We start from the raw sequence: 57,671 nt of genomic DNA, 5'->3' as shown, positions 1-57,671 counted from the left end.
TCGCGGCCGCCGCGAGCCGGCGCGCGCGCGATCTCGCGGCCGTCGTGCTGGCCGCCGCGGGCGTGGTGATGATCGCCGACGTGCAGTGGGCCGCGAGCGCGTCCGGATTCGTGTGGGCCCTGGTCGCGGCGGGTATGTGGGCCGCGTACATCGTGCTCGGCAAGCGCGTCGCGATGGCCGGGGACGGCTTCTCCGGCATGGCCGTCGGGTTCACCGTGGCCGCGGTCCTGCTCTCCCCGTTGATCGTGATCGGCGGCCCGGAGGGGCTCGCCCCGCTGGCTTCCCCGACGGTGTTGGTGATCGCCGCCGGCGTCGGGGTGCTGTCCAGCCTGCTGCCGTACATGTTCGACCAGATCGTGCTGCGCCGGGTGGGCCGGGGCCGGTTCGCCGTCCTGCTGGCGCTCCTGCCGGCCACCGCCACCGTGATCGGGTTGGTCGCGCTCGGTCAGATGCCCGGCCCGCTGGAGGCCGTCGGTATCGCGGCCGTCGTGGTTGCGGTCGCCCTCCGCTCGCGGGAGGGGGACGAGAGCGACGGCTCCGGGCCGGGCGGGATCACCGGTGGCGAGCCCCTCGAGGGCCGATCGTGATTCGTCACGGAGAGTGAGTAACGCCGGCGTCGGCGGAGAGTGTTCTTCACTACATCAGCCGGGGGATCCGGGTGACGTTCGGCTGAACAATCCACGCACGGTGTTCGGATGTGGTGTTCGCCACGTCGTCGATCGGCCGGCGCGGCACCCTTGATCGACGGGGGCGACAACAAACCCCGGCCTATGTGATCGAACTGTTACCGTTATGCACAGACTTGCTCGATTCAGTATGCTTGGCGCCACGCGCTTCGGCGGCATACGTTGCCGCTCGCAACATTTACCCGGATCGCGGGTGTCCCCGACGCTGTGGAAGGAAGACACATGCGGCTCAAGAAGACTGCGCTCGCAGTGGCGGGGCTGGGCATGGCCCTCGCCCTCGCCGCCTGCGGCCAGAACGCGGCTCCGTCGGGCGGTGCAGCTCCCTCGGGAGCCGCGGCGCCGGCCGGCGGGACGAAGGTCGGCGTGATCCTCCCGGAGACCGACAGCTCCGCCCGCTGGGAAGGCTTCGACAAGCCCCTGCTCACCGCCGCGATGCAGGCCGAGGGCCTCGACGCCGACGTCCAGAACGCCCAGGGCGACGTCCAGAAGTTCTCCACCCTCGCCGACGGCATGATCGCCAGCGGGGTGAAGGTCCTGGTCATCGCCTCCATCGACAGCGAGTCGGGCGCTGCGGTGGCGGCGAAGGCCAAGGCGCAGGGCATCCCGGTCATCGACTACGACCGGCTCAACCTCGGCGGCTCCAGCGACTACTACGTGTCGTTCGACAACGTGAGGGTCGGCGAGCTGCAGGGCACCGGGCTCAAGGACGCGCTGGCCGGCAAGCCGGGCGCGCAGGTGATCGAGATCGAGGGCGCCCCGACCGACAACAACGCGACGCTGTTCTACAACGGGCAGCAGAACATCCTGAAGCCGCTCTACGACAACGGCGCGCTGAAGCTGGTGCGCAGCCAGCCGATCGAGAAGTGGGACAACCAGATCGGCGGGCAGACCTTCGAGCAGATCCTCACCGGCAACGGCGGCAAGGTCGACGGCGTCGTCGCCGCCAACGACGGGCTCGCCGGCGCCATCATCACGGTGCTGCAGAAGTACGGGCTCAACGGGCAGGTCCCGGTGACCGGCCAGGACGCCACCCCGGACGGTCTGCAGGCCATCCTGCGCGGCGACCAGTACATGACCGTGTTCAAGGAGATCCGCCTGGAGGCGGAGGCGACCGCCAAGCTCGCCGCCGCGCTCGCCGAGGGCGACACCGCCGCCGCGGACGCGATCGCCACCGCGACCACCGACGACCCCACGGGCAACCGCAAGGTCAAGTCGGTGCTGCTGACCCCGGTCCTGATCACCAAGGACAACGTCAAGACCGTCGTCGACGCCGGTCAGGTGAAGGCGTCGGAGATCTGCGTGGCCGAGACCCAGGCCGCGTGCGCGGAGCTGGGCATCAGCTGACCCGTCCGTCCGAGACCCGGTGCGGGCGCGTCGCGGCCCCGACGCGCCCGCACCGACCGCAGATCCCAGACCCAGATGTGAGATCCCGGGAGAATCAGGCCGTGACCCAACCGATCCTCGCCCTGCGCGGGGTGAACAAGAGCTTCGGCGCCGTCCAGGTGCTGCACGACGTGGACTTCACGGTGCGCGCCGGCGAGGTCACCGCGCTGGTGGGTGACAACGGTGCGGGCAAGTCCACCCTGGTCAAGTGCGTCGCCGGCATCCACCCGGTGGACCGCGGGGAGATCTTCTTCGACGGCGAGCCGGTGCACATCACCTCGCCGACCGATGCGGCGAAGCTCGGCATCGAGGTCGTCTACCAGGACCTCGCCCTGGCCGACAACCTCGACATCGTCCAGAACATGTTCCTCGGCCGCGAGCGCGGCAACCCCTGGATGCTCGACGAGGCCGAGATGGAGCAGGCCGCGCGGCGCACCCTCGCCTCGCTGTCGGTCCGCACCGTCACCTCGGTGCGCATGCCGGTGTCGGCCCTGTCCGGCGGGCAGCGCCAGACCGTCGCCATCGCCAAGGCGGTGCTGTGGGACTCGAAGGTGATCATGCTCGACGAGCCCACGGCCGCCCTCGGCGTCGCGCAGACCCGCCAGGTGCTCGACCTGGTGCGCCGGCTCGCCGAGCAGGGCCTCGGCGTCGTGCTGATCAGCCACAACATGGCCGACGTGTTCGAGGTGTCCGACCGGATCGCCACCCTCTACCTGGGCCGGATGGTCGCCGACGTCGCGACGAAGGACGTCACCCACTCCCAGGTCGTCGAACTGATCACGGCGGGTCGCTCCGGCGAGCTCGGCCTCGCCCGGCCCGAGGCGGTGACGATCTGATGGCCGAGCTCAAGCAACCGGTGACCGAGAAGCCGCTGCCGGAGGGGAGCGCGGAGAAGGCCTCGCCCGCGTCGCTGCGCGCGGAGGACTTCGGCATCGACACCACGGCCCGCACCACCCGCGAGGCCGTCCGCGACTACGTGCGCAATCTGCGCAACGGCGAGCTGGGCGCGCTGCCCGCGCTGGCCGGCCTGCTCGTGCTGTTCGTGCTGTTCTGGATCCTCGACACCTTCCTCCCGCAGGGCAGCGGCGGCACGTTCATCAGCCTCGGCAACCTCGCCAACCTGCTCCAGCAGGGCGCGGGGCCGACCATCATCGCGATGGGCCTGGTGTTCGTGCTGCTCACCGGCGAGATCGACCTGGCCGCCGGGACCGCGTCCGGGGTGACCGCCGCGGTGATGGCGCTGCACTTCGTGCGCGACGGCAACCTGCTCGGCTCCCTCGGCTGGCCGGTGTTCATCCTGTTCGCGCTGGTCGTGGTCGTCGCGATCGTGCTCGCACTGGTGGTGCGGATCTGGGTCGCGGCGGTGTTCTGCGCGATCGCGCTGGTCCTGCTGCTCATCGGGTTCCCGCCGAACGCCTGGCTGGAGATGCTGTTCGCGATCACCGTCGGCGTCGTGCTCGGCACGATCTCGGGGTTCCTCGTCGCCGAGCTCGGGATGCCGTCGTTCGTGGCCACGCTGGCGCTGTTCATCGCCTGGCAGGGAGTGCTGCTGCAGTTCATCGGCGAGGGCGGCACGCTCGGCCTGCGCGATCCGGTGATCTTCGCCGTCGCCAACGGCAACCTCTCCACCCTCGGCAGCTGGCTGCTGTTCGTCGTCGCCGCGGGCGGCTACGCGTTCGTGCTGCTCAACCGGCAGCGCTCACGGCGGCGGCTCGGCCTGGTCGCCCAGCCCACCGGGTTGGTGCTCGCCAAAGTGACCGCGGTCGTCGTGCTCGGTGCGATCGCCACCGCGCTGCTCACCGTGAACCGCTCGCCCGGCGCCATCGAGATCTCCGGTGTGCCCTACGTCGTGCCGATCGTGCTGGCCCTGCTGGTCGTCGGCACCTACGTGCTCGACCGCACCAAGTTCGGTCGGCACGTCTACGCCGTCGGCGGCAACCGCGAGGCAGCCCGCCGCGCCGGCATCGACGTGGTGCGCATCCGCGCGGCCGTGTTCATGATCTCCACGGCGATGGCCGCGATCGGCGCGATCGTCTACTCGTCCAAGGTCGGTTCGGTCTCCCCCACCGCGGGCGGCGGCAACACGCTGCTGTTCGCCGTCGGCGCGGCGGTCATCGGCGGCACGTCGCTCTTCGGCGGCCGCGGCCGGATCAGCAACGCCGTCATCGGCGGTGCGGTGCTCGCGACGGTGCAGAACGGACTGGGCCTGCTGAAGCAACCCTCGGCCGTCGTGTTCATCGTCACGGGGCTCGTTCTGCTGCTGGCGGCCGCGGTCGACGTAGCATCCCGGCGCCGATCGGCGACGGCGACCCGCTGAGCCCGTCGCGGAGGGAAAGCGAGGTGGCTCACCCATGAGCCGGGCCTGGGGGGCCAACGGGGTGCCTGCTCTGTCCTCAGGTGCCCGCCCGGACGAGGTGCGCCGCCACAACCGAGCCGCCCTCCTGCGGCGTTTGCACGTCGCGGGGCCGTGCACGCGGGCCACCCTGGCCGCCGAGCTCGGGCTGAACCGCAGCACCATCAAGGCGGTCGTGGACGGGCTCGCCGAGTCCGGCGTCGTCACCGAGGCCGTCCCGGTGCAGCGCAGCGGCGCCGGTCGGCCCTCGCTGATGGTGATCCCCGATCCCGAAGCCGCGGCCGTGCTCGCCGTCGACATCCGCGTCGAACAGGTCGCGATGGCGCTGGTCGGGATCGGCGGGCAGATCCTGGGCCGGCACAGCTGGAACCTGCACCGCGCCACCCGCACCCCCGGCGAGGTGATCACCCACATCGCCGAGTCCGCGCAGCTGCTCGTCGAGGAGGTGGCGGTCCCCGCCAGGGGGGTGGGGGTGTCGGTGCCCGGCGTCGTCCGCCGCGCCGACGGCTGGGTGCACGAGGCACCCAACCTCGGATGGCGCGACGTCGCGCTGGGAGAGCGGCTCGGCGCTGTCCTCAAGCTGCCGGTGCAGGTCGCCAACGACGCCGAGCTCGGCGCGCTCGCCGAGCACGTGCGCGGCAACGCCCGCGAGCTCACCGACATCGTCTACATCTCCGCCGAGCGCGGTGTCGGCGGCGGCGTGATCTCCGGCGGCGCGCCGCTGCGCGGCACCCGCGGCTACGTCGGCGAGCTGGGGCACATCCCGGTCCGCCCGGACGGCCGGCCGTGCTACTGCGGTTCGCGCGGGTGCTGGGAGACCGAGGTCGGGGAGGCGGCGCTGTGCCGGGCGCTGGGTCTGCCCGAGTCCTCCGCCCGCGGCGTGATCGTCGCCGAGCTGCGCTCGCTCGCCGCCAACCCGATGCCCGGCCCGCTCGACGAGTACGTCGAGTGGCTGATCGCGGGCCTCGTCGGCGTCGTGAACATGATGGCGCCGGAGATGGTCGTGCTCGGCGACCTGTTCACCGCACTGCCGGGGCCGGTGGTCGACCACGTCCGCCGGCAGGTGCACGAGCGCAGCCTGGTCAGCCGCGCCATCGGCGGCACCCGGATCGAGATCAGCCCGCTCGGCCGCGACGCGAAGCTGGTCGGGGCGGCAGAGCTGGCGTTCGAGCCGGTGCTCGGTGCCGTTTGAGCAGTGCCGTTTGAGCAGTGCCGTTTGAGCAGTGCCGTGCGACGGCGGGATCAGGCGCGGGTCACATCGAGCTCGACGGTGTTACCGTCGATCCGCACGACGCCGATGCGCAGCCCGCCCATCACGACGGCGGACCCCGCGGGCACGACCTGCTCGGCGCCGAGCACCGACAGCGCCACGCCGCGCTGGCCGATCGGGCCGACGTGCAGGGTGCGGTCCCGGTTGCCCAGCGAGATGTCGATGCTCTTCTCCCCGGTGACGGTGGCCGAGCAGCGCACGGCGTTGCACGAGGTCGTCGAGACCGAGCAGCCGGACAGCGCGAGGACGGCGGCGGCGAGCAGTGACGCGAGAACGGATGCGGGACGCACGGGGAACTCCTGACGCTGGGACATGACCCCGTCAGCGTCGCCTCCCGCGCCGGGCCGGCGCACCGGTGCGGACATGTGGATCTCGGGTGCGGTCAACACCACGCCGTCGGTGCGGGTTTCCGGGGTAGGGTCGGGGCGACCCGCGGGAACCTCACGCTCCGAGGCTGAGATGGCGGCAGGATCGGCCGCCGACCGTTCGCACCTGACCCGGTTAGCACCGGCGTAGGGAGGACCGTCGATGAGACGCACGTTCGCCGTCCTGCTCACCGCTGCCCTGGCGCTCGTCCTCGCCGCGTGCGGGGGATCACCGGCCTCGTCCGAGCCAGGGCCGGCGCAGATCCGGGTGGCGCTGGACTGGACGCCCAACACCAACCACACCGGGCTGTACGTCGCCCAGCAGCGCGGCTGGTTCCGCGAGGCGGGCCTCGACGTGCAGTTCCTGCCGTTCGGCCAGGTCTCTCCGGAGACGCTCGTGTCGTCCGGCTCGGCCGAGTTCGGCATCTCCTTCCAGGACACGTTCACCTTCGCCAAGGCAGCGGGCGCCGACGCCGTCTCCGTGCTGGCCGTGATGCAGCACTGGGGGAGCGCGATCGGGGTGCGGGGCGATCGCACCGACATCACCTCGCCGCGCGATCTCGACGGGAAGGTGTACGGCGGCTTCGGCAGCCCGAGCGAGGTGCCGAAGATGCGATCGGTGATCCAGGCGGCCGGTGGCCGCGGTGAGTTCGAGTCGGTCGTGCTCGGCACCAGTGCCTACGAGGCGGTGCAGTCCGGCGAGGCCGACTTCACCGAGCCGTTCATGGCGTGGGAGGGCATCGAAGCCGAGCTGGCCGGCCGCCCGTTCACGACGTTCGACTACCGCGACTTCGGCATCCCCGACGCGTACAACGTGATCATCATCGGTAACGCGCCGTGGCTGGCTGACCACCCCGATCTCGCGCGCGCGTTCGTGCAGGCCGCGCAGCGCGGCTACCAGCTCGCCGCCGATGACGCCGCGGCCGGGGCACAGGCGCTCATCGACGCCAACCCGGACCTCGCGTCCGCGGCCGAACTGGTGCGGCGCAGCCAGGAGGTGCTGTCCGCCGGCTACCTGAAGGACGACGACGGGGTCGTCGGCACGCAGACGCTGGAGCGCTGGGCGGGCTACTCGGGCTGGGTGTTCGACCAGGGCGTGCTCACCGGCCCGGACGGCGCACCGCTCGCCACCAGGCCGGACTTCGCGACCTGGTTCACCGACGGGTACCTCGCGCCGTGACCGCCACCCCGCCGCGCACCGCCGAGCCACGCCCTGCCCCGGTGGCTGCGCCGCCCGACGCAGCCACCCGGGCGCGGCGGTCGTCGTGGCGCCGCGCCTGGCCCGCGGTGGTCCTGGTCGCGGTGCTGCTGGTCGTCTGGCAGGTCTACGTCGACGTCTCCGGCATCAAGCCGCAGCTGCTGCCGTCGCCGCTGCGGGTGCTGGAGCAGGGCTGGGCGCACCGCGACCAGCTGTGGGCCAACACCGTGCCGACGCTGCAGGTCACACTCGTCGGGTTCGGCGCCTCGCTGGCGGTCGCCTGGGCGCTGGCGATCGCAGCGGACTTCGTGCCGTGGATCCGCCGCGCGCTCACCCCGCTGCTGGTCGCGTCGCAGACGGTGCCGATCATCGCGATCGCCCCGCTGATGATCATCTGGTTCGGCTTCGGCATGCTGCCGAAGGTGCTGGTCATCGCGCTGGTGACGTTCTTCCCGGTGGCGGTGGGGCTCATCGAGGGGTTCGCCGCCACCGACAAGGCCGCCACCGACCTGCTGCGCAGCATGGGCGCCTCGCGGTGGGACCAGTTCCGCTACGTCCGGCTGCCCGGCGCGCTGCCGAGGTTCTTCACCGCGCTGCGCATCGGGATCACCTACGCCGTCACCGGCGCGGTGTTCGCCGAGTACGTGGGGGCCACCGCCGGGCTGGGCATCTACATGAGCATCCAGAAGAACGCATTCCGCACCGACCTGGTGCTCGCCGCGGTCGGGGTGACCGCGGTGCTCTCGGTCGCCCTGTTCGGGCTCACCTACGTGGTGGAGCGCCTGGTGATCCCGTGGAGCCGCCGTGGCTGAACTGGTGCACGTGCGGCTCGACGACGTCCGCAAGGGCTTCCCCGGCACCGGCCCGGTGCTCGACGGGGTGTCGCTGGAGGTCGCACCGGGGGAGTTCGTCGCGGTCGTCGGGCCCAGCGGGTGCGGCAAGTCGACGCTGTTCACGGTGCTGGGCGGGCTGGAGCCGCCGGACTCCGGGCGGGTGCTCGTCGACGGGCGGGACGCGACCGGCGCCACCGCGCCGTTCGCCTACATGCCTCAGCAGGACCTGCTGTTCCCGTGGCGGACCGTGCTGGACAACACCGCACTCGGGCTGGAGGTCGCGGGCGTCTCGCGGGCCGAGGCGCGCAAGCGGGCGGGGGAGTTGTTCGAGCCGTTCGGGCTCGCCGGGTTCGAGCGCTCCCGGCCGGGGGAGCTGTCGGGCGGGATGCGCCAGCGCGCGGCGCTGCTGCGCACGGTGGTGCTGGACCGGCCGGTGCTGCTGCTCGACGAGCCGTTCGGTGCGCTGGACTCACTGACCCGAGCGGACATGCAGGCGTGGCTCGACGGCGTGCGCGCCACGTTCGACCGCAGCATCGTCATGATCACCCACGACCTGCGGGAGGCGGTCTACCTCGCCGACCGGGTGCTGGTCCTGGGGCCGCGGCCCACGCGGGTCATCGCCGAGGTCGTGGTGGACCTCCCGCGCCCGCGCGTGCCCGACGTCGTGACCACGCCGGCGTTCACCGCGCTGGAGGAGCGGGTCCACCACGCGCTGCGCTCGGCGATGCGCGGCCCGGTCACCCGCGCTCAGCGGGCGGGCGGATCCGGGCTGGGCCGGTGAGCGTCGGCCGGCCGCGGTCGCGATGCCCGCACGCGGACGGGTGACCGTTCGTCCGCCACCGCGCGGCGGACACCGGGATGCCGCGCGCCGACACGGTGCGGGATGGGGTGCGAGGTGCGGGAGTGGATCGCCGGCCCGGAGGGGTAGCCCGGCTCCGCGCTGCGCGCCGTGCGCACCCCGGACGTTCACCGCTGCGGCGGAGCAGGTCCGCCACGGGCTGCGCTCGACGGGTGCGCGGACGGGCTACAGGTACCACCCACGCGGAGATGGGTGGCAGAACCGATGGCCTTCCCGGCCCTTCGGGCCCATCATGGAGGTCCGCAGGCCGGCGGAGGTGACCGGACATGGCGACCATCGACCCGCGGCCCGACGACGAGCCGCGCCCCCTCGACGAGCGCGAACAGAAGCTGCTCCAGGAGATCGGTGAGGGGCTCGCCGCGCGCTATCCACGCCTCGAGACCCGGCTCATCCCGCCCCGCTCGATCGTCGTCGACCGGGTGGTGGCGGCGCTGGCGGTCCTCGTGATCCTCGCGGTGCTGCTGCCGTTCGCCTGGTTCGCGGTGGTGCTGCTCTTCGCGGCGACCGCGCTGCCGCTGCTGCTCACGGTGCCCGAACCGGGGCCGGAGCAGGAGCAGGAGCCGGGCGACGACGAGGGCATCCCGCCCGCCGGGTACCCGGGGTTCTGACGGGCTCCCGGTGTCACGCCGGGACGGGGCGGTGGATGCCGAGCCGCTCCGGGTGGTGCACGTCGGCGAGATCGGCGCGCAGCGCCTCGGTCTCGGGGTGGGTGGGTCCGAGCAGGGCGCTGGAGTCCTCGATCGCGCGCTCCAGCATCGAGATGGCGCGCGTGGTGCGCCCGGCCACCGCGAGGCAGGCGCCCGTGGCGGCGCGCAGCGCGATCGTCGAGCGGTGCCGGGCACCCAGCACCTGCTCGGCGTCGGCGAGCGCGTCCTCCAGCAGCGCCGTCGCGGAACGCATGTCCCCGGTGGCGGCGATGGCCAGGCCCGCGCCCATGCGCGTGGTCAGCGTGTCGGGGTGGGCGGCGCCGAGGATGCGCCGGCGCGCCGCCTCCACCTCGGCGTACAGCGCGATCGCGTCCTCCCACCGCTCGGCGAGCCGGTACGCGGTGGCGAGCGCGTCGCGGGCGGTGAGCGTCTCGGGGTGGTCGTTGCCGTAGGCGCGGATGCGGTCGGTCACGGAGGTCTCGAGCACCGCGATGCCCTCGGCGCCGCGACCGGCCGCGACCAGGGCCACGCCCAGGTTGCCGGTCACCGTGAGCGACGCCGGGTGGTGCGCTCCGAACAGCTGCTCGCACTCGGCACGCACTTGGAGCAGAACGGCCGCTGCGCGGTCCGGGCGGTCCTCGGCGAAGTACGCCGCCGCCTCGGCGTTCTGGTCGGCGAGCAGGGCGAGGTGCTGCAACTCGACCTCACGGTCCTTCCGGCCTGCCCACCACGCCATCGGATGATCCTCCCGTCCTTCGGTCGACATCAGGAAAACTACCCTGCGTGTTCGACGTGGCGACGTGCGGGCGGTCACGGCGCCACGAACGGGTGACCTTGCGCGCTGGGCTGCCGCGTCGGTCACCGAGGGTGTGACCGGCGCCGCATCGCGAGCCGCCGGGCGATGAACGGTGCGCCGAGCGGTCCGGCATAGGCTCTCCGGCCGTGGTGGTGACCCGCAACGCGCGCAAGCACGGCGTCACCGTCGACCAGATGCGGGCGGTCCTCGACGCCCCGCTGTGCTCGGTCGAGCAGGGCCAGACGGTGCTGCACATCGGGGTCACCGACGAACGGGACCTGCTGGAGATCGTGGTGGCCCCGGGCCCGCCGCTGACGGTGGTGCACGCGATGCGGCTGCGGCCGGGCAACTACCGGTACCTGCAGCAGCTCGGGGCAGCGGCCGGCGGGGCGGTCGCCGAGCCGGTCTGAGGCGCGAGCTCGAGACGCGGTGGTCGTGCGGCGGGCGTGACGAAGCTGGCCGGGGGGGGAGCTCCTGCAGGCGCGATCCGCGTCGCGGCAGCCGCGCGCCCTGCCGAGTCGGCCGCGCCGACTGCATCGATGTGCCGACGTCGAGCGCGTACCCGCCGCGCGGCAGCGCGGGGTCGAGCTGCACCACGCTGTCGGTCGGGCGACCGGTCGAGCCGCGCAGGTCCCACGCCGCCCCGGAGGCGTCCTCGGCGGGCCGGCGCCGGCGCAGCGCGGCCGGGATCAGGCCGGATCGGTGGCGGCCACCCCGTCCACCGGCGGGGCGGCGTGCCCCGGACGAGGCGCGCCGCGGGTGGCAGGGCACGGCGCCCGTGGCAGGATGATCATCCATCCCGGCGGCGACCACCGCCGAGGCCGAGGAGCCGGACCTTCCGGGCATTGTTTGCGGAATCGCGACGCGAGGCGCCTGCAGTCCGCATTACCCCCGAGGTAGGTTCGCCTCGTTCGGACGTTGCCAGTGCCGGCTCCAGGAGGTCCTCCGTGCGCGAGTACAGCGTTCCCGCCACCTTCGAGGTCGCGGCCGACGAGAATCTCGTGGCCGCCGTCTACACGAACGCGCGGGTGGCTCCCGGCAGCGTCGGGGTCCGCAGGCGTGACGCGGCGAAGCAGTGGCACGACATGACCTACGCCGAGTTCGCGAAGGAGGTCACGGACGTCGCGCGCGGGCTGATCGCCTCCGGGGTCAAGCCCGGTGACCGGGTCGCCCTGCTCTCGCACACCCGCTACGAGTGGACCCTGTTCGACTACGCGATACTCGCCGTCGGCGGGATCACCGTGCCGATCTACGAGACCTCGTCGGCCGACCAGATCAGCTGGATCCTCTCCGACTCCGGCGCGGTGGGCATCATCGTCGAGAACGCCGGACACATGGAGCGACTCGACCAGGTGAAAGCGGCGCTCGGCTCGCTGCCGCAGGTGTGGCAGATCGACGCCGGTGTGGTCGACGAGCTCAAGGCCAAGGGCGCCGAGGTGCCCGAGGACCAGGTCCACGAGCGGCGCTCGGCGGTCGGCGCCGACGACCTCGCCACGCTGATCTACACCTCCGGCACGACGGGCCGGCCGAAGGGCTGCGAGCTGACCCACCGCAACCTGCTCAGCGAGATCAAGAGCGTCGCGACGATCCTGCCGACGCTGCTGCAGGAAGGCGGCTCGGTGCTGCTGTTCCTGCCGCTCGCCCACGTGTTCGGCAAGGTCATCCAGTGCGGGGCCGTGTACAAGCGCACGGTCATCGGGCACACGCCCGACATCGCGGAGCTGGTCGACGACCTGCAGTCGTTCAAGCCGACCTTCCTGCTGGCCGTGCCGCGGGTGTTCGAGAAGGTCTACAACGCTGCCCGGCAGAAGGCCCACGACGAGGGCAAGGGCAAGATCTTCGACACCGCCACCGACGTCGCGATCGCGTGGAGCCGCGCGCAGGACTCCGGCGGGCCGAGCCTCGGGCTGCGGCTCAAGCACGCGCTGTTCGACAAGCTCGTCTACGCGAAGCTGCGGGCCGTCACCGGCGGTCGGGTCGTCGCGGCGGTCTCCGGCAGCGCACCGCTCGGCGAGCGGCTCGGCCACTACTTCCGCGGGATCGGGCTGCCGGTGCTGGAGGGCTACGGGCTCACCGAGACCTCCGCGGGCGTCACCGTCAACACCCTCGACGCGCAGCGCGTCGGCAGCGTGGGGCGGCCGGTGCCCGGCCACGCGGTCCGCATCGCCGACGACGGGGAGATCTTGCTCAAGGGCCCCATCGTGTTCCGCGGCTACTGGAACAACGAGGCTGCCACGAAGGAGGCCTTCACCGACGACTGGTTCCACTCCGGCGACATCGGCGAGCTCGACGACGCCGGTTTCCTCTACATCACCGGCCGCAAGAAGGAGCTCATCGTCACCGCGGGCGGCAAGAACGTCGCCCCGGCCGTGCTGGAGGACCGCCTCCGCTCGCACGTGATCATCAGCCAGGCGATGGTGGTGGGCGACAACAAGCCGTTCATCGGCGCGGTCATCACGATCGACCAGGAGGCGCTGCCCCGGTTCCTGCGCAACGCCGGCCGGCCCGAGGACACCCCGCTCGCCGAGCTCGTCGACGACCCGCTGCTGCGCGCCGAGGTGCAGAAGGCCGTCGACGACGCGAACTCGCAGGTGTCGCGCGCCGAGCAGATCCGCGAGTTCCGCATCCTCCCGGTCGACTTCACCGAAGAGGGGGGCGAGATGACCCCATCGATGAAGGTGAAGCGGGCCGTCGTCGCGAAGAAGTACGCCGAGGCGATCGAGTCGATCTACGCCAAGCCGAAGAAGTAGCGGGCAGCCGTCACGCCGGGGCCGGCGAGGTGTAGCGGGCCCGCAGCTTGTGCTTCTGCAGCTTGCCGGTCTCGGTGCGCGGCAGGTCGTCGGTGAAGTCGATGCTGCGTGGGATCTTGTAGCCGGCGATGCGGGCGCGCAGGAACTCCAGCAGCTCGGCCTCCAGCTCGGGCCCTGGCTCGACGTCCGGCGCGGGCTGCACCACGGCCTTGACCTGCTCGCCCATGTCCGGGTCGGGGATGCCGATCACAGCCAGGTCGAGCACGGCCGGGTGCAGGGCGAGCGCGTTCTCGATCTCCTGCGGGTAGAGGTTCACCCCGCCTGAGATGATCATGAACGACTGCCGGTCGGTGAGGAACAGGAAGCCGTCTTCGTCGACGTAGCCGACGTCGCCGGTGGTGGCCCAGGTCGGGTGGTCCGGGTGGGCCGCCGCGGCGGTCTTCTCGGGATCGTTGTGGTAGGCGAACGGGAACTGATCGCGCTCGAAGTACACCAGTCCGACCTCGCCGGGCGGCAGCTCCTGCCCGTCGTCGCCGCAGACGTGCAGCACGCCGAGCAGCGACCGGCCCACCGATCCCGGCTTCTGCTGCCAGGTGGGCGAGTCGATCACGGTGAGCCCGATGGACTCCGTCGCGGCGTAGTACTCGTGCAGGATCGGGCCCCACCAGTCGATCATCCGCTGCTTGACCTCGACCGGGCACGGCGCCGCGGCGTGCACGGCCACCCGGTGCGAGGACAGATCGTGGGCTGTGCGGACCTCGTCGGGCAGCTTCAGCATCCGCACGAACATCGTCGGCACCCACTGGCTGTGCGTGACGCGGTAGCGCTCGATCGCGGCCAGGGCGGCGGCCGCGTCGAACCGCGGCATCACCACGACGGTGCCGCCCACCTGGTGGATCATCCCGCCGAAGCGCAGCGGGGCGGCGTGGTAGAGCGGGGCGGGGGAGAGGTAGACGGTGTCGGCGGCGAAGCCGTAGAGCGGGCCGAACAGGCTGAGCAGCAGGTCGCCGCCCTCGGTCACCGACACCCCGGGCAGCGGCGCCTTCACACCCTTCGGCCGGCCGGTGGTGCCGGAGCTGTAGAGCATGTCCCGGCCGCGCGGCTGCTCGGGCAGCGGTTCGGGGGAGGCCGCGGCGAGCGCGGCCTCGTAGTCGTCGTGGCCCGGCGGCAGGTCGTCGGCCGGGTCGGTGCAGAACGCCAGCCGCAGCCCGACGCCGGGGGTCGCGTCGTGGACGACGGTGGCCGTCTCGGCGAGCCCCGTGGAGACGACCAGCGCCTTCGCCCCGCAGTCGTCGACGATGTAGGTCACCTCGTCGGGGTGCAGCCGGAAGTTGATCGCGGTCAGGTACAGCCCGCTGCGCATGGCCGCCCAGTACACCTCGTAGGTGCGCAGGGAGTTCTCCGCCAGGAGCGCGACGTTGTCCCCGGGGCGCAGGCCGGCGTCCCACAGCGCCCGCGACAGCCGCACCGAGCGCTCCTCGAGCTGGGCGTAGGTGAGCGCGGCGCCGGTGTCGGACATGACGACCGCGGGCTTGTCGGGGGTGAGGGCGGCGAACTTCCCTGGATACACGGCGGCTCCTCGCGCGTCGTCGGGCCGGGAGCACTCCATCCTGCTCGGGCCGCGCCGGACCGGTCAACGCCGGACGGTCAACACTGACTCCTTCAACGGGGTCAGGGGCTGCCGATCGCGGCGCGCACCCGGTCGGCGATGAGCGGCGCCATCGTGGTCGCGTAGGTCGCCGTGAGGTGGTTGTCGTCGAGGTAGACCAGCACGTTACCGATGACGGCCGGGCAGCGGTCCGGCGTGCAGACCGCGTCGGCGATGTCGAGGAACGAGACCGTCGGCGGCACACCCTCGGCGCGGACCCACGGCGGCTCCGGCGCGTACAGGTCAGCGCGGTCGGCGCCGCACACGGACGGATCCTCGGAGTTGCGGGCCACGCAGTCGGGCATCGACTCGTCGAAGCGCGGGTTGTCGCGCAGCGCGAGCACCGGGATGCCGAGGTCGGCCAGTCGCCGCCACTGCTCGACGAAGCCGGCCGGGGTGTGCTCGGTCAGGCCGACCCGGACCGTGCGGGTCGCGAGCGTGACCACGACGTCCGGGCGCAGCGCGGCGATCTCGTCGAACGCCGCGGCCAGCCAGGCCACGCAGTCGGCGTCGTCGGGATCGTTCTCCGAGACGGTGGAGAACGGGCAGGCTCCGCGGACGATGTCGGTGAGCTCCCAGTTCTCCGCGTCGGCGATCGGGCCCAGCGCCGCGGAGAGCTGCTGGGCGTGCGAGTCGCCGACCACCACCACGCGCCGCGCCGGCGGCTCCTGCGCGCCCGGGCGGGGCCGGGTGCACAGGTCCTGCGGGAAGCCCTGCAGCGGCCGGCAGTTCCAGCGCTCGATCCGCTCCCAGTCCTCGTGCACCGACACCAGCGGCGGCACCGGTGGCACGCCCTCCCACGCGGCGGGGTCGATGGAGGTGTCGGCGAGGGCGAGCGCGCCGGGGTGGGTGGGGGCCCCGGCCGCGCCGGACGGGCGGTCGGCGAGCATCGCCGCGGCCTGCCACGCCACCGTCGCGACCAGGACGGCGGCGGTGGCGACCGCGGGGATCCGCAGGCCGCCGCGGCGGGCGGCGGGCTCCTCGACGAACCGGTGGGTGAAGGCTGCGGCGACGACCGCGGCCGCGACGATCGCGAGGCCGGTCGGCAGGTCGGCGAACGTGCCGCCGGTGACCGCCATGACCATGATCAGGATCGGCCAGTGCCACAGGTAGATCGCGTAGCTGCGGTCGCCGATCCAGCGGGCCACCGGGTTGGTGAGCAGCCGATCCACCCCGAGCCGGCTGCCGGTGGCACCCGCGGCGAGCACGAGCGCGGTGCACGTGACCGGCCACAGCGCGATCCAACCGGGGAACGTCGAGGCGACCGGCAGCAGCGCACCGCAGGCCACCAGGCCGAGCACGCCCGCCCAGCCGGCCGCGATCCGCAGCTTCCACGCCAGCACCAGCCGGTCCAGGTGCAGTGCGAGCAGGCCGCCGACCGCGAACTCCCACAACCGGGTCGTCGTGTGGAAGTAGGCCAGCGGCTGGTTGTCGGCGGTCTGGCCGATCGAGAACAGCAGCGACGCCGCGCCGAGCCAGAGCAGCGCGAGCGTCACCCGACCGCGGATCAGCTCGGTCCGCCGCCCGCAGGCCAGCGCGATCACCGCCACCAACAGCGGGAACAGGAAGAAGACCTGGCCCTGGATGGCGAGCGACCAGAAGTGCTGCACGACGCTCGTGGCCTGCGAGCGGGCTTCGTAGTCGACGGCGTCGGCGGCGAGCTGCCAGTTCTCGGCGAACAGCGCCGCCGCAGCCACCTCGCGCACGGTCTGGCTCCACCGCCCGGCCGGCAGCAGCCACATCCCGGCCGCGACAACGGCCACGAGCACCACGGACGCGGCGGGCACGAGCCGGGCCAGCGTGCGCGTCCAGCGGGCCCGCAGGTTCAGCCGGCCCTGCTCGGCAGCGCGGACCAGCCCGCCGGTCAGCAGGAACCCGGTGAGGACGAAGAAGACGTCGACACCGCCGGAGACGCGCCCGATCCACACGTGGTAGACGACGATGAGGAACACCGCGACCGCGCGCAGGCCCTGTACCTCAGGACGGTGCCGCGCGGCCAGCGAAGGGGGAGCGGCCTGCCACTGCACCGGTCGACGCATCGCGCCGGATCCTATCCATGCCCGGGTCGGGGGCTTGCGCCGCGGCCCGTGATCGCCGTCGAGCCGTACTGGCCGTCGTCGTCCGCGCATTTCAGGCACCATCGAGGCAACGCCCGCCCACGAGAGACTGACGAGGTGCCCGTGCCCGACAACGACCGACCCGGCGGCTTCGGTCCGCTGGACGACATGGTCGAGCGCCTGCTCGGCAACCTCACCGAGAACCTCGGGGAGGCGTTCCGCCCGTTCACCGACCCCGACTTCACCGCACCCACGGGGGAGGAGCCGGAGCAGGCCGCGCCGCAGCGCGGTGCCCGCACCCCGCGGCTGGACCGGTTCGGCACCGACCTGACCGCCCGGGCCGCCCGCGGCGGGCTCGACCCGGTCATCGGTCGCGACGCGGAGATCGAGCAGGTCCTGGAGGTCCTGGCCCGCCGGACCAAGAACAACCCGGTGCTGATCGGGGATCCCGGCGTGGGCAAGACGGCGATCGTGGAGGGCATCGCGCAGCGCATCGCCGAGGGCAGCGTGCCGCAGCAGCTGCGCGGCGTGCGCGTCGTGTCGGTGGACGTCGGCGCGATGGTCGCGGGCACGAAGTACCGCGGCGAGTTCGAGCAGCGGCTCACCTCGATCATCGACGAGGTCGTCCGGGCGAAGCGGGGCGTCGTGCTGTTCATCGACGAGGTGCACGCCATCGTCGGGGCCGGCTCGGCGGAGGGCGCCCCGATGGACGCCGCGACCCTGCTCAAGCCGGCGCTGGCCCGCGGCGACCTGCAACTGATCGGTGCCACCACCCCCGGTGAGTACCGCAAGCACATCGAGAAGGACGCCGCACTGGAACGGCGGCTGGAGCCGGTGCGGATCGCGCCGCCGACCGTCGAGGGCACCATCGAGATCCTGCGCGGCCTGCGCGCCCGCTACGAGGAGCACCACGACGTCCTCATCGGCGACGACGCGCTCACCGCGGCCGCGACCCTGTCCGATCGCTACCTGACCGACCGGTTCCTGCCCGACAAGGCGATCGACCTGCTCGACCGCGCCGCCGCCCGCGCCCGCATCAGCGTGCCCACCGACCCGGCCGCCCGCGCCTCCCTGCTGGAGCAGCTGCGCCGCGCCCGCGACGTCGCCGTCGACGCCGAGGACTACGAGCGCGCGATGGAGCTGACCCGCGAGATCGAGGCGGCGGAGGCCCCGCCGCCGAGCGGGCCACCGCTGATCACGGCGAACGACGTCGCCGCTGTCGTGGCCCGCAGCACCGGCATCCCGGTCACCGAGCTGACCCGCGCCGAGCGGGACAAGCTGCTCGACCTGGAGCGGCTGCTGCACCGGCGGGTCGTCGGGCAGGACGAGGCGGTCACCGCGGTCGCCGACGCCGTCCGTGCCGGCCGGGCGGGGCTCTCCTCACCGAACCGGCCCGTCGGGTCGTTCCTGTTCATCGGGCCGACCGGGGTCGGCAAGACGGAGCTGGCCCGTGCGCTGGCCGAGGTGCTGTTCGGCTCGCCCGACGCGCTGCTGCGGTTCGACATGAGCGAGTACGCCGACCGCGGCTCCGCGATGCGGCTGGTCGGGGCACCACCCGGCCACATCGGGTTCGACGAGCCGGGGCAGCTCACCGAGGCCGTTCGCCGGTCCCCGTACGCGGTGCTGCTGCTCGACGAGATCGAGAAGGCGCACCTGGAGGTCACCAACACCCTCCTGCAGGTGCTCGACGCGGGCCGGCTCACCGACGCGCACGGCCGCACCGTCGACTTCACGAACACCGTCGTGATCATGACCAGCAACCTGGGGGTCGAGCTGCTGCCCGGGGTGTTCCGGGCGGAGTTCCGGGCCCGGATCGACGAGGTGGTGCAGTTCCACCCGCTGGGCCCCGACGAGCTGCGCGCCATCGCCCGACTGCTGCTCGCCGAGACCGTCGAGCGGGTGCGGAAGCAGGGCATCGAACTGGACGTGCGCGACGCCGCCGTGGCGTGGTTCGCCGAGCACGGCACGCAGCCGGAGCTGGGTGCGCGGCCCCTGCGGCGCACGATCGCCCGGGAGCTGGACCGGAGGCTGTCGCGGATGATCATCGCCGGCGAGCTGGGGCACGGGAGTCGGGCGCGCGTCGACGTGGAGGAGGGGAACCTGATGGTGATCCCCGGGGGGCCGGTGCTGCGGAAGGGGTGACGATCGGGTCGGGTCCGCGGATCCGAGGCGCTGCCCCTGGATCCCGCCCCACCCACCCGGGCGCAACGAACGGTCCTTTCGTCCACTCCGAGTGCACGAAAGGGCCGCTCGTTGCCTCCTCCGCTGTGTGTTGGGGGCGGCCTGTGCTGGCGGTGTGGCGGACACGGGCAGGAGGCCCTGACCCTCCCAGTTGTCGGCCTCCTGCCCGTGACCTCGAGCGGCTCACCCGCCGTGGGTGGCCGCCGTCCCGTAGTCGGTGTACTGGTACGGGTTGTCGAGGATCGAGGTCTCCGGGACGTCGGGGTGCATGCCCTTGATCCACGCCTCGTCGCCGAGGGTCGAGCGCAGGTACTCGACGGTCTCCGCGACCAGCGCCCGCGCGTCGGCGAGGTCGGCGCCGACCAGCCTGCCGCGCGCTTCACGATCCGCCCGTTGACCAGGACGGTGTGCACGTCGCCGCGCTGCGCTTGGAGAGCGACGTGCCCGTAGGGGTGCAGGATCGGGAAGGAGACGGGGGAGTCGTCGTTGCGCAGCAGCACGATGTCGGCCTTCTTGCCGCGTTCGAGGCTGCCCAGCTCGTGGTCGCGGCCGAGGGCTTTCGCGCCGCCGCGGGTGGCCCAGTCGACGACGTGCTCGGCGCGCAGCTTGTGCGCGGTGATGGTCTCGCCGCGGGCGTGCGCCTCCAGGTGCTCGCGGGAGCGGTCGGCGCCCAGCGTGCTGCGCATGGCGGAGAACAGGTCACCGCTCCACCACACGCTGGTGTCCATCGAGAGCGAGACCGGGATGCCGTAGTTGCGCAGTGCCCAGGTGGGCGGGTAGCCCTGACCCGCGCTCTGCTCGCTCTCCGTGGACACCGACACCGAGCCGCCGCTGGCGGCGATGCGGTGGTAGGAGTCGGGGGAGAGCGTCGCCGCGTGCACGAAGATGCTCGACTCGTTCAGGAACCCGGCCTCGTGGGCGAGCCGGATGCCGTCGTCGTTGGTCGCGCCCCAGACACCGGCGTGCGTGGTGACGGCGACGCCCAGCTCGCGCGCCACCTCGTAGGCGGCCCGCTCCGGGAACTCCGGGTCCCCGGTCACGTCGAACGCCATCTGGAAGCCGAGCATGTCGTCGCGGGCCTCGATGATGCGCTTGGCGAACGCCGTGAAGTCCGGCGAGGTCGCCCACTCCCACGGCGCCTGCTGGATGTTGCCGTAGGCGAGGACGAACCGGCCGGGCACCGAGCGCAGCGCGTCGACCGCCGCCTCGGCGTGCAGCGGGGTCTGCAGCCCGTGCGACCAGTCCACGCAGGTCGTGACGCCGGCGTCGATCGCCTCCAGCGCTGCGAGCAGGTTGCCGGCGCGGATGTCCTGCGGGCGGAAGTGCTTACCGGACTCGAGGTAGTACCAGACGAAGTACTGCGTCAGCGTCCAGTCGGCGCCGTAGCCGCGCATCGCCGTCTGCCACATGTGCCGGTGCGTGTCGATCATGCCGGGCATGACGATGCCGCCGCGCGCGTCGATCTCCTCGGTGCCTTCGGGCACCTCGAGTCGCGATCCCACCTCCGCGATGCGGTCACCCACGACGAGCACGTCCCCCTCGGGGAGCACCGTGTGCGCATCGTCCATCGTGAGCACCAGGCCGCCGCGCAGCACCACCGGACGTCCGGACTCGCGCATGGGTCACCCTCCGGGAGAAGATCGGACCACTGTCCGCCTGACGGTCAACGGGTCGGGTAGCAGACTCTCGACTGCGGTACGGTCCCTGTCAAGGGGCGGCGTCGGCCGCCGGTCGGCGGGAAGGGAAGTCGATGCCGCGAGAAGGGACCGGACCGGATTTCATCGAGGCGCTCGCCCGCGGGCTCGAGGTGATCACCGCCTTCCGCCCCGGCCGGCCCACGATGACGCTGGCCGAGGTGGCCGCGGCCACCGGGCTCGCCCGCCCCACGGCCCGGCGGATCCTGCTCACGCTCGCCGAACTCGGCTACGTCCGCACCGGTGAGGGCGGGTTCGCGCTCACCCCGCGGGTGCTCGATCTGGGTGTGGCCTACACCCGGTCGCTCGGTCTGTGGGAGGTCGCCCGCCCGCACATGGAACGACTGGTCGCGCGCACGAACGAGTCGTGCTCGATCGCCCAGCTCGACGGCTCCGACGTGGTCTACGTGGCCCGCGTGTCCGTGCCGAAGATCGTGGCGCTGGCCGTGCAGATCGGCACCCGGTTCCCCGCGATCGCCACCTCGCTGGGCAAGGTCCAGCTCGCCGCGCTGGAGCCGGAGGAGGTCGACCGGATCCTCGCCGAGCCGTCCCGGTCGGGCCTGGTGCCGGCACGGGTGCTGACCAAGCAGGAGCGCGATGCCGAGCTGCGCGACGTCCGTGCTCGCGGCTGGGCGCTCACCGACCAGGAGCTGGCCCCGGGGATCCGCTCGGTGGCCGCCCCGCTGCGCGACGGCAGCGGCCGGGTCATCGCCGGCATCAACGTCAACACGCACGCCGCCGAGACCCCCGTCGAGAAACTGCTCGACGAGTACCTGCCGCTGCTCCTGCAGACCGCGGGCGAGATCAGCGCGGACTTCGCGCGGCTGGAGACGGTTCCGCACGTGACCGTCGCGTCGTAGCATCACCCAACAACGGACAACTGTCCGTGCAGCGAACGCAAGGAGTGCAATGACTTCCGGGGGACCGCTGTCCGGTGTCCTCGTCGCCGACTTCTCCCGCGTACTGGCCGGCCCCTACGCGACGATGTTGCTCGCGGACATGGGCGCCGACGTGGTGAAGGTCGAGTCCCCGCAGGGCGACGAGACGCGCACCTGGATCCCGCCCGCCCGCGGCACGACCTCGACGTACTACCTGTCGATCAACCGCGGGAAGCGGTCGATCGCGCTGGACCTGCGCGACGAGGGCGATCGCGCGCTCGCCCGCGAGCTGGCCCGCCGCGCGGACGTCGTGATCCAGAACCTCAAGCCGGGCGGCATGGCCCGGTTCGGGCTCGACTACGAGTCGGTGCGCGCCGCGAACCCGGGGGTCGTCTACGCCTCGATCAGCGGGTTCGGCTCGACCGGTGGCGCCCACGTCCCCGGCTACGACCTGATGGTGCAGGCCATGTCCGGGCTGATGAGCCTCACCGGCGAGCCGGACGGCCCGCCGTACCGGGCCGGGATCTCGGTGTTCGACGTCATGGCCGGCAAGGACGCCGCGATCGGCATCCTGGCCGCCCTGCGCCACCGCGATGCCACCGGTGAGGGCCAGCACATCGAGATCGAGCTGTTGTCGTCGGCGCTGTCCGGGCTGGTCAACCACAGCTCGGCCTACGTCGCCGGCGGCGTGGTGCCCTACCGGATGGGCAACGCGCACCCCAGCGTCTACCCGTACGAGCCGCTGCCCACCGCCGACCGCGACCTCATCGTCGCCGCCGCCAACGACGGGCAGTTCCGCAGGCTGTGCGAGGTGCTGGGGGTGCCCGAGCTGGCCGACGATCCCCGGTTCCGGCACAACGCCGACCGCACCGCCCACCGCGACGAGCTGCGACCGCTGCTGGTGAAGGCGCTCTCCGCGCGCGGGGCGGAGGAGTGGTTCGAGCTGCTCGTGGCCGCCGGGGTGCCGGCCGGCCCGATCAACACCATCGACGGCGGCTTCGCGGCCGCGGAGAAGTTCGGGCTCGAACCCGTCGTGCAGGTCGGGGAGGGTGAGCGGGCCGTGCCCATGGTGCGCAACCCGATCACGTTCTCGGCTACCCCGCCCCGCTACCACCTCCCACCGCCTGAGCTGGACGAACACGGGGAAGAACTGCGGGCCTGGCTGGAGGCGTCCCATGACTGACCCCGCACTCGATCCGGCGGCGCCGTACCCGACCGCGCTGGGCGCGTCCGACCTGAAGACGATCACCCTGCTGGGCCAGGACCTCGCCACCGACGTCATGGGCAACGTCGGGTTCGGTGAGCTGGCGTTCTGGCTCGCCACCCAGCAGCGGCCCACCCCCGGCCAGGTCCGGGTGTTCGAGGCCGTGCTGGCCGCACTCGCCGACCACGGGTTCACCCCCACCGCACTCGCGGCCCGGCTGACGTACCTGTCCGCCCCGGACTCCATCCAGGGCGCGCTCGCCGCCGGGTTGCTCGGCGGCGGCTCCCGGTTCCTCGGCGTCACCGAGGACTGCGGCAGGTTCCTGCACGAGGTGCTGCGCGACCGGGACCCGCTGCCCAGCGACGACGACGGCTGGGACGCGCTCGCGCTGGAGGTCGTCGAGGAACGACGGGCCGCGGGAGCGTTCGTGCCGGGCCTCGGCCATCCCGTGCACAAGGAGGGTGATCCGCGCACCCGGCGGCTGTTCGCCATCGCGGAGGAGGAGGGTCTGGTCGGGCCGCACCTGACGCTGTTCGCCGCGATCGGCCGGGTCCATCCGCAGGTGCTGGGCCGCACACTGCCGCTCAACGGCGCCGGCGTGTGCGGCGCCGCCCTGGCCGATCTCGGCCTGCCGATCCCGCTGCTGCGCGGCTTCGCCCTGCTCGCCCGCACCGCCGGGCTGATCGGGCAGCTCGCCGAGGAGATGCGCCGCCCGGTGGCCCGCCGCATCTACGAGACGGTGGACCGCGCCGCCACCCCGGTACCCCCGCAACCCTGGACGTGAGGGGCCGCCCGTGATCCCCGCAGCGGTAGTGCACGTGCCCGGCGAGCCACCCGTCGCCGCCACCGCCCCGCCGCCGGAGCCCGGTCCCGGCGAGCTGCTCATCGCCGTCACCGCCGCCCCGATCACCCCGCTCGACCGGCTCTGCGCCTCCGGCACCTCCTACTTCGGCCCGCCCGAGGTGCCGTACGTGCCCGGCGTGCAGGGCGTGGGCGTGGTCGAACGGGGCACCGACCGGATCCCGCCCGGCACGCCCGTCTGGTTCGCCACCACCGCCGGCATGGCCCCCGGCCACGGCAGCATGCGGGCCCGCGCCTGCGCCACCGAGGACGACGTCGTCCCGCTGCCCGCCGGCGTCGATCCGGTGCTGTTCGCCGCGCTCGGCCTGTCCGCCGTCGCCGCGGAGGTGGCGATGACCTGGCGCGGCGGGCTCACCCCGGGCGAGCACGTGCTCGTGCTGGGCGCCGGTGGGGTCGTCGGGCAGTCCGCCGTTCAGCTGGCCCGGTTCGCCGGTGCCCGCCGGGTCGTCGCCGCCGCCCGCTCGCAGGCTGCTCGGGAGCGGGCGCTGCGACTGGGTGCCGACGCCGTCGCGCCGCTGCCGGACGGACCGGCCGACGTCGCCGACGTGGCCGACGCCCTGCGCGCCGCCTGCGGCGAGCCGGTCGATCTCGTGCTGGACCCGGTGTTCGGGGTTGCGGCCGCGGCCGCGCTGCGGGTGCTGCGGCCCGGCGGCCGGCTGGTCAACCTCGGCAGCGCCGCCGGCGAGACCGCGCCGCTGGACTCTGCGACGCTGCGCAGCAAGTCCCTGCACGTCCGCGGCTACACCAACAACGAGCTGACCGTCCCGCTGCGGGCCGGCGCGGTCCGCAAGATCGCCGAGCTGGTCGCGGCCGGCCGGCTCACCGCCGAACACGAACGAGCCCCGCTCGGCGCCGTCACCGATGCGTGGACGGCGCCCGTCCGGACAGTGCTGGTGCCGGGATGACCCCCACCGCGCCGGCGACGACGAGGTCGCTGCCCCTGCTGCCGACCATGCTGGTCGGCAGCTACCCCCAGCCGGACTGGCTCATCGACCGCCGCCGGCTGGCGAGCCGCCTGCCGCCCCGGGTGCGCGCGCGGGAGCTGTGGCGGCCCGCGCCCGAACACCTCGCGCAGGCCCAGGACGACGCGACCGAGCTGGCGATCCGCGCCCAGGAACGCGCCGGCCTCGACGTCGTCACCGACGGCGAGGTCCGCCGCGAGTCCTACTCCAACCACTTCGCCGCCGCCCTGGAGGGACTCGACCTCGACCACCCGGGCACGGTGATCGGCCGCGCCGGAACCCCCACGCAGGTGCCGCGCGTCGTCGGCCCGCTGGGCCGCCCGGCCCCCGTGCAGGTGCGCGACCTGCAGTTCCTGCGCAGCCGCACCGACCGTGCCGTCAAGATCACCGTCCCCGGCCCGTTCACGATGACCCAGCTCTCGGCCGACGAGCACTACGGCGATCCCGAGGCGCTCGCGATGGCCTACGCGGAACTGGTCAACGCCGAGGTCCACGACCTGTTCGCGGCGGGCGCCGGCATCGTGCAGATCGACGAACCGTACCTGCAGGCCCGCCCGGACGCCGCCCGCGCCTACGGGCTGTCCGCCGTGACCGCCGCGTTGAGCGGGATCACCGGCACCACCGCGGTGCACCTGTGCTTCGGCTACGCCGCACTCGTGAACGAGCGGCCGTCCGGCTACTCGTTCCTCGCCGAGCTCGCCGACTGCCCGGCCGACCAGATCTCGATCGAGACCGCCCAGTCCCGGCTCGATCTCGGCGTCCTGGCCGACCTGGCCGGCAAGACCGTCGTGCTCGGGGTGATCGACCTGTCCGATCCCGCGGTCGAACCCGTCGACGTCGTCGCGGACCGGGTGCGCCGCGCGTTCCGCCACACCGCGCCGGCGCACCTGGCGCTCGCCCCGGACTGCGGGATGAAGTACCTGCCGCGGGCGTCCGCGGAGGGGAAGATGCGCGCCATGGCAGGGGCCGCGGCCCTGCTGCGCACAGAACTCGACCTCGTACCAGGAGATCCGGCACTGGAGGACAGCTGATGCAGCTCGCCACCGAGGACAACATCACCGAACTGGCGGTCGAGCGGTGGGGTAGCGCCCATGATCCGCGACTGGCGCAGATCATGCGCTCGCTGGTGCGGCACTTGCACGAGTTCGTCCGCGAGGTCCGCCTCACCGAGGACGAGTGGATGGCCGCCATGCGCTGGCTGACCGCCGTCGGCCAGATCAGCGACGAGAAGCGCGAGGAGTTCATCCTCGCCTCCGACGTGCTCGGCATCTCGATGCTCGTCGTGCAGCTCAACCACGAGTTCGACCCGCGCGCCACCCCCGCCACCGTGCTCGGCCCGTTCCACATCGACGGCTCGCCCGAGCTGGAGAACGGCGCCGACATGGCCGCGGGCATCTCCGGCACGCCGCTGTTCGTGCACGGCACCGTCCGCGGGCTGGACGGCGAACCGGTCGCCGGGGCGCTGCTCGACGTCTGGCAGGCCGACGACGAGGGCATGTACGAGGCCCAGCTGGACGTGGCCGAGGCGCGGCTGCGCGCCAAGTACACCACCGGCCCGGACGGCCGCTACTGCGTGCGCACGATCGCCCCGTTCGGCTACAGCATCCCGGTCGACGGCCCGGTCGGGGAGCTGATCGCGCAGACCTCGATCAGCCACTTCCGCCCGGCCCACGTGCACTTCATCGTGTCCGCACCCGGCTACGAGGAGTTGGTGACGCACCTCTTCCGGCAGGGCGCGAAGTACCTGGACAACGACGTCGTGTTCGGGGTGCGGCCCGAGCTGATCGTGCCGTTCGAGGAGCGCCCCGCCGGACCGACGCCCGACGGGGGCTCCTGCGACGAGCCGTGGCTGGAGGCCCGCTACGACTTCGTGCTGCAGCCGGCCGAGAGCTGATCAGTCGATCTCGTAGACGATTTCGACGGTCACCGACAGCCGCTGGGTGCCGGGCGAGATCGGCACGGCCTGCTCCGCTGCGGACGGGAACGGGGTGGGCGGCTGCCCGCCCGCCGAGGTCTCGGTGATCGAGCGGATCGCGCCCAGGTCGACCCCGGCCGCCTCGGCGAGCTGACGGGCCTGCTCCTGCGCCTTGTGCACCGCGTCCGCCCGGGCCCGGGCGAGCAGCGCCGAGCTGTCGTCGATGGCGAACGACAGCGACTGCACTCGCACCGCGTCCCCGACGGTCCGCGCCGCGGCGTCGATGATCCCGCCCGCCGCGGCGATGTCGCGGATGGTCACCGTGACCTGGTTGGTGACCTCGTAGCCGGTGATCCGCCCGGCGTTGTCGAACGTCGGGTCGACGGAGAGCCGGCTGGTCCGCACGTCGGCCTCGGCGACCCCGCGGGCGGTGAGCTGTTCGCGCAGCGCGGTGGACCGGGTGTTGTTCTCGTCGAGCGCGCTCTGGGCGTTCGACGCCCGGGTGGTGACCGCGAGATCGACCGTGGCCTTGTCGGGGGTCCCGGTCACCTCGCCCACCCCGCGCGCGGTGATCCCGACCGGGGCCGCCTGCACGGTCGCGTTCTGCGGCTGCTGCGCGCAGCCGGCCAGCACCAGCGCGGCCCCGGCGAGCCCCGCCGCCACCACCGCACCCCGCCACGATCGGCGCATCGTCTCGTCTCCCTCGTCGTCGGTCCGCGCGTACCGGACGGATCGAGTCCTCGATCGCGTTGGTCCGCCGGGCAGAATGGTCTCGTGCCGGCGGGGGGAATCCGGGAGGTGGTCTGCGCGCGCGAGGGTGAGGTCCTCGCTGCGCTGGGGGAGCGCCTGTCGAACGCCGAGAGCGCGGCCCGGTCGTTCATCTCCGTCCGCACGGTCGAGAGCCACGTGTCGTCGCTGCTGCGCAAGCTCGGCGCGGCGGACCGGCGCGCGCCGGCGGCGCTGGCGGCCGAGCTGGTGGGCGAGCGCGCCGACGGTCCCGCAGAGGTGCCGTCCCGGCTCGTGGGGTGAGCTGCCCGCCCGGTGGTGGCTTCAGTACGGGGTTCAGCAGTGGATTCGGTGGTGGCTTCCGTGGTCGTTCCGCGGTCGCCACGGATGTCCCGCCAGCCCGCGCCGACGAGCACGGCAGCCATGACGACCACCTTCTGACCAGCGCGATCGCCGCCGAGCACCGCCGCGAGCTGCACGCCGCGGCCGCTCACGCCCGCCGCGTCCGAGAGGCCGCCCGGGCCACCTCGCCCACCCGCGTGCGGGTCGTCCGGTTCAGGTGGCGGTGAGACCGCGCAGCACGATGCCGAGACCGCGGCGGAACTCCTCGTCGGGCGGCACCGCCCGGGCGTCCGTCGCGGTCCGGGCGAGCAGCGGGTACTCGTCGGCGGGCAGCTCGGACAGCACGATCGTGCCGGGACCGGAGAGCGCGGCGAAGTGCTCGTTCTGCAGGAACCCCAGCAGGTACCCGACGAGCGTGCGCTGCGCGACGACGCGATCGGTCCCGGACAGGCCCGCGTCGGTGAGCACGGCGAGCATCGTCTCGATGAGCCGCAGCGAGCTCGGTGCGGCCTGGCGGTGCCGCAGCACGAGCGGCACGAGGCCCGGGTGCCGGGCGACCGCGACCCGGACCCTGTCGAGCAGCACTCGGATCTTGTCCTGCCACGGCCCGTCCGGCAGATCGAGGTCCACCGACCGGAACACGTGGTCCACGACCAGCACCTCCAGGGCCTGCCGGTCGGCGACGTAGCGGTACAGGCCCATCGTCGCGACGCCGAGCTCGCGGGCGACGGCGCGCATCGTCAGCGCGGAGAGCCCGTCGCGGTCGACGACGGCGAGCGCGGCACCGACGAGCTGGTCGGCCGAGAGGGAGCGGGGGCGCGGCACGAATTGACAGCGTACAAGGTACGCGCATACTTGCTGTAGGCGTACGTTGTACTCGAACAGGAGCTCGGCATGCCGATCACGACCGTTCCCGCCCGCACCCTCATCACCGTGACCGGGGCACGGATACCGGTTCCCGACCCGGACCGCCTCGTCCACCTGCAGTTCCGCCGCTTCGCCGGCTGTCCCGTCTGTCATCTGCACCTGCGGTCGGTCGTCCGGCGCCTCGACGAGATCGAGGCCGCCGGCATCCGCGAGGTGGTCCTGTTCCACTCCCGCGCCGACGCGCTGCTGCCCTACACCGCCGACCTGCCGCTCGACGTCGTGGCCGATCCCGAACGCCGGCTGTACCGCGAGTTCGGGGTCGAGCACGGGCTGCGCTCCCTGCTCGATCCCCGAGGCTGGCGAGCCATCGCGCGGGCGGTCCGGCACGAGGTGCGCGCCATCGGCGACGGCCGCCCCGCCCCACCGCTGCGCCCCGACGGCGGACGGCTGGGGCTGCCCGCCGACTACCTCGTCGCGCCGGACGGGCGCGTGCTGGCGAGCAAGCTCGGCGCGCACGTCGACGACCGGTGGTCGGTGGACGAGCTGCTCGCGCTCGTGCCGGAGGCCACCCGGGACCGCTCATGATGACCGTCGAGGTATCCGTCGCCGGCCGCCCGATGACCGTCGAGCAGGAGCACGACCTCGCCGACCGCCTGCTGCGGGCGCTCACCGAGGCCGAGCAGACCCCGGAGTCGACGATCGAATCGGCGCGCGAGCTCATCCACGTGCTGGTCGGGCGGCCCCGTGCCTGGGCCACCGGCGGTCCTGCGGGCCCGCGCTACCTCGTGCGGGTCACGGTGCCCGGGGCGTGGGCCACCGCGGAGTTCGCACGGACCGTCGTCCCGCTGATCACCGACGCGATCGCCGGCACTGAACCCGATCCCACCCGGCTGCGCCGCGAACCGCACTGCGTCGCGCAGCTCATCGGGCTCCGCGAGCACCACGTGGGCACGCTCGGCCGGGCCACCACCAGCGCGCTCACCCGGCTGATGACCGGCGGATACCGCGGCGTCGACGACGAGCGCACGGCGCCGACGGGCGGCGCGATCGATCCGGTCTGCGGCATGGTCGTCGACCGAGCGACCGCGACGATCACCCTCATCCACGACGGCGTGCAGCACGCGTTCTGCTCCGCGAGCTGCCGGAAGGTCGTCCTCGAAGACGTCTCGATGGATCCGGGGGCGGGTTCAGGCGGGGCGAGCGGCGCGGCGCAGCAGGGGTAGCGTGATCGCCTCGGCGGCCGCGATGACCGCGCCGCGGCAGTGCTCGGTCGGACCCGTGGTGAGCGTGCCCGTCTCGAACCACGACGGAGCCGGCGAGGGGCCCGGGCAGATCGCGCCGTAGGGGCAGGTGTCCAGGCACTCCTGCGCCGCAGCGAGGTGCGCGGCGAGCCACGGGCTGCGCTCGGCGGCGGTCGCGATGATGGCGTCGAGCGGGGTCTCCAGCACGTTGCCGCTGCTGAACGGCAGGTCATCCGGCCCGCGGAGGCCGAGCAGCTCGGGCGCGGTCAGCACGACCTCGCCGTCCCACCCGACGGCGGGCAGCGGATCGACGTCCGCCGCACCGTTCCGCTCCGGGTCGTTGAGCAGCCGGAACGCGTCGTCGATGCAGTGGTCGATCTCGCGGATGCGCACCACGGGGTTGTCGAGCCAGGCCTCGAGCAGGGCCAGCCAGAACTCCTCGTAGTCCGCGCCGTCGCGCGGGCACCGGGTGGGGGAGAGGGACTGCTGCAGGGAGACGCCGAGCCGGCGGGCGCCGAGATCGGCGAAGAAGTCGTAGAGGCGGCGCGCGGCGTCCGGCGTGGGATCGGTGACGACCGCCAGCGCCCCGAACGGCACGTCGTTGCGCCGCAGCGCGGCGATGCCGGCCATGATGCGCGAATGCGCGGGCCGGCCGCCGCGCTGCACGCGATGGACGTCGAGCTCCTCGGGGCCGTCGATGCTGATCGACACCTCGATCCCGCGGTCGAGGAAGAACTCGCACCAGCGGTCGTCGATGAGGGTCGCGTTCGTCTGCACGCCGTGCACCACCGACGCCGCGAAGGGAGCCATGAGGTCCGCCAGCCGGTCGCGGCCGGCGACGAGCGGTTCGCCGCAGTGCCAGAACACGCGGACCAGGTGCCCGTCGCCGACCCACCGGTTGACGGCGGCGGCGACGCGGTGCGCCACCGCCGGTGCCATGTGCTGGTTCGGCCTGGCCGGCAGGTAGCAGTAGTCGCAGGCCAGGTTGCACGTCGTGGTCGGTTGCATCACGACCGCGCTCGGCACCGGGCGCAGCCGCGCCGCCCCATCGCCCGCGTGCGCCATCAGGCCCTGGACGCCCCGCACCGACGCGCCCGCCGGCGACCGATCGACGTGATCGTCACCGCTGCAGCGGCTTGTAGAAGACGAGGCCGTTGCCCTTGTTGTCGTAGACGACCGCACGGCGCTCGTGGGCGTCGTCGTACGGGCCCTTCACGATGCCGCCGCCGTTCTCCTCGATGGCCTTGGCCGCGGCGTCGACGTCGTCGGTCTTGATCCCGACGACCACCTGGCCCGGGATCGGGTGGTCGACCGACGTCGCCAGCGCGAGCGTCACCGAGCCGCCGTCGAGGGCGGCGAAGTGCGCCCCGTCGCGGAACTTCAGCGCGAAGCCGAGGGTCTCGGTGTAGAACTTGATCGACTCGTCGAGGTTGTCCGTCGACAGGACCACCATCCGGACCTGCTGGTCAGCCATGCGGCTCCTTCCTCTCACTGCGGCGGCCGACGTTGGAAACTCCGCCGGCCCGACTCTATGCCGCGCAGCCGCCGATCGGGAGCATCGCGGCAGCGCTGCGCGCCGGTCGTGCAGTGGCGGAGGACACAGCGAACGGTGGCCGGGGACTCAGGACCCGTCGCCGCCCGTGACGGTGTCGAGGAGTCCGCCGACGGCGTCCGTGGTGCCCGTGACGGTGTCGGCCAGCGCGCCCGTCAGGCCCTGCACCAGGCCGCCCGACGGCTTCGCGGACCGCTCCTGCTTCGCGGAGGACGTCTCCTCCTGCGCGGTCTCCTTCTGCGCGGTGTCCTTCTGCGCGGTGTCCTTCTCCGCGGCCTTCGTGCCGGAGTCGCCCTTCGAACCGGACTCCGCCTTGGTGGTGTTCGTCCTCGTGTCGTCCGGCTCGTCGGCCGCCGCGCCGGCGCTCGCCTTCGTCGCCGATCCACCGCCGACCAGGTTCGTCACCGCGCGGCCGAGCCCCTCGACGGTGCCGCCGACGCCCTCGACGACCCCGCCGACCGTCTTCCCGGCGCCGCGCACGGTGTCGGAGACCGTCGTACCGACCGCCTTCACCGGGTTCTTCCCCAGGTCCTCGACCGCGATCTCGGGCAGCTCCACGTCCGGCAGCGGGATCGGGGAGCCGGCCACCGAGAGATCGGGGGTGCGTACGGCGGTGGGGGAGATGACCAGATCGGGCAGCACGATCTGCGCGCCCTCGCGGTCGACGCCCACGCCGAGCCCGCTCACGCCGATGTCCGGCAGCACGACCTCGGCAGGGCCGAGGCCGAGCGGCCCCACCTGCGCCCCGGTCGTGCCGATGTCCGGCGTGGTGACGGCGGCGGGGGAGGTCGCCACGCCCACCCCGTCGTTCGTCCCGACCGACAGCGCCGGCGTGCTCAGCCCGCCCGGGCTGACCGTGACCTCCGGGACGATCACCGGGAGCACCGGCAGCGGGACGTCCACCGGGCCGACGCCCACCGGGGGCGTCTCCACGCCGGGCAGCGGCACGGTCACCGTCGAGCCGCCGGTGCCGCCGGTGTCGGCGCTGCCGCCGGTGCCCCCGGTGCCGCCGCCGAGCCCGGGGACCACGGGGGTGCCCGCGGGCAGGCCGCCGGGCGCGCCCGCGCCGGGGGTGCCGGAGCCGGGGGCGGCCGGAGCCGATCCGCCCACCCCCGGCGTACCCGGCGTGAGGAGACCCGGGAGCCCGGACCCCGCGACCGGGCTGCCGGGGCGCGTCGTCGCACCGAACGCCGAAGCTCCGGTGGCGCCGGAGCCGTCGCCCGGCCCGTCGAGGTCGCCCACGACCCCGGCCAGGCGCACCGCCTCCACGCCGGCGGGCAGGAACTGCGTCGAGAGCGGGGACCGCGAACCACCGCCCTGCGCGAGCGCGCTGCGGGCCCGCTCGGCGTCGGCCGCAGGACGCTCGGCCTCGGCGCGGGGGAGCGCGGCGTCGTCGAGCACCGACGGGCCGACGACCGCGCCGATCGCGAAGAACGCGCTCGCCGCGACGGTCACCTTGCGGATGGACCGGCGGGGCGGGGGCGGCGGCAGGAGCTCGAGGTCCTCGACCGACAGGTGCGTGCGCGGGCGGAGCGGGCCGGGCGCGGCGTGCGGCCCGCGGCCCTCCCGGCGCAGCAGCTCCGCCACCGACACCAGCGGGCCGTCGGCGATCCCCGCCGTCACCGGCCGCCCTCCGCAGCGGACGATGATCTCCTCAGCCGGGCGAGCGGCGGGCCGCTTGCTCCGCGAGTGTCGGCGGGGCGTGGACACGGTGGTTCCTCTCAGGGTCGCCGGCAAGGGGGGCCTTCTGTGGTACCCGGGACGTGACCGCGGCGCTACTCCCCGTTCACAGCAGTGCCGACTACGCCTCGCCGTCACCCGATCGTGCCGTTCGGCGCGTTCCGTCGACCACTGGGCGCGACCACTCGTCCGCCTTGAGCTGAACGTCTGTGAACTACTGCTCCGAACGGCCTAGGTGCACGTGCATGTGCACCATCACGGTGAGCGATCGGACGACTACGCCGGCATGGTCGCGGACGGCGTTCGGCTCGACGGTCCCGTGTCTGCGCCGGGCGGCTCGCAGATGCCTGACCGGTAAAACAGGTGGCTACTGAGCGCGCACTCAGTTAGGGTGGCGCCTCGTGCCCACCCGCCGCCGCGCCGAGCGGCTGCCGCCCGAGGAGCGGCGCGCCGCGATCATCGACGCCACCGTGCCGCTGCTCTTCGAGCACGGCCACCGCGTCACTGTCCGGCTCATCGCCGAGGCGGCCGGGGTGGCCGAGGGCACGATCTTCACCGTCTTCCGCGACAAGGACGCCCTGCTGGAAGCTGCCGTCGCGAAGGCCTTCGACCCGACGGCGGCCCTGCGCGAGCTGGCCGCGATCGACCGCTCCACGCCCCTGCGCGAGCGGCTCGTCGCGATGGTCGACGTGGTGGCCCGGCACCTGCACCGCGCGTTCCTGCTCATCTCCGCGCTCGGGCTCACGGGGCCGCCGACCGAGGGCCCGGCCGCCGAGCGGCGCCGGCGCACCGACGAGGCGTTCCTGGCCGCGATGACCGCCGTCGTCGCCCCCGACGCCGACGCGCTCACGGTGCCGCCCGCGGAGCTCGCGCACCTGCTGCGGCTGCTCACCTTCTCCGGCACGCACCCGGTGATCAGCCAGGGACGCCCGCTGTCGGCCGAGCAGATCGTCGACGCGCTCCTCGACGGCGTCCGCCGCCGCGACGACGGGCCGGCCCAGGACCGCGCGGACCACCGCCGGACCGACCACCACCCGACCTACTACATCCCGACCGGGGGGACCTGACCGCATGCTCGTCCGACTCCTGCGCACCTACCTGCGCCCCTACACCGGTGCGCTGCTGACGGTCGTCGCGCTCCAGCTGGTCGGCACGATGGCCTCGCTGTACCTGCCGAGCCTGAACGCCGACATCATCGACAGGGGCATCGCCACCGGCGACACCGGCTACATCCTGCAGATGGGCGGCTGGATGCTGGTGGTCACGCTGCTGCAGGTCGGCTGCTCGATCGGGGCGGTCTACCACGGCTCGCGCACCGCGATGGCGTTCGGCCGGGACGTGCGCGCTGCGGTCTTCCACCGCGTCGGCAGCTTCTCCGCCCGCGAGGTCAACCGGTTCGGCGCGCCGTCGCTGATCACCCGCGACACGAACGACGTCCAGCAGGTCCAGATGCTCGTGCAGATGTCGTGCACGATGCTCGTCGCCGCACCGATCATGTGCGTCGGCGGGGTGATCATGGCGCTCAACGAGGACCCCGGCCTGTCCTGGCTGATGGCGGTCTGCGTGCCGGTGCTCGTGATCGCGATCGGGCTGATCGTCGTGCGGATGGTGCCGAAGTTCCGCCAGCTGCAGGTGCGCATCGACCAGATCAACCGAGTCCTGCGCGAGCAGATCACCGGCATCCGGGTGGTGCGGGCGTTCGTGCGCGAGCCGCTGGAGTCGCGCCGGTTCGACGTCGCCAACCACGAGGTCACTGACGTCGCGATCCGGGCGGGCCGGTTGCAGGCGGCGATCTTCCCGGTCGTCATGTTCGTGCTGAACGCCTCCAGCGTGGCGGTGCTGTGGTTCGGCGCGGCCCGCATCGACGCCGGTGAGATGCAGGTCGGGTCGCTGACCGCGTTCCTGGCCTACCTGCTGCAGATCCTGATGGCGGTCATGATGGCCACCTTCATGGCGATCATGGTGCCGCGCGCGGCGGTGTGCGCCGACCGCATCGGCGAGGTGCTCGACACCTCCTCCTCGGTCGCGCCGCCCGCGACCCCCGCTGTCGTCATCGAGCGCGCCGGAGTCGTCGAGTTCGACCGGCTCACCTTCTCCTACCCGGGCGCGGCCGCACCGGTGCTGCGCGACGTCAGCTTCACCGCCCGCCCGGGGGAGACCACCGCGATCATCGGCTCCACCGGTGCCGGCAAGACCACGCTGATCTCGATGGTGCCGCGGCTGTTCGACGCCACCGGCGGCAGCGTCCGCGTCGACGGCGTGGACGTGCGCGAGTTCGATCCCGAGGACCTGTGGCGCCGCATCGGGCTGGTACCGCAGCGGCCGTTCCTGTTCAGCGGCACGGTCGCGTCGAACCTGCGCTACGGCCGCGCCGACGCGACCGACGACGAGCTGTGGGAGGCGCTGGAGGTGGCGCAGGCGGCCGACTTCGTCCGCGCCATGCCCGGCGGCCTCGACGCTCCGATCGCGCAGGGCGGCACCAACGTCTCCGGTGGCCAGCGTCAGCGCCTCGCCATCGCCAGGGCGCTGGTCAAGAAACCCCGGATCTACCTGTTCGACGACTCGTTCTCCGCGCTGGACCTGGCCACCGACGCCCGGCTGCGGGCCGCGCTGCGCCCGCGCACCGCGGACGCGACGGTGATCGTGGTCGCCCAGCGCGTGTCCACGATCGTGGGTGCCGACCGCATCGTCGTGCTCGAAGACGGCGAGGTGGTCGGCATCGGGCGGCACCGCGAGCTGCTCGCCACCTGCCCCACGTACCTCGAGATCGTCGAGTCGCAGCACACCGTGGAGGACGTGGCGTGAGCGAACGCACCGGTACCCCGGCGGCGCCGGGCACGGCACCCGGGGGCGGCGACGAGCGCCGGGCCGCCCGCGAGATGACGGTGGCGCGCAACCAGGCGCCCGGCGGCCGCTGGGGCGGCGGGCTCGGCATGCCCGCGGAGAAGCCCGCGCAGTTCGGCCCGTCCGCGCGGCGACTGCTGCACCGGCTCGCCCCCGAGCGGCTCGGTCTGCTCGGCGTGCTCGCGTTCGGGGTGGTCAGCGCCGCGCTCTCCGCGGTGGGCCCGCTGATCCTCGGCCACGGCACCGACATCATCTTCGCCGGCGTGCTCGGCCGCGCCCTGCCCGCCGGGCAGACCACCGAGGAAGCGGCGCAGGCGGCCCGCGCGGCGGGCGACGAGTCCCTCGCCGCGCTGATCCACGCCCAGCACGTCGTGCCCGGCCAGGGCATCGACTTCACCGCGCTCGCGTACGTGCTGGTCGGGGTGCTCGCGCTGTACCTGGTCGCGTCCCTGCTGGCGTACGGGCAGGGCTACCTGCTCAACGGCATCGTCCAACGGGTCGTCTACGTGATGCGCCGCGACGTCGAGGATAAGATCCACCGGCTGCCGCTGTCGTACTTCGACAAGCAGCAGCGCGGCGAGGTGCTCAGCCGGGTCACCAACGACATCGACAACGTCTCCCAGACCCTGCAGCAGACGCTCAGCCAGGTGCTCACGTCCGTGCTCGGCGTCATCGGCGTGCTGGTGATGATGTTCGTGATCTCGCCGCTGCTGACGCTGGTGGCGCTGATCTCGATCCCGCTGACGTTCTGGGTGACCGCCACCGTCGCCAAGCGCTCCCAGGGCCAGTTCGTGGCCCAGTGGCGGGCCACCGGCGCCCTCAACGGGCACATCGAGGAGGCGTTCACCGGACACGAGCTCGTGCGCGTCTACGGCCGCACGGCCGAGGTGGAGGAGGAGTTCCGCCGGCGCAACGAGGCGGTGTTCCAGGCGTCGTTCAAGGCCCAGTTCATCTCCGGCACGATCATGCCGCTGATGATGTTCATCGGGAACCTCAACTACGTCCTGGTGGCCGTCCTCGGGGGGCTGCGGGTGGCGTCGGGCTCGATGAGCCTCGGCGATGTGCAGGCGTTCGTGCAGTACTCCCGCCAGTTCACCCAGCCGCTCACCCAGATCGCCTCGATGGCGAACCTGCTGCAGTCCGGCGTGGCCTCGGCCGAACGGGTCTTCGAGCTGCTCGACGAGCCTGAGCAGGTGCCCGACCCCGAGACGCCGGCGACCCCGGCGGTGCGCCGCGGCCGGGTCGCGTTCGAGCACGTCTCGTTCTCCTACGACCCCGGCCACCCGCTCATCGAGGACCTGTCGCTGGTGGCCGAGCCCGGCCAGACCGTCGCGATCGTCGGGCCGACCGGGGCGGGCAAGACCACCCTGGTCAACCTGATCATGCGGTTCTACGAGCTCGACGCCGGCCGCATCACCCTCGACGGCGTCGACATCGCCACGATGGACCGCGCCCAGCTGCGCTCGGAGATCGGGATGGTGCTGCAGGACACCTGGCTGTTCAACGGCACGATCCGCGACAACATCGCCTACGGCGACCCGGAAGCCACCGAAGAGCAGATCCTGGCCGCGGCCCGGGCCACCTACGTCGATCGGTTCGTGCGCAGCCTGCCCGACGGCTACGACACCGTGATCGACGAAGAGGGCAGCAACGTCAGCGCGGGCGAGAAGCAGCTGATCACGATCGCACGCGCGTTCCTCGCCGATCCGGCGCTGCTGATCCTCGACGAGGCCACCAGCTCGGTCGACACCCGCACCGAGGTGCTCGTGCAGCGCGCGATGGCCGCGCTGCGCTCCGACCGCACCAGCTTCGTGATCGCCCACCGGCTCTCCACGATCCGCGACGCCGACCTCATCCTCGTGATGGAGTCGGGGCGGATCGTGGAGCAGGGCACCCACGAGTCGCTGCTGGCGGCGGGCGGCGCCTACGCGCGGCTGTACAACGCGCAGTTCGAGGCCGCGGCGGCGACGGTGGACTGACGCGGGGGCCGACTGGCTCAGGTGAACCGGACGCCCTGGGCGAGCGGCAGCTCACCGGAGTAGTTGATCGTGTTCGTGGCCCGGCGCATGTAGGCCCGCCACGCGTCGCTGCCGCTCTCCCGGCCGCCGCCGGTCTCCTTCTCCCCGCCGAACGCGCCGCCGATCTCCGCGCCGGACGTGCCGATGTTGACGTTGGCGATGCCGCAGTCGGAGCCGTCGGCGGCCAGGAACCGCTCGGCCTCAGCCTGGTCCCGGGTGAAGATCGCGGACGACAGGCCCTGGGGGACCGCGTTGTTGAGCGCGATCGCCTCGTCGAGGTCGTCGTAGGTCAGCACGTACAGCAGCGGGGCGAACGTCTCGCGGGTCACCACCTCGGTCTGGCCGGGCATGCGCATCACCGCGGGCTCGACGTAGAACGCCTCCGGGGCCTCCTCGGCCAGCCGGCGGCCGCCGCCGGTCACGAGCGTGCCGCCGTCGGCCTCGGCGGTCTTCACCGCCTCCTGCATGCTCCGGTAGGCGCCGCCGTGGATGAGCGGGCCGACGAGCACGCCGTCGGCGCGCGGATCGCCGATCACGAGGGTGCCGTAGGTCTTCGCGATCCGCTCGGTGATCTCGTCGGCGACCCGGCGGTGCGCGATCACCCTGCGCAGGGTGGTGCAGCGCTGCCCGGCGGTGCCGGCCGCGGCGAACACGATCGCGCGCGTGGCGAGGTCCAGATCGGCGCTCGGCGCGACGATCGCGGCGTTGTTCCCGCCCAGCTCCAGCAGGCAGCGGCCGAACCGGGCCGCGACCCGCGGGCCGACCGCGCGCCCCATGCGGGTGGAGCCGGTGGCGGAGACGAGCGCGACGCCGGGATGGTCGACCAGCCGCTCGCCCACCTCGGCGTTGCCCAGGACCACCTGGTTGAGGTGGGGTGGGGCGCCGCACTCGGCGGCCGCCTCGTCCAGCAGCGCGGCCGCGGCCAGCGCGGTCAACGGGGTGAGCTCGGACGGCTTCCACACCACCGGGTCGCCGCAGACCAAGGCGATCGCGGTGTTCCACGCCCACACCGCGACGGGGAAGTTGAACGCGGTGATGACCCCGACGACCCCGAGCGGGTGCCAGGTCTCCATGAGCCGGTGCCCCGACCGTTCTGAGGGCATGGTGCGGCCGTAGAGCTGACGGGAGAGGCCGACGGCGAAGTCGCAGACGTCGATCATCTCCTGGACCTCGCCCAGGGCCTCCGAGGTGATCTTGCCGACTTCCAGGCTGACCAGCATGGCCAGCTCGCCCTTGTGCTGGGTGAGCAGATCGGCGAACCGGCGGACCAGCGCCCCGCGCACCGGCGCGGGCGTGACCCGCCATTCGGCGAACGCCGCCCGGGCGCGCTCGACTGCGGCGTCGACGTCGGCGGGCTCAGCGCGCCCGACCGCGGCGATCGTGCCCCCGGTGATGGGGGTGCGGGCGATGCCGTCCCCGGTCAGCGACGCGGTCGGGACACCGCAGCGGTGGGCCGTGACGGCGGCGAGATCGCGAAGTGCTTCGGTGCTCGGCAGGCTCACGCCACCAACATGGCACGGGCCGATCGGCGCGGGCAGATCCACGAACGGTCCGTTCGTCGGCACCGACGATCGTTTCGTCGCTCTCGACGCGGCGCCGACGCCCGTACAGGGTGACGTCGTGGAGCAGGTGGACGAACACTTCCTCGACGTCGTGCGGAACCGCATGACCCCCGGCCGGCCCCGCGATCTGGGCCCGCACCTGACGCCGGCCCGCGCGCTCGAGCTCTTCGACGTGCAGCTGCGCAGCCGGCACCTCGACCTCGCCGCGCGCTGGCTGCGCGCCAAGGGCGCGGGCTGGTACACGATCGGGTCGGCCGGTCACGAGGGCAACGCGGCCGTCGCCGCAGCGCTGCGGCCGACCGATCCGGCGCTGCCGCACTACCGCTCCGGCGCCTTCTACCTCGAGCGGGCCCGGCAGGTGCCCGGCTCCGACCCGGTCGGCGACGTGCTGCTGGGCCTGGTCGCGGCGGCCGACGAGCCGATCGCCGGCGGGCGGCACAAAGTGTTCGGCCACCCCGATCTCGCGGTGCTGCCGCAGACCTCGACGATCGCTTCGCACCTGCCGAGGGCGCTCGGCGTGGCGTTCGCGATCGAGCGGGCCAAGCGCATCGGCGTGGGCACGCGGTGGCCGGAGGACGCGGTCGTCGTCGCCAGCTTCGGCGACGCATCGGCCAACCACTCGACGGCCACCGGCGCGATCAACGCGGCCATCCAGGTGGGCTACCGCGGGCTGCCCCTACCGCTGCTGCTGGTCTGCGAGGACAACGGCATCGGGATCAGCGTGCCGACCCCACCCGGGTGGATCGCGCACGCCTACGGCTCGCGCCCCGGGCTGCACTACGTGGCGGCGGACGGGCTGGACCTGGTGGATGCGGTGCGCGGTGCCGTGGCGGCCGCCGACTGGGTGCGCACGCACCGCCGTCCGGCGTTCCTGCACCTGCGCACGGTGCGGCTGATGGGGCACGCCGGCTCCGACGTGGAGTCGGCCTACCGCCGTCCCGCCGACATCGCCGCCGATCTCGCCCGCGACCCGCTGCTGGGGACCGCGCAGCTGCTCGTCGACGCGGGCGTGCTGACCCCGGCGGAGGTGCTCGACCGCTACGAGTCCGCGCGCAGTGAGGTGATGGCCCGCGCTGCGGCGGCCATGGGGCGGCGGCCGCTGCGGTCGGCCGAGGAGGTCGTGGCCCCGCTCGCGCCGCGCCGCCCGGAGCAGGTGGCGGCGGTCGCGACCCGGGGGACCGGCAGCGCCGATCCCGCTCCGCTCACCCTCGCCCAAGCGATCAACCGGGCGCTGCGCGACGTGCTGGACACCCACCCCGGCGCGCTGGTGTTCGGCGAGGACGTCGCCGTCAAGGGCGGGGTGTACGGCGTGACCCGCGGGCTGGCCGCGACCGCCGGCCGGGCCCGGGTGTTCGACACCCTGCTCGACGAGCAGACGATCCTCGGGCTCGCGCTGGGCGCCGGGGTGTCCGGGCTGCTGCCGATCCCGGAGATCCAGTACCTGGCCTACCTGCACAACGCCGAGGACCAGCTGCGCGGTGAGGCGGCCAGCCTGCAGTTCTTCTCCCGCGGCGCCTACCGCAACCCGATGGTCGTGCGGATCGCCGCGTACGGCTACCAGAAGGGCTTCGGCGGCCACTTCCACAACGACAACGCGGTCGCGGTGCTGCGCGACGTCCCGGGCCTGGTCATCGCCTCACCGGCGCGGCCCGACGACGCCGCGGCGATGCTGCGGACCTGCGCCGCGGCCGCCGCCGTCGACGGGGCGGTGTGCGTGTACCTCGAGCCGATCGCGCTCTACCACACCCGTGACCTGCACGAGGACGGCGACGGCGGATGGCTCGCGCCGGATCCCGGCCCCGAGCACCACGTGCCGATCGGGCAGGCCCGCACCTACGGCGCCGGCACCGACCTGACGATCGTGTCCTGGGCCAACGGGCTGCGGATCGCCCTGCGCGCGGCCGCCACGCTGGCGGCCGAGGGGATCGAGGCGCGGGTGCTCGACCTGCGCTGGCTGGCTCCGCTGCCGGTCGAGGACCTGCTCGCCGCCGCCGAAGCGACCGGGCGGGTGCTCGTCGTGGACGAGACCCGCCGCTCCGGCGGGGTGTCCGAGGGCGTGCTCGCGGAGCTGGTCGACGCCGGTTTCACCGGCCGCGTGGCGCGGGTGACCAGCGTCGACAGCTTCGTCCCGCTCGGCGATGCCGCCCGGCACGTGCTCGTGTCCGAGACCGACGTCATCGCCGCAGCTCAGGCCCTCGTCGAGGGGTGAGGGAATGTCGGACTCGTCACGCGATGACGGCTCTGTCGGGTGCTTGTGATCTGCATCCGCGGGATGTGGAGCAGAATCGCGGGCGTGGAGCCACGCGAGCAGGTGATCGGGTCCGGTGACGGCCCCGGGTCCCGAGGGCGCCTGCGCGGCGTCGGGACGCTGCGCGGTCTGGGCGAGAAGCTGCGGTCGCGGCTGATCGGCTACCTCGCCCGCAAGGCACTCGGCGGCAAGGGCGGCGGTGGCCTGTCCACGGCCAAGATCTCGATGCTGCCCGATCACATCCTCATGCCGGTCAAGCGCAACGGCCTCGACCCGGTGCCGGACCTCGCCCGCCACCGGGCGGAGGGCGGCGTCAGCCGGATCAAGTTCCCGCTCGGGATCGGGGCTTGGCTGGTCACCGGCTACGACGACGTGCGCACCGTGCTGGGCAGCACCGACCGCTTCTCCAACGACTACCGCCACCTCGCCGGCGTCGTCGGCATGGAGGACGGGGCGAACCCCGGCGGCCTCGGCTTCTCCGACCCGCCCGAGCACACCCGGCTGCGCAAGCTCGTCATGCCGGAGTTCACCGGGCGGCGGCTGGCCCGGCTCACCCCGCTCGTCGAGGGCATCGTCACCGAGCGGCTGGACGCCCTGGCTGCAGCGGCCGCGAACAACGACGGCGTCGTCGACCTCATGGCCGAGTTCGCGCTGCCGATCCCGGCGCTGTCGATCTGCGAGCTGCTCGGCGTGCCCTACGCCGATCGCGCCGAGTTCCAGCGGCTGTCCGCGGCCCGGTTCGACATGCTGGAGGGCGCGCAGGGGGCGCTCTCGGCGATCACCGATGCCCTGCCGTACCTGGAGCAGCTGGTGCGGGCGAACCGCGAGTCACCGGGGGAGGGCATCCTCGGGCGGCTCGTCGCCGACCACGGCGACGAGCTGACCGACGAGGAGCTGACCGGCCTCGCCGACGGCCTGCTCACCGGCGGACTGGAGACCACCGCGAGCATGCTGGGGTTGGGCACGATCCTGCTGCTGCAGCGCCCGGACGTGCACGAGGCGCTGCGCACCGACGACGCGGTGATCGAGAAGTTCCTCGACGAGCTGCTGCGCTACATGTCGGTGGTCCAGGTGGCGTTCCCGCGGTTCGCCAAGGAGGACATCGAGCTCGGCGGGCAGAGGATCGCCAAGGGCGACATCGTGATCCCGTCGCTGTCCGGGGCGAACCGCGACCCGAAGTTCGCCGGCGCGGAGCCGGAGGCATTCGACCTGCACCGCGAGTCGTCCCGCCGGCACGTCGCGTTCGGCTTCGGGGCGCACCGCTGTGTGGGTGCCGAGCTGGGCAAGCTGGAGATGCGCACGGCGTTCCCCCGATTGGTCCGCCGGTTTCCCGAGATGAGCCTGGCGATGGCCCCCGAGGAGATCCCCTACCGCAAGCGGTCGATCGTGTTCGGCCTGGACAAGCTGCTGGTCGACCTCGGCCCCGACCACGGCTGATGCACATCTAACCGTACGACGTCTATCGATCAGGCTAGGCTGATCACCATGTCGATCCCGATCGGGATGGAGCTCGCGCACACCGCCCGCGTGGTCGGCCGGGCGTTCGACGAGCGGCTCGCCGCAGCGGGCGGGTCCCGGCCGACCTGGCTGGTGCTGCTGGCGCTCAAGCAGGGCCGTACCCGCAACCAGCGCGAGCTGGCCGCCGCGATCGGCATCCGGGGAGCCACGCTCACCCACCACCTCAACGGGATGGAAGCCGAGGGCCTGGTCGTGCGCCGCCGCGACCCCCAGAACCGCCGCGTGCACGTCCTGGAGATGACCGAGGCCGGGGAGGCGATGTTCCAGCGACTCGCCGTCGCCGCCCGGGAGCACGACGCGCGGCTGCGCGCCGGGTTCGGCGAGGACGAGCTCGCCCAGCTGCGCGACCTGCTCGTCCGGCTGCGCCGCAACGTCGATGACGACGCGTCCGCTGCGTCCGTCGTGTGATCCCTGTCGGCGGGGTGGGCGCCGGTCGGCGGGCGGGGACCGCCCGTCCCCCCCATCGCGGCACGTCGCAGACCAGGGAGAGAACGGTTCGTCACCGTCCGTCGCAGCCAGCGGTGCCCTGAGCGCAGCTGCGGCCGATCGCTGTCTCCCCGCAAGATCCCGATGTAGCGTTTCGGCAACGACATGCGTGTCGCGTCGTCCGCGGCGCCCGGCCGCCCCCGAACCGGGTACCCGGACGTGCCCCCGACCGGCGCGCATCGACTCGTCGTGAGAGGACCGACTGGTGGTTGACCGGACGTTCGCGGCCGACGGTGACCCGCCCTACGCCGATGTGCGCCGCGTCGTGGACGACGCCGACGCCCAAGCGGGTGTGGCCCGTCGGCTGCAGGCGCGGCTCGACCGGCAGTTGTGGCTGCTGGAGCGGCTGCAGGGCGACCCGCTGCAGACCGACCCCGCCGAGCTGCCCGAGCTGATCGACCTGGCCCGGCGGATGCGCCGCGACAGCGAGAGCCTGCTCCTGCTGGCGGGTCGCGATCCCGGGGTCCGCCAGGACGCTCCCCAGGACCTGGAGAACGTGCTGCTCGCCGCCGCCACGGCCGCGGAGGAGCCCCGCCGGGTCGAGGTCGGCGCCACCCCGGCGGCTTCGGTCGTGCCGGGTGCGGCCACCGAGCTGCTCCATGTGCTGGCCGAACTGCTCGACCACGCCACCGCGGTGTACCCCGGCGCCCGTGTGCACGTCGCTCCCCGCATCGAGGTGTCCGGCTCGCTCACCGTGGACGTCCTCGCAGTCGGTGCCACCCGGCACGATCCCGACGGGTTCGGCGGTCGCCGCGCCCTCGACACCGCGGAGCGCCTGGCCGCCCGGTCCCGCCACGGCATCTCCGTCACCCGCGCGCTCGGTGAGGGCGATCTCGTCGCGAGCCTGCTGTGCCCGCGTGCGGCGCTGGTCATCGAGGAGGTCTCGGCCGTCCGCAACGGCAGCTCGCTGTCGAACGGTTTCGACAAGAACGGTTCCGACAGCAACCGCTACGACAACAACGGCTACGACAACAACGGCGTGGACGACGGCCTCGACTTCGGTGGGTTGTCGTCCCTCGACGGGTTCTCGGCCCACCCGCTGTCCGGGCCGGCCGAACTGAACACGGTGCCCACGCCGGAGTCCGGGTTCGGCCCGATCGGGCTGCCCGATCTCGAACCCGCCTTCGCCGCGGTGCCGGAGCGTTCGCACAACGGCACCGTCAACGGGGTCGCGTACAGCACCAAGCCCGAGCGCAAGATCGACGAGCTGTTCGGACCGCTCTCCGACCTGCCGATCGATCCGAACGCCGAAGAGGAGTCGACCCCGATCTACGAAGCCATCGCCTCGGCGTGGTTCGCCGACGGCGACCCGTCGGGGGGAGTGAGCGTGCTGGACTGGGAGACCCCGGCCGACCGGGAGTGGCGGGCCGCCGCCGAGCGGGCCACCCGATCCGAGCCGACCGAGCTCACCCCGAAGGGCCTGCCCCGGCGCAAGCCCGGCGACCAGCTCGTCCCGCCGCCGCGGCGCAGCGAGGCGGCCACGCCGAAGCCCGACACCGTCGCGCCCGAGCGGGTGCGCGACCGGCTCGGCGGCTACCAGCGGGGCGTGCAGCGCGGCCGGCACCGGGCCCCCGGTGTCGGTGATCAGCCGGGCGATCCGGAATTCTGGTGAGCACCTACGACGTCGCGGCCCTGCGCGCGCAGTTCCCCGCGCTCAACGCGGGCTACGCGCACTTCGACGCGCCCGGGGGATCGCTCACCCCGCAGCCGGTCGCGGACGCCGTCGCCGCCGCGCTCACCGCGCCGCTGGCCAACCGCGGCAGCGTCACCGCTGCCGAGCGCAACGCCGACCGCATCGTCCTCGACGCCCGCGGCGCCATGGCCGATCTGCTGGCCGCCGATCCGGGCGGGATCGTGTTCGGCCGCAGCATGACCGCGCTGACGTTCGACCTCGGCCGTACGCTGGCCACCGGTTGGGCGCCCGGTGACGAGATCGTCGTCTCGCGCCTCGATCACGACGCCAACATCCGCCCGTGGCTGCTCGCCGCGCAGGCCTCCGGCGCCCGGGTGCGCTGGGCCGAGTTCGACCCGCAGACCGGTGAACTCTCCGCCGACGCGTTCGCTGCGGTGCTCTCCCCGCGTACCCGGCTCGTCGCGGTCACCGCCGCGTCCAACCTCATCGGCACCCGACCTCCGGTGCGGGCGATCGCCGATCTCGCCCACGAGGTGGGAGCGCTGGTGCACGTCGACGGCGTGCACCTCACCGCGCACGCCGCCGTGGACGTCGACGCGCTCGGCGCCGACTTCTACGCCTGCTCGCCGTACAAGTTCCTCGGCCCGCACCTGGGCGTCCTCGCCGCGGACCCGGCGCTGCTGGAGATGCTGCGCCCGCAGAAGCTGCTGCCGTCCACGGACGCGGTGCCCGAGCGGTTCGAGCTCGGCACCCTGCCCTACGAGCTGCTCGCCGGCGTCACCGCCGCGGTCGACTTCCTCGCCGGCATCGCCGGCACCGGCCCCACCCGCCGCGACCGGCTCGTCACCTCGATGGCCGCCGTGGAGGAGCACGAGGACCGGCTGCGCGCCCGCATCGAGGCCGCACTGGCCGACCTGCCGGTCACCGTCTACTCGCGGGCCGCGCACCGCACCCCGACCCTGCTGATCGACGTCCCCGGACGGGAGACCGCCGACGCCTACGCGTTCCTCGCCGGGCGGGGGATCAACGCCCCGGCGGGCTCGTTCTACGCGCTGGAGGCGTCGCGGTGGCTGGGCCTCGGCGACACCGGGGCCCTGCGGATCGGGCTGGCGCCGTACGTGGACGACGCGGACGTGGACCGGCTGATCGAGGGCCTCGGGGAGTTCTGTCAGACGTCCCCGACGTAGTGGGGGAGCGCCCGGGTGTGCTCGAAGATCAGGTAGGTCTCCGTGCCCGCGATGGCCGGGTCGCGGTTGAGCACATCCCCGACGAACCGGCGCAGCTCGTCGGTGCTGCCCGTGGCGACGTGGATGAGGAAGTCGTTGGCACCGGCCACGAAGTAGACGTCGAGCACCTCCGGGCGGGCGGTGAGCGCGGCGGTCATCTCGTTCATCGCCGAGCGGGCGTGCGGCTGGAGGCGGATCGCGACCATCGCCTGCAGGTCGTGGCCGATCGTCCGGGGATCGACGTCGGCGTGGAACCCGCGGATCACCCCGCGCTCCCGCAGCGTCCGCACCCGGGTCAGGCAGGTGGACTGAGCGATGCCGACGTGCTCGGCGAGGTCCTTGTTGGAGATGCGCGCGTCGGCCACCAGTGCGCGCAGGATCTTCCGGTCGATCTCGTCGAGCCGAAAATCCTGCGGTGAGAGCCTCCCCGAAGGGTGAGGTGATGCAGGATAGTGGTCCACAGTCGCCTCTTCGCGAATCTTCTTCGAACACATTGTGCTCATGGCGCACTTTCTTCATTCTATGGCGCATGCTCATCGGGGTCCCGCGCGAGGTCAAGAACCACGAGTACCGGGTGGCGTTGACGCCGGCCGGTGTCAACGAGCTGGTCCGGCACGGCCACGAGGTGGTGGTGGAACGCGGCGCCGGCGTCGGCAGCTCGATCAGCGACGCCGACTTCGTGGCCGCCGGCGCCCGGATCCTGCCCACCGCCGACGACGTGTGGTCGGCGGCGGAGCTGCTGCTGAAGGTCAAGGAGCCGATCGAGGAGGAGTACCACCGGCTGCGCCGTGGCCAGGTGCTGTTCACCTACCTGCACCTCGCCGCGTCCTTGCCGTGCACGAAGGCGCTGCTCGACTCCGGCATCACCGCCATCGCCTACGAGACCGTCCGGTTGCCCGACGGCACCCTCCCGCTGCTCTCACCGATGAGCGAGGTCGCCGGGCGGCTGGCCGTCCAGGTCGGCGCCACCACGCTGATGAAGGCGAACGGCGGCCGCGGCGTGCTGCTGGGCGGCGTGCCCGGGGTCCGGCCCGCGCAGGTCGTCGTGATCGGGGCCGGCGTCTCCGGGCAGAACGCGGTCGCGATGGCCGTCGGCCTGGGTGCCGATGTCACCGTCCTCGACCTGGACATCGTCAAGCTGCGTGCCCTCGACGCCCACTACGCGGGCCGGGTGCGCACCATCGTCTCCAACGCCCACGAGCTGGAGAGGGTCTGCCTGGAAGCCGACCTCGTGATCGGCGCCGTGCTCGTGCCGGGCGCCCGCGCCCCGCGGCTGGTGTCGAACGAGCTGGTCAGCCGGATGAAGCCGGGCTCGGTGCTGGTCGACATCGCGATCGACCAGGGCGGTTGCTTCGAGGACTCCCGCCCCACCACCCACGCCGACCCGACCTACCAGGTCCACGATTCGGTCTTCTACTGCGTCGCCAACATGCCCGGCGCCGTGCCGCACACCTCGACGTACGCGCTGACCAACGCGACCCTGCCGTACGTCCGGGAGCTGGCCGATCGGGGTTGGCGGGCCGCGCTCGCCGCCGACCCGGCGCTGGCCGCGGGCTTGTCGACGCACGACGGCAAGCTGCACAGCCTGCAGGTCGCGCACGACCTCGGCCTGCCCTACACCGAGCCGGAGATCATCCCGCTGGTCACCGCCTGAGCCTCGCGGGCGACCGCGGAGGTCGCCGCCTGCCACCGCGCGGTCGTCGCAGTCCACGGACGCGGCCGTCGCGCGAACCTTCGTGCGCCACACCGCGCGCAGTCCATCCCTCCCGGACCGCGCGGTGTGGCGCGCGCGTCCGGGGCCGTCGCGGGGACCGACGAGGCCGACGACATAGGGTGCTCGCCGTGAACGAGTGGTGGGTGGCGGCGGTGGTGGTCGTCGCCCTCGTGGTCGTGGTCGCGGGCGTGCTGCTCGCCGTGCGGCTGCGCCGCGAGTCGGTCGCCGTGGAGCCTCTGCAGGCCGAGCCGGAGGACCGGCCCTTGCCGGCCGTCGTGGCCAACCCGCTGCGGGTCGAACCGGGCGCCCGCGCTCGCATCACCGCTGTCTGCACCAGCCTCGGCTGGGCCGAGCCGCTCTGGCTGGAGACCACCGCCGAGGATCCTGGCACCGGCCAGGCCCGCCGCGCCGTTGAGCAGGGCGCCGACGTCGTGCTGGCCTGCGGCGGCGACGGCACTGTCCGCTCCGTCGCGCAGGCGCTGGCCGGCACCGGCGTGGCGTTGGGGCTCGTGCCGATGGGCACCGGCAACCTGCTGGCCCGCTCCGTCGGCGTACCGACCGATCTCACCTCGGCCACCCGCGTGGCGCTCACCGGGGACGACCGCACGATCGACGTCGGCCACGTCCGTGTGGACGGCTCCGACGAGGAACGGGTCTTCCTCGTGATGGCCGGCACCGGGCTGGACGCCGCGATCATGCAGAACACCGACGAGGCGCTGAAGGCCCGGGTCGGCCGCCTCGCCTACGTCATCACCGGCTTCCGCGCCATGTTCGGCCCGCAGACGCGGGTCACCCTCTCCGTCGACGACGGCCCGCCGCTGCGTCGCCGTTCCCGCACCGTCGTCGTCGGCAACATCGGCACCCTGCTCGCCGGCATCGTGCTGATGCCCGACGCCGCGTTCGACGACGGCAAGCTCGACATCGTCAACGTCGCCCCGAAGGGCCTCGCCGGCTGGATCGCCGTCCTCCTCCGAGTGATCACCCGGCGTCGCCACGGACACCCCCGCATCGAGCACTGGCAGGCCCGCGAGGTCGTGATCACCACCGAAGCCCCGCAGGCCGCGCAGATCGACGGCGACCCGATCGGCGAGGTCACCGAACTGCGCATGCGCATCGAACCAGGGGTGCTGGTCGTACGGGTCCCGGCCGGGCCGGAGCCACTCGCCCTGCCCGCCGGCCGCTCGGCCACCGAGCTGGCACAGGCGGCCTAGGTGACCACGGGGCACGACTTCGCCGCGCCGGTCTCCGGGGTGGTCGCCGGCTGACCCCTACTTCTTCCGCGTGGTTGTGCAGCGTGCAGCATGCCGTTGCCGTTGCCGAGTTCGGTTGGTTCGCCGTCGCTGCGGCGGACGCGGTGATCGATGTGGTGGATCGGGGTGCCGCGGTAGGGGGCGGTGCAGCGGCCGTCGTCGCGGGCTGTGATGGTGGTGGCGAGGGTGCGGTGGAACCCGCGGCTGCGGGTTTCGCCACCGATGATGACGCCGTCTGTGGTGAAGAGGCGCCGGATGGTCCTGGTCCCTCACCATCCGCGAGCAGCGCGACCGGGATGGGCCCGAACCCGGGATCTCGGCCGGGATCGGCGCGTCGAGGTCGCGCAGTGCGGTGACGTCGACGTCGGCCTGGATCTCGATGGGGATGTCGTGGGCGCGGGTCGGGCCGGTGAGGTGTTCGGCGAGGGGGTCGGTCATGATCTGCCTGCGGGGGTGGCCGAGCGGCGGTGGAGCCGCCCGGCCCGACCGTTGGGAGGCCCGGAGCCCGGGGTTGAACCCCTGGGGCAGTGTTCCGCCCTTCCCCGCCGAGGACGCGCAGCGGGGTTCCGGTCGCACCACAGCGGAAGGTGACCTCGCCCGATACTCGTCCCGCATCCAGCTACCCCCTCAGCGCTTGTTGAGGAAGCCGGCGTCGACGGGCAACGTCACGCCGGTGATGTAGCGGCCCGCGTCCGAGGTGAGGAACACGACGGCGTTCGAGATGTCCTCGGGCTCGATCATCGGGACGGGGAGGGCGTTCACCGTGGCGTTGGTCTTGAGGTGCGGGTCGTTCTGCAGGACTTCCTGCATGACGTCGTTGACGACCATCGGGGTGTTCACCCCGGTCGGGTGGATCGTGTTGACGCGGATGCTGTGCGCGGCGAGTTCGTTCGCGTACGAGCGCATGAGCCCTACGACGCCGTGCTTGGCGGCGGTGTAGCCGAGGGCGCCCGGGGTGCCGCCGCCGATGCCCGCGAGGCCCGCGGTTGAGCTGGTGATGACGATGGAGCCGCCCTTGCCGCCGGCGACGAGCGCCGGCTTAGCCACTTCGATCGTGTGGTAGACGCCGGTGAGGTTGACGTCGATCACGTCGTACCACTCCTGCTCGCTGGGGTGCATCGACAGCGGGGCGATCCCGGCGTTGGCGATGACGATGTCGAGTCCGCCCAGCTCAGCGACGCCCGCGTCGACCGCTTTCTGCAGCGCCGTGCGGTCCCGGACGTCGACTCGGACGGCATGGATGCGCCGGTCGAGCGCCTCGACCGCCCGGACCGTCTCGGCGAAGTCGTCAGGAGTGGCCATCGGGTAGGCGACGGACTCGATCTGTGCGGCGATGTCGACCGCGATGATGTCGGCGCCCTCTTGCGCGAGGCGGATGGCGTGCGAACGCCCCTGGCCGCGCGCGGCCCCGGTGATGAAGGCGACCTTGCCTTCGAGGACCCCCATGGTGTGCTCCTGTTCTCTCTCTCGGTGTTCGGTGGTGCCCGCGTCGGTGCTCATCGGCGGAGCGGTGGCGCTGCGCGCTTCGTCATCGGCGAGGAAGCGCTGACGTGGACGCTGTACTGGGCGAGCTCGGTGGCGAGGCCTGCCCGGTCACCCCGGACCTCGAGGCGACGGAGGGTGAGCGGCGGCGGACCCTCGAGTCCCGCCGGGGCTGGTCAGGGTGTTGGATCTGCTGCCCGCGGCGGTGAGGTGCGGGGCCGGGCAGCTGCACCGCGTTAACGGGTCGGTGAGGTTGCTCGAGGTCCCAGATCTCCGGCGTGACCTCGTCCTGGCCGGTGATGATGCAGATGTCGGCGTCGACGGCGAATCTCGAGCCTGCCGAGCGTCGCGACGCCGTCGTCGATCGTGCCTGCGAGCGCCGCGCGGCCGCGGATGTCGGTGTTGCTCGCTGCCGCCGACGGATGTTCCGCCGTCACCGCCGCGGGATCGGGTGCGCGCAACGCGCGCGGATGCGGCGACGCAGCCGGATCGATGCGGTGTTCATGTGCGATCAGCAGCCGTCGCGCAGGCCGTCGATCGCCGCTTCCTCGATGAGGGCGTCCGATGCGGCGGCGGTCTCCGTCCCAGCGGTCGGAAGACGATCCATGGAGTGCTCCTCTCGAGCCTCCTCGCCGACGTTGGCGAGGTCCATCAGCGAGGCACATACTAATGACATTGAATTTCGGATGAAAGTGGCTTCCACATCGAGTGCGGCGTCCGCCACCGCGCGGGCCGCCCGCCCGGGGTGCGCGGCGTCGCGACGTCTTCCGTCGTGGTCGAGTCCGCGAACAGGGAGCCGATCAGCAACGCGGCGGATCGTCAGGCCCGACCCGGCCGCCCGAGCAGCAGAGTGGGCGTAGCCCGCGGTGGGTGCCGCGGCCCCTCGTCGTGGTCACGAGCGCTCGAACTCCGCCCGCACCCCGAGCAACCGCACGGCCCGCCCGGGCCGGAACAGGTCCAGCACCTGCAGGGCCGCGTTCTCCAGCGCGTCGGGATCCAGTGTGGGCGCGGCGAGCGTCGTGCTGCGGGTGTGGGTGACGAACGGCGCGAACCGCACCTTGACGCCGACCCGAGCAGCGGGGCGGCCCTCCTCCTGCAGCTCGGCGGCGACGGTCCGGGCCAGGGCGGCGACCTCGCGGCGCACCTGCGCCCAGTCGGTGAGGTTCTCCTGGAAAGTGACCTCACGCCCGTGTGACCGCGGCACCCACGGCGTGCCCTCCACGACACGCCGGCCCAGGCCGCGGCCGAGCTGCACGTAGTAGGGGCCCATCGTGGGGCCGAGCTCGGCGGCCAGTGCCGCGGGATCGGCGGCGGCCAGCTCCCGCACGGTGCGGATCCCGCGATCCTCCAGCTTGCGGGCGGTCTTGGCGCCGATGCCCCACAGCGTGGTCACGGGCCGTTCGCCCATCACGTCGAACCAGTTCTCCTTGGTGAGCCGGAACCGGCCGCGCGGCTTGCCGAACTCGGTCGCGATCTTGGCGCGCAGCAGGTTGTCGCCGATGCCGATCGAGCAGTGCAGCCGGGTCCGCTCCAGCACCGCGACCTGGATCTCGGCGGCCAGCGCCTCGGGATCGTCGGTCTCGCCGCCGACGAACGCCTCGTCCCAGCCCATCACCTCGACGATCACCGGGAACTCCCGCAGCACCGCCATCACCCCGGCCGACGCCTCCTCGTAGGTGGGCTTGTCGACGGGCAGGTACACCGCGTCGGGGCAGCGCTTCAGCGCGGTGCGCAGCGGCATGCCCGACCGCACCCCGTACTCGCGGGCCTCGTACGAGGCGGTGGCGACCACGCCGCGCTGGGTGGGATCGCCGCTGCCGCCGACCACGACCGGGCGCCCGGCCAGCTCGGGGCGCCGCAGCAGCTCCACCGCGGCGATGAACTGGTCGAGATCGACGTGCAGGACCCAGTAGGCCACGGCACCCGATCCTGCCCCGGGGTGGTAGAAGTCGCGAGTGACCAGTGATCCTGCCACGACCGCACCCGCGGCGCGGCCGCGGGCCGAGTGGGTGGCCCGGGCGCTCGCCGTTGTGTTCGCCCTGTTCTGGGGCGTGCTCTTCTTCGGGCTCGTCGACCTCGCCACGGCCGTGGCGGAGGATCCGCGGTTCCGCCACTTCCTCCTGGTGGAGGCCGGCTGGGGCCTGCTCTACACGGTGCTGGTCATGCTGCCGCTGCTGGCGTGGGCGGTGCGCCCGGCCGCGACGATCCTGCTGCAGCAGGTGCTCGCGGCGGCCGCGGCCGTCCTCGTCGCCGCCGTGGCCGGGTTCGCCCCCGGACAGGTGCTGCCCGCGCTGTTCCTCGAGGTCAGCGCGTTCGTCCCGGCGCTGGTGGCTCGGCGATCGCTCCGGTTCCCGCCGCTGTCGCTGCGGAGCTGCCACCCACTGCTCGCGGTCCTCTCCCTGATCGCGTTGATCGGTGCCGTCGCCTACGCGGTCGTGGTGCTGCGTCATGCGTACGCCGGGGTGGCCGACGACGACACGTGGGGCCTCGCGCACCTGCCGATGCAGGCGGGGTTCGGGCTGACGATCGCCGGTGCCACGGTGGTCGTGGCGCTCGCGCAGGGGGCGGGGCAGCCGCGCTGGCGCGTCGGCACGGTGTTCCCGGCGCTCGCCGCGGCCGGACTGGGCGCTTTCTCGCTGCGGTGGCCCGACGAGCTCGCGAGCCTCGGCGTCACCGGCGGGGCAGCGGCGCTGGTCTGGGCGGTCGCGCTGCTCGTCCTCCCACTGGTCGTCCGCGACCGACCGGCCTGATCAGGACGTGGCGTTCGGCGCGATGAGCCGGACCACGGCCGACGCGATCCGGAGCGAGCCCACCCCGGTCGGGTGGAACGCGTTCGGGTTGTCGATGCCCTGCAGGTCCGGGCCGAGCTCCGGGGTGCCGTCAGTGCACAGCGGTCGCAGCGCCGGGCGGGCCACGGAGAACCCGTACTTCTCGGCGCCGGTCGTGAGCACCTCGTTGAGCTGGGCGTTGCGCGCGGCGAACAGGTCCACCTTGCGCGCGTCGAGCCCGGGGGTGCCGGGGAAGCGCAGGTCGGGGCACGCCGGGTCGAGCTCGGAGCCGGGCGGGAACACGTCGTACGACGTCGTGACGATCACCTGCGGTCGGCCGGGGAGATCGTTCAGCTCGGCGAGCAGCTGGCCGAAGGCCTGGTCGAACGCGGCCAGCCGGTAGGTGAACTCGCCCTCGGTCAGCGCGTCATCGCACTCGGCCACGCCGTAGCAGTACCGCAGGAAGTCGGTCCAGCCCACGTCGTTCGGGCCGATCACCACGACGACGAACTCCAGGCCCTGCAACTGCTTGAGCGAGGCGATCTGCGGGGGCAGCGTGACGCCCTCGCGGACCTGCGGGCCGAGCAGCCCCTCGGTGACGGTGGCGTCCGGGCAGGCCAGGTTCAACACTCTGCTGGGCATGAGCTGGCCGATCTCGACGGCCAGCGAGTCGCTGCTGCGGGCGCACACGGCGTCGTCGGCCCGGTCGCCGCGCTCGCCGACGGGCGGGCCGCCGACACGGGCCGCGCGCGAGTCGCCGATCACCGCGCCCTTGAACCCGATCAGGGCGGGACCGGCGGGGGGCGGCGACACGTGCCGAACCCCGACGAGCTGGGTGAGCGAGTTGACGCCCTGGAGCCCGCCCGCGGCACCGTCGTAGGCGAGCCAGCCGCAGGCGAGCCACGCGAGCGCGGAGACAGTGGTGGCCAGCACGGTCATCCGGCCGGCCGCGCGCACGCAGTAGGCCCAGATGTCCGCGAGCGGCTGGTGATCAGCACCCGCCCGGCTCTGGGCACGCACCACGAGCAGGGTGCGGATCCCGGCGGCCGCGGCCGCCGACACCAGCGCGAACGCCAGCAGGCCGAGTCCGCCGAGCACGTACCACGTGAGGAACCCGTCGGTGACGGCCTGCACCGCGGCTGCGGCGGCCGCCGGACCCGCCTGCGGATCGAACATCGCCTCCGACGCCGCGTTGCGCTGCATCGGGCCGAGCGTGATCTGCGGGCGCAGCGGGCCGTAGACCTGGATGCGGTCGATGTCGAGCGCGGTGTTGCCGACCTGGACCAGCCGGGCCGGCCCGGACAGGTTCGGCTCCGGCGGGCGCGCTCCGACCGCGATGTGCTGGCCGAACGCGACGACCTCCTGCGCCGGGGTGAGCAGGATCGCGACCGGCAGCCCGACGAGCAGGCAGAACAGGATCAGCAGTACCGTCGGACGGGAGCGGAGTTCCCGCCTCAGCCCGGGGTCACGCAGAGCGGGGCGTTCGGAGCGCGGGTTGCGGTGCAGCGTTCGGATCCTCGTGACGAGCGAGCGCACGGACCCCACCAGGATGCGTCACCGACGGCCGGGTGCGCGACCGTTCGCAGACATTTCACGTGCTGACCATCACGGGGCTGCCCGCACCGCGAGGAGGGCCACGTCGTCGTCCATCGGCTCGGGGGAGAACCGCTCGACCGCCTCCCGGGTCGCCTCGACGACGGCGGCGGCGGTGCCCCCGGCGGCGCCGGCCGCGACGTCCAGCAGGCGTTCGGTGCCGAACTGCTCGGTGCCGCGGCGGCGCTCGGTGACCCCGTCGGTGTAGACGAGCAGGACGTCGCCGGGCTCCAGGTGGTGGCGGGTGCACTCCAGCTGCACGGTCGGGACCAGCCCGACCGCGGTGCCGAACACCCCGATCAGCTCGGCCTTGCCGGTGTGCCGCACCACGACCGGCTGCAGGTGCCCGGCCAGCACAAGCTCGACGTCCAGGCCTCCGCCGCTGAGCGGTGGGCGGCTCACCATGGCGGCCGCGAGCGTGCAGAACTGCAGCGGATCGGCGGCCTCCATCATCACCGCGTTGAGCACCTCGATCGCCTGCTGGAGCGAGCGGTGATCGCGCACGAGCACCCGCAGCACGTCGCGGACCAGGCCGGTGCGAGCCGCGGCCCGCGCGCCCTTGCCGCAGACGTCGCCGATCGACACCAGCCAGTGCGCCGGATCAACGGTGAGCACGTCGTAGAAGTCGCCGCCGACGTCGCTGCCGGTGCTGGCCGGCAGGTAGGCGGCGGCGAAGTCCAGCCCGGGCACGACGGGCAACGCGCGCGGCAGCAGGGCCTGCTGAAGTTCCTGGGAGACCGCGACGTGCGCGGCGGTGCTCTGCGCGTTGTGGATGGCAAGTGCGGCGCGGCGGGCGATGTCGCCGGCCAGCACGACGTCCTCGGGGTTGTGCGGACGGCCGGCGGGACGGCCGATGAGCAGCACGCCGATCGTGCGGCCGCGGGTGCGCAGCGGCAGCGCCAGCGCGTCGGCCGGTGCGGTGACGCGGACCGGCGCGACAGCGTCGCGGACCAGCTCGTTGAGCACGGATCGCAGCTCGGCGGGCATCCCCGGGCGGACCTCGGGATCGAGGACGGCGCGCAGCTCGGTGATCTCGTTCTCGTCGGCGTGGGTGAGCGCAGCCAGCTTCAGCCGACCGTCGGGCTCCAGCAGGTGCACCGCGCACCAGCGGCCCAGCCGCGGCACCACCACCTGCGGCACGACGGCCACGGTGAGATCGACGTCGAGGGACTGGCCGAGCAGCTCGCTGGTCTCGGCGAGGTAGGTCATCCACGCGCGGCGGCGCTGGTCGACGGCGCGCAGCCAGCGCGACTCGACCGCCATCGCGACCCGGTAGGCGATCAGTTCGGTCAGGTCGCGGACCCGGTCGGGGGCCAGCTCGGCTTCCGGGCGGTCGCGCCGGTGCGTGACGCGCAGGGTGCCGCGCAGCGGCGGGGTGACCGGCAGCGGCACCTCGACGGCGGTGCGCCGGTCGAGGGGGGAGCGGCCGATGCCGTCGCGGGCCACCTCCCGGACGCCGGCGCCGTCGCCCTCGTCGACCTCGACGCTGACCGACTCGGCCCGCAGCAGCTCGCGCAGCCGCCGCACGAGCTCGGCCACCAGCTCCATGGGCTCCAGCCGCTCGATCAGCGACGGCGGCACGTGCAGCAGCCAGCGGGCCTGCTCGGCGTCCGACCACACCCGCTCCGGGTCGGGCACGCTCACCGGCCGTTCGGGCGCCGCGGCCTCGGGGGTGCGGGCGATGGAGAACCAGATGACGTGCCGCCCGTCCGATTCGTGCCGGGTGCCCCACGTGGTGGCGAGCCGCTGCACCAGCTCCAGGCCGCGGCCGTGGGTGGCGGCGCGCCCGTACTGGCGGCGCGGCTTGGCCAGGTGCAGCTCCAGCGCGCCCTGGCCGCGGTCGGTGACCGACACCGTGATCTCGGCCGGGGTGACGACCAGCTCGACCTCGAACTCGGTGCCCGCGTGCAGGACGGCGTTCTCGCACAGCTCGCTGGCCAGCAGCACGACGGTGTCGGCGAGCGCGTCCACCGGCCCGGCGCCGGCCGCGGCCGCCGCGGTCTCGGCCTCTCGCAGGGCGTCCTGGAGCATGCGCCGCGCCCGCGCGGGGGAGCGCGCATCGGGCGGCAAGCGCATCCGCCGCTCGAGCTGTGAGGGCACGACGTGCAGTGTGCCCTGCCCGGGCGCGGTCCGCTCGACGCGGCTCGGTGGTCCGCTCGCCGCAGTGCGCGTTGCGCTGCTGGCGCCCCACCGGGGATGGTCGACCGACACCAGAGGAGCCGGCCACCGCCTGCGACCCGGCTGGGCCGCCGAGTTCGGTGGCGACCCTTCCGCGATGGGGCGCTAGGGTCGGGCGTGCGGTGGGCGCCCGGCTCCTCCCGGTGCGCGAAGCGGCCGATGATCGAACCAGCGGGCCGGCGTCTTTCGCACCACTGCGTGGG

47 protein-coding genes and 1 pseudogene (1 of these 48 running past the window's edge) are annotated in these 57,671 nt (G+C 73.1%); 32 read left to right on the top strand and 16 right to left on the bottom strand.

The annotated features are described in order from the left end of the window. The 5 genes from BUE41_RS02125 to BUE41_RS02105 all read left to right on the top strand — a co-directional run. A protein-coding gene (locus BUE41_RS02125) for an EamA family transporter (RefSeq protein WP_234996897.1) crosses the window boundary here: on the top strand, positions 1-587 show its 3' portion. The gene continues 262 nt to the left of window position 1, outside the view; only the last 587 of its 849 coding nucleotides appear in the window; its start codon lies beyond the left edge, outside the window; it ends in the stop codon at positions 585-587. Positions 588-908: 321 nt separating this feature from the next. Next, positions 909-2,030 (top strand): sugar ABC transporter substrate-binding protein, encoded by a 1,122-nt coding sequence (locus BUE41_RS02120; RefSeq protein WP_073455072.1) that lies wholly within the window; start codon positions 909-911, stop codon positions 2,028-2,030. Positions 2,031-2,131: 101 nt separating this feature from the next. Beyond that, complete coding sequence (locus BUE41_RS02115) at positions 2,132-2,905, top strand: ATP-binding cassette domain-containing protein (RefSeq protein WP_073455071.1); 774 nt, start codon at positions 2,132-2,134, stop codon at positions 2,903-2,905. Beyond that, on the top strand, positions 2,905-4,386 hold the full coding sequence (locus BUE41_RS02110; protein WP_084754193.1) for a sugar ABC transporter permease: 1,482 nt from the start codon (positions 2,905-2,907) through the stop codon (positions 4,384-4,386). Before BUE41_RS02115 ends, BUE41_RS02110 begins: the two co-directional genes overlap by 1 nt. 34 nt (positions 4,387-4,420) lie before the next feature. Further along, positions 4,421-5,614: an ROK family protein gene (locus BUE41_RS02105; RefSeq protein ID WP_073455070.1), complete on the top strand. Its 1,194-nt coding sequence runs from the start codon at positions 4,421-4,423 to the stop codon at positions 5,612-5,614. 50 nt (positions 5,615-5,664) lie between these two features. Here the strand turns inward: BUE41_RS02105 and BUE41_RS02100 are convergent, their stop codons facing one another. Beyond that, positions 5,665-5,982 carry a hypothetical protein gene (locus BUE41_RS02100; RefSeq protein WP_143171920.1) on the bottom strand — a complete coding sequence of 106 codons (318 nt, stop codon included), beginning with the start codon at positions 5,980-5,982 and terminating at the stop codon, positions 5,665-5,667. Between the two features lie 238 nt (positions 5,983-6,220). Between BUE41_RS02100 and BUE41_RS02095 the strand changes: the two genes are divergently transcribed. The 4 genes from BUE41_RS02095 to BUE41_RS02080 all read left to right on the top strand — a co-directional run bounded on the left by BUE41_RS02095 (position 6,221) and on the right by BUE41_RS02080 (position 9,555). Continuing rightward, positions 6,221-7,237, top strand: a complete 1,017-nt coding sequence (locus BUE41_RS02095; RefSeq protein ID WP_073455068.1) for an ABC transporter substrate-binding protein — start codon at positions 6,221-6,223, stop codon at positions 7,235-7,237. After that, on the top strand, positions 7,234-8,067 hold the full coding sequence (locus tag BUE41_RS02090; protein ID WP_234996896.1) for an ABC transporter permease: 834 nt from the start codon (positions 7,234-7,236) through the stop codon (positions 8,065-8,067). The genes BUE41_RS02095 and BUE41_RS02090 overlap by 4 nt, the downstream gene beginning before the upstream one ends. Beyond that, a complete protein-coding gene (locus BUE41_RS02085) occupies positions 8,060-8,869 on the top strand; it encodes an ABC transporter ATP-binding protein (RefSeq protein WP_084754191.1) in 810 nt (269 codons plus the stop codon). The genes BUE41_RS02090 and BUE41_RS02085 overlap by 8 nt, the downstream gene beginning before the upstream one ends. 344 nt (positions 8,870-9,213) lie before the next feature. Beyond that, positions 9,214-9,555, top strand: a complete 342-nt coding sequence (locus BUE41_RS02080) for a DUF3040 domain-containing protein (RefSeq protein ID WP_073455067.1) — start codon at positions 9,214-9,216, stop codon at positions 9,553-9,555. A 13-nt stretch (positions 9,556-9,568) separates the two neighbouring features. On the opposite strand, the gene BUE41_RS02075 is transcribed toward BUE41_RS02080, so the two are convergent. Next, a complete protein-coding gene (locus BUE41_RS02075) occupies positions 9,569-10,330 on the bottom strand; it encodes a tetratricopeptide repeat protein (RefSeq protein WP_073455066.1) in 762 nt (253 codons plus the stop codon). 206 nt (positions 10,331-10,536) lie between these two features. Between BUE41_RS02075 and BUE41_RS02070 the strand changes: the two genes are divergently transcribed. Both BUE41_RS02070 and BUE41_RS02065 read left to right on the top strand, forming a co-directional pair. Next, on the top strand, positions 10,537-10,800 hold the full coding sequence (locus BUE41_RS02070) for a hypothetical protein (RefSeq protein WP_073455065.1): 264 nt from the start codon (positions 10,537-10,539) through the stop codon (positions 10,798-10,800). A gap of 537 nt (positions 10,801-11,337) precedes the next feature. Beyond that, on the top strand, positions 11,338-13,140 hold the full coding sequence (locus tag BUE41_RS02065; protein WP_073455064.1) for an AMP-dependent synthetase/ligase: 1,803 nt from the start codon (positions 11,338-11,340) through the stop codon (positions 13,138-13,140). A gap of 10 nt (positions 13,141-13,150) precedes the next feature. Here BUE41_RS02065 and BUE41_RS02060 read toward each other — a convergent pair whose 3' ends face one another. Both BUE41_RS02060 and BUE41_RS02055 read right to left on the bottom strand, forming a co-directional pair. Continuing rightward, a complete protein-coding gene (locus BUE41_RS02060) occupies positions 13,151-14,710 on the bottom strand; it encodes an acyl-CoA synthetase (protein WP_073455063.1) in 1,560 nt (519 codons plus the stop codon). A gap of 101 nt (positions 14,711-14,811) precedes the next feature. After that, positions 14,812-16,827 (bottom strand): acyltransferase family protein, encoded by a 2,016-nt coding sequence (locus tag BUE41_RS02055; RefSeq protein WP_159444844.1) that lies wholly within the window; start codon positions 16,825-16,827, stop codon positions 14,812-14,814. Between the two features lie 141 nt (positions 16,828-16,968). Between BUE41_RS02055 and BUE41_RS02050 the strand changes: the two genes are divergently transcribed. After that, positions 16,969-18,987: an ATP-dependent Clp protease ATP-binding subunit gene (locus BUE41_RS02050; protein ID WP_234996894.1), complete on the top strand. Its 2,019-nt coding sequence runs from the start codon at positions 16,969-16,971 to the stop codon at positions 18,985-18,987. Between the two features lie 222 nt (positions 18,988-19,209). Here the strand turns inward: BUE41_RS02050 and BUE41_RS02045 are convergent. Further along, a pseudogene (locus BUE41_RS02045) lies at positions 19,210-20,645 on the bottom strand (amidohydrolase family protein). Positions 20,646-20,776: 131 nt separating this feature from the next. Here BUE41_RS02045 and BUE41_RS02040 point away from each other — a divergent pair. Genes BUE41_RS02040 through BUE41_RS02015 form a run of 6 tightly spaced genes read left to right on the top strand, consistent with a single transcriptional unit; the run spans position 20,777 to position 26,519 of the window. Next, positions 20,777-21,580, top strand: coding sequence for an IclR family transcriptional regulator domain-containing protein (locus tag BUE41_RS02040; RefSeq protein WP_073455061.1), 804 nt, complete (start codon positions 20,777-20,779; stop codon positions 21,578-21,580). Between the two features lie 49 nt (positions 21,581-21,629). Beyond that, positions 21,630-22,781, top strand: a complete 1,152-nt coding sequence (locus BUE41_RS02035; protein WP_073455060.1) for a CaiB/BaiF CoA transferase family protein — start codon at positions 21,630-21,632, stop codon at positions 22,779-22,781. After that, a complete protein-coding gene (locus BUE41_RS02030; RefSeq protein ID WP_073455059.1) occupies positions 22,774-23,586 on the top strand; it encodes a citryl-CoA lyase in 813 nt (270 codons plus the stop codon). The genes BUE41_RS02035 and BUE41_RS02030 overlap by 8 nt, the downstream gene beginning before the upstream one ends. Positions 23,587-23,596: 10 nt before the next feature. Then, positions 23,597-24,568, top strand: coding sequence for a quinone oxidoreductase family protein (locus BUE41_RS02025; RefSeq protein WP_073455058.1), 972 nt, complete (start codon positions 23,597-23,599; stop codon positions 24,566-24,568). After that, positions 24,565-25,656 carry a 5-methyltetrahydropteroyltriglutamate--homocysteine methyltransferase gene (locus tag BUE41_RS02020; RefSeq protein WP_073455160.1) on the top strand — a complete coding sequence of 364 codons (1,092 nt, stop codon included), beginning with the start codon at positions 24,565-24,567 and terminating at the stop codon, positions 25,654-25,656. The genes BUE41_RS02025 and BUE41_RS02020 overlap by 4 nt, the downstream gene beginning before the upstream one ends. Beyond that, positions 25,656-26,519: a dioxygenase family protein gene (locus BUE41_RS02015; protein ID WP_073455057.1), complete on the top strand. Its 864-nt coding sequence runs from the start codon at positions 25,656-25,658 to the stop codon at positions 26,517-26,519. Before BUE41_RS02020 ends, BUE41_RS02015 begins: the two co-directional genes overlap by 1 nt. On the opposite strand, the gene BUE41_RS31635 is transcribed toward BUE41_RS02015, so the two are convergent. After that, a complete protein-coding gene (locus BUE41_RS31635) occupies positions 26,520-27,230 on the bottom strand; it encodes an SIMPL domain-containing protein (protein WP_073455056.1) in 711 nt (236 codons plus the stop codon). It lies immediately after the preceding gene. Positions 27,231-27,314: 84 nt separating this feature from the next. Here BUE41_RS31635 and BUE41_RS31630 point away from each other — a divergent pair, with 84 nt between their 5' ends. Next, a complete protein-coding gene (locus tag BUE41_RS31630) occupies positions 27,315-27,569 on the top strand; it encodes a response regulator transcription factor (RefSeq protein ID WP_234996892.1) in 255 nt (84 codons plus the stop codon). A 252-nt stretch (positions 27,570-27,821) separates the two neighbouring features. On the opposite strand, the gene BUE41_RS01995 is transcribed toward BUE41_RS31630, so the two are convergent. Beyond that, positions 27,822-28,433 carry a TetR/AcrR family transcriptional regulator C-terminal domain-containing protein gene (locus tag BUE41_RS01995; RefSeq protein ID WP_073455054.1) on the bottom strand — a complete coding sequence of 204 codons (612 nt, stop codon included), beginning with the start codon at positions 28,431-28,433 and terminating at the stop codon, positions 27,822-27,824. 69 nt (positions 28,434-28,502) lie between these two features. On the opposite strand from BUE41_RS01995, the gene BUE41_RS01990 reads away from it, so the two are divergent. Beyond that, positions 28,503-29,060: a peroxiredoxin-like family protein gene (locus BUE41_RS01990; protein WP_073455053.1), complete on the top strand. Its 558-nt coding sequence runs from the start codon at positions 28,503-28,505 to the stop codon at positions 29,058-29,060. Further along, positions 29,060-29,698 (top strand): YHS domain-containing protein, encoded by a 639-nt coding sequence (locus BUE41_RS01985; RefSeq protein ID WP_200803709.1) that lies wholly within the window; start codon positions 29,060-29,062, stop codon positions 29,696-29,698. The genes BUE41_RS01990 and BUE41_RS01985 overlap by 1 nt, the downstream gene beginning before the upstream one ends. Here the strand turns inward: BUE41_RS01985 and BUE41_RS01980 are convergent. From BUE41_RS01980 to BUE41_RS01970, 3 genes are all read right to left on the bottom strand, one after another. After that, on the bottom strand, positions 29,663-30,802 hold the full coding sequence (locus BUE41_RS01980; protein WP_143171919.1) for a radical SAM protein: 1,140 nt from the start codon (positions 30,800-30,802) through the stop codon (positions 29,663-29,665). The two genes, BUE41_RS01985 and BUE41_RS01980, sit on opposite strands and share 36 nt — an antisense overlap. Positions 30,803-30,836: 34 nt before the next feature. Further along, positions 30,837-31,190 carry a VOC family protein gene (locus BUE41_RS01975; protein ID WP_073455051.1) on the bottom strand — a complete coding sequence of 118 codons (354 nt, stop codon included), beginning with the start codon at positions 31,188-31,190 and terminating at the stop codon, positions 30,837-30,839. A gap of 147 nt (positions 31,191-31,337) precedes the next feature. After that, positions 31,338-32,978, bottom strand: coding sequence for a hypothetical protein (locus BUE41_RS01970; protein ID WP_159444843.1), 1,641 nt, complete (start codon positions 32,976-32,978; stop codon positions 31,338-31,340). A 371-nt stretch (positions 32,979-33,349) separates the two neighbouring features. On the opposite strand from BUE41_RS01970, the gene BUE41_RS01965 reads away from it, so the two are divergent. The 3 genes from BUE41_RS01965 (at position 33,350) to BUE41_RS01955 (ending at position 37,771) form a co-directional block, all read left to right on the top strand. Further along, positions 33,350-34,015, top strand: coding sequence for a TetR/AcrR family transcriptional regulator (locus BUE41_RS01965; RefSeq protein ID WP_073455049.1), 666 nt, complete (start codon positions 33,350-33,352; stop codon positions 34,013-34,015). Between the two features lie 4 nt (positions 34,016-34,019). Beyond that, a complete protein-coding gene (locus BUE41_RS01960; protein WP_073455048.1) occupies positions 34,020-35,753 on the top strand; it encodes an ABC transporter ATP-binding protein in 1,734 nt (577 codons plus the stop codon). A 74-nt stretch (positions 35,754-35,827) separates the two neighbouring features. After that, positions 35,828-37,771, top strand: coding sequence for an ABC transporter ATP-binding protein (locus tag BUE41_RS01955; RefSeq protein WP_073455158.1), 1,944 nt, complete (start codon positions 35,828-35,830; stop codon positions 37,769-37,771). Positions 37,772-37,788: 17 nt separating this feature from the next. Here BUE41_RS01955 and amaB read toward each other — a convergent pair whose 3' ends face one another. Next, the gene (gene amaB, locus BUE41_RS01950; protein ID WP_073455157.1) at positions 37,789-39,312 is read right to left on the bottom strand and encodes an L-piperidine-6-carboxylate dehydrogenase; all 1,524 of its coding nucleotides are present in this window, start codon (positions 39,310-39,312) and stop codon (positions 37,789-37,791) included. Positions 39,313-39,430: 118 nt separating this feature from the next. Here amaB and BUE41_RS01945 point away from each other — a divergent pair, with 118 nt between their 5' ends. From BUE41_RS01945 to BUE41_RS01925, 5 genes are all read left to right on the top strand, one after another. Further along, positions 39,431-41,581, top strand: a complete 2,151-nt coding sequence (locus BUE41_RS01945) for a thiamine pyrophosphate-dependent enzyme (RefSeq protein WP_234996890.1) — start codon at positions 39,431-39,433, stop codon at positions 41,579-41,581. 192 nt (positions 41,582-41,773) lie between these two features. After that, positions 41,774-43,057 (top strand): cytochrome P450, encoded by a 1,284-nt coding sequence (locus BUE41_RS01940; RefSeq protein WP_407691644.1) that lies wholly within the window; start codon positions 41,774-41,776, stop codon positions 43,055-43,057. Positions 43,058-43,105: 48 nt separating this feature from the next. Further along, positions 43,106-43,546, top strand: a complete 441-nt coding sequence (locus tag BUE41_RS01935) for a MarR family winged helix-turn-helix transcriptional regulator (protein ID WP_073455047.1) — start codon at positions 43,106-43,108, stop codon at positions 43,544-43,546. 283 nt (positions 43,547-43,829) lie between these two features. Beyond that, positions 43,830-45,236, top strand: coding sequence for a hypothetical protein (locus BUE41_RS01930; RefSeq protein WP_073455046.1), 1,407 nt, complete (start codon positions 43,830-43,832; stop codon positions 45,234-45,236). Further along, the gene (locus tag BUE41_RS01925; RefSeq protein WP_407691643.1) at positions 45,227-46,444 is read left to right on the top strand and encodes a cysteine desulfurase-like protein; all 1,218 of its coding nucleotides are present in this window, start codon (positions 45,227-45,229) and stop codon (positions 46,442-46,444) included. Before BUE41_RS01930 ends, BUE41_RS01925 begins: the two co-directional genes overlap by 10 nt. On the opposite strand, the gene BUE41_RS01920 is transcribed toward BUE41_RS01925, so the two are convergent. Then, on the bottom strand, positions 46,426-46,977 hold the full coding sequence (locus tag BUE41_RS01920) for an Lrp/AsnC family transcriptional regulator (protein ID WP_084754183.1): 552 nt from the start codon (positions 46,975-46,977) through the stop codon (positions 46,426-46,428). The genes BUE41_RS01925 and BUE41_RS01920 overlap by 19 nt on opposite strands. A gap of 35 nt (positions 46,978-47,012) precedes the next feature. Here BUE41_RS01920 and ald point away from each other — a divergent pair, with 35 nt between their 5' ends. After that, positions 47,013-48,137: an alanine dehydrogenase gene (gene ald / locus BUE41_RS01915; protein ID WP_073455043.1), complete on the top strand. Its 1,125-nt coding sequence runs from the start codon at positions 47,013-47,015 to the stop codon at positions 48,135-48,137. 188 nt (positions 48,138-48,325) lie between these two features. Continuing rightward, complete coding sequence (locus BUE41_RS01910) at positions 48,326-49,408, top strand: diacylglycerol/lipid kinase family protein (protein WP_073455154.1); 1,083 nt, start codon at positions 48,326-48,328, stop codon at positions 49,406-49,408. A gap of 666 nt (positions 49,409-50,074) precedes the next feature. Here BUE41_RS01910 and BUE41_RS01905 read toward each other — a convergent pair. Both BUE41_RS01905 and BUE41_RS01900 read right to left on the bottom strand, forming a co-directional pair. After that, complete coding sequence (locus BUE41_RS01905) at positions 50,075-50,893, bottom strand: mycofactocin-coupled SDR family oxidoreductase (RefSeq protein WP_073455153.1); 819 nt, start codon at positions 50,891-50,893, stop codon at positions 50,075-50,077. A gap of 928 nt (positions 50,894-51,821) precedes the next feature. Next, positions 51,822-52,847: a DNA polymerase IV gene (locus BUE41_RS01900; RefSeq protein ID WP_073455042.1), complete on the bottom strand. Its 1,026-nt coding sequence runs from the start codon at positions 52,845-52,847 to the stop codon at positions 51,822-51,824. A gap of 37 nt (positions 52,848-52,884) precedes the next feature. Between BUE41_RS01900 and BUE41_RS01895 the strand changes: the two genes are divergently transcribed. Continuing rightward, positions 52,885-53,679 (top strand): hypothetical protein, encoded by a 795-nt coding sequence (locus BUE41_RS01895; RefSeq protein WP_073455041.1) that lies wholly within the window; start codon positions 52,885-52,887, stop codon positions 53,677-53,679. Here the strand turns inward: BUE41_RS01895 and BUE41_RS01890 are convergent, their stop codons facing one another. Then, a complete protein-coding gene (locus tag BUE41_RS01890; protein ID WP_200803708.1) occupies positions 53,680-55,233 on the bottom strand; it encodes a GDSL-type esterase/lipase family protein in 1,554 nt (517 codons plus the stop codon). A gap of 69 nt (positions 55,234-55,302) precedes the next feature. Next, a complete protein-coding gene (locus tag BUE41_RS01885; protein WP_143171917.1) occupies positions 55,303-57,390 on the bottom strand; it encodes a SpoIIE family protein phosphatase in 2,088 nt (695 codons plus the stop codon). Positions 57,391-57,671 lie beyond the last annotated feature (281 nt).

The organism is Pseudonocardia thermophila, from assembly GCF_900142365.1.
Taxonomy (GTDB): domain Bacteria; phylum Actinomycetota; class Actinomycetes; order Mycobacteriales; family Pseudonocardiaceae; genus Pseudonocardia; species Pseudonocardia thermophila.
This window is presented reverse-complemented; position numbering and strand designations above follow the sequence as displayed.

Coding starts and splice junctions, on each gene's coding strand:
- BUE41_RS02120 (WP_073455072.1), top strand. CDS start 909: ATGCGGCTCAAGAAGACTGCGCTCGCAGTGGCGGGGCTGGGCATGGCC.
- BUE41_RS02110 (WP_084754193.1), top strand. CDS start 2,905: ATGGCCGAGCTCAAGCAACCGGTGACCGAGAAGCCGCTGCCGGAGGGG.
- BUE41_RS02105 (WP_073455070.1), top strand. CDS start 4,421: ATGAGCCGGGCCTGGGGGGCCAACGGGGTGCCTGCTCTGTCCTCAGGT.
- BUE41_RS02095 (WP_073455068.1), top strand. CDS start 6,221: ATGAGACGCACGTTCGCCGTCCTGCTCACCGCTGCCCTGGCGCTCGTC.
- BUE41_RS02080 (WP_073455067.1), top strand. CDS start 9,214: ATGGCGACCATCGACCCGCGGCCCGACGACGAGCCGCGCCCCCTCGAC.
- BUE41_RS02075 (WP_073455066.1), bottom strand. CDS start 10,330: ATGGCGTGGTGGGCAGGCCGGAAGGACCGTGAGGTCGAGTTGCAGCAC.
- BUE41_RS02055 (WP_159444844.1), bottom strand. CDS start 16,827: ATGCGTCGACCGGTGCAGTGGCAGGCCGCTCCCCCTTCGCTGGCCGCG.
- BUE41_RS02040 (WP_073455061.1), top strand. CDS start 20,777: ATGCCGCGAGAAGGGACCGGACCGGATTTCATCGAGGCGCTCGCCCGC.
- BUE41_RS02035 (WP_073455060.1), top strand. CDS start 21,630: ATGACTTCCGGGGGACCGCTGTCCGGTGTCCTCGTCGCCGACTTCTCC.
- BUE41_RS02030 (WP_073455059.1), top strand. CDS start 22,774: ATGACTGACCCCGCACTCGATCCGGCGGCGCCGTACCCGACCGCGCTG.
- BUE41_RS02020 (WP_073455160.1), top strand. CDS start 24,565: ATGACCCCCACCGCGCCGGCGACGACGAGGTCGCTGCCCCTGCTGCCG.
- BUE41_RS02015 (WP_073455057.1), top strand. CDS start 25,656: ATGCAGCTCGCCACCGAGGACAACATCACCGAACTGGCGGTCGAGCGG.
- BUE41_RS31635 (WP_073455056.1), bottom strand. CDS start 27,230: ATGCGCCGATCGTGGCGGGGTGCGGTGGTGGCGGCGGGGCTCGCCGGG.
- BUE41_RS01990 (WP_073455053.1), top strand. CDS start 28,503: ATGCCGATCACGACCGTTCCCGCCCGCACCCTCATCACCGTGACCGGG.
- BUE41_RS01985 (WP_200803709.1), top strand. CDS start 29,060: ATGACCGTCGAGGTATCCGTCGCCGGCCGCCCGATGACCGTCGAGCAG.
- BUE41_RS01975 (WP_073455051.1), bottom strand. CDS start 31,190: ATGGCTGACCAGCAGGTCCGGATGGTGGTCCTGTCGACGGACAACCTC.
- BUE41_RS01960 (WP_073455048.1), top strand. CDS start 34,020: ATGCTCGTCCGACTCCTGCGCACCTACCTGCGCCCCTACACCGGTGCG.
- BUE41_RS01955 (WP_073455158.1), top strand. CDS start 35,828: ATGACGGTGGCGCGCAACCAGGCGCCCGGCGGCCGCTGGGGCGGCGGG.
- BUE41_RS01935 (WP_073455047.1), top strand. CDS start 43,106: ATGTCGATCCCGATCGGGATGGAGCTCGCGCACACCGCCCGCGTGGTC.
- BUE41_RS01920 (WP_084754183.1), bottom strand. CDS start 46,977: ATGTGTTCGAAGAAGATTCGCGAAGAGGCGACTGTGGACCACTATCCT.
- ald (WP_073455043.1), top strand. CDS start 47,013: ATGCTCATCGGGGTCCCGCGCGAGGTCAAGAACCACGAGTACCGGGTG.
- BUE41_RS01905 (WP_073455153.1), bottom strand. CDS start 50,893: ATGGGGGTCCTCGAAGGCAAGGTCGCCTTCATCACCGGGGCCGCGCGC.